Origin of the sequence: Nocardiopsis sp. FIRDI 009, from assembly GCF_003386285.1 — a bacterium.
In the GTDB taxonomy this organism is placed as follows: domain Bacteria; phylum Actinomycetota; class Actinomycetes; order Streptosporangiales; family Streptosporangiaceae; genus Nocardiopsis.
On the sequence record NZ_QPNC01000009.1, the window covers coordinates 288,358 to 344,994 of the forward strand.

Consider the following 56,637-nt stretch of genomic DNA (forward strand, 5'->3'; position numbering starts at 1 on the left):
CTGCGCGAACGCCTGCGTGCGCGGGGTCCGCGCCCCGGCGGCTGGTGACCCGCCGGGCGCGTCAGGAGGCCAGGATCGCCCGCTGGTAGGTGCCGGGCGGTACCCCCAGGTGGCGCTTGAAGTGGCGGGTCAGGTGCGGTTGGTCGGCGAAGCCCACCTCGGCGGCGACCTCGCCCACACGGCGGCCGGAGCGCAGCAGGGACCGGGCCCGGTCGATTCTGAGCTGGTTCAGGTAGGCGTGCGGCGGCAGGCCGTGGGCGGCCCGGAAGGCCCGGGCCAGCGCGAACGGACCCATCCCCACGTGCGCGGCCAGTTCCTCCAGCGTGGGCGGGTCCACCAGCCGCTCCGCCAGCACCTCGCGGGCCAGGGCGACCTGCGGCCGGGCGGCGTGTCTGGTCGGCTCGGCGGCGCGTTCGCGTCCGTGGGAGCCCAGCAGCAGCCCCAGCCCCCGGCGGGCGTGGGAGGAGGCGGCCAGCGGTTCGCCCCGCTCGGCGGCCAGGTGCGCCCGGGCCAGGACCCGGGCGGCCTCGGGCGCGTGGATGCCCGAGTCCGTGAAGGCGGGCGTGCCGCGCATCCCCAGTTCGCGGGCGACGTCCTCGACCACCGAGGGGGAGGGGTAGAAGACGCGGTAGCTCCATCCCTCCGGAACCCCGGCGTGACCCGTGTGCACCTCGCCGGGGCCGACCACGGCCAGGCCGCCCGGACCCACGCGCGCGCGGCCGCGCGCGTGGGTGTACTCCTCGATCCCGTCCGTGATCACCCCGATCGTGTAGGTGGGGTGGGTGTGGCGGACGAACGTGGTGGTGACGAACCGCGCGGTGAGCAGTTCGGTGTCCGCAAGCCCGGAGAAACGCCAGTAGCGCGCGTGCTCCACGCGCGGGTCCTCGACACGGGGGTGGACGGTCTCGGGCTGGCCCATACCCCAAGACTAGGTGGGGCGTCCGGGGGTCGCCCGGTTCCGGGGCCGGTTAGTCTGCGGACATGACCAGTACCGAACCCCTGATCCGCCTGGCCGTGGACGAGCGCGACCGCGCCGCCGTGTTCGTCATCCGGGGCGCCGTGTTCGTCTGCGAGCAGCGGGTGCCCATCGAGGAGGAGTGGGACGAGCGCGACGCGACCGCCGACCACCTCCTCGCCCTAGTCGACGGTGTCCCCGTGGGCACGGTCCGGCTCGTGGACCAGGGCGGGGGGGTCGGCGTGCTCGGTCGGCTGGCCGTCCTGCCCGAGGGACGGGGGACCGGTACCGGCGCGGCCCTGGTGCGCGCCGTGGAGGACCGCGCCAGGGAATGCGGGCTCACGACGGTCGAGCTGCACGCCCAGACCCACGCGCTCGGTTTCTACGAACGGCTCGGCTACACCGCCCACGGCGAGGAGTTCCTGGACGCGGGCATCCCCCACCTGCACATGGTGCGCCACCTGGGCTGACCGGTGTCCGTGGGACGGGGTGTGGCCGAAAGCGCAGGGCACGAGACGTCTTCCTGGAATACCACCGAGTAGGATTCGGTTTTGAGTTCGTGCCCCCCGCCGCCCCGTGCACACCCGACCCGACGAGGAACACATGACGGTCAACACGCAGCCGGTCTCCGCACTGCCCGACCCCCGGGAGTTCGGCCTCCCCGTCGTCAACGGCGCCGACATCCCCCCGGAGCTGCGCTCCCTGGTGGCCCGCGTCCACGACCTCCTCGACGCCGTCGCCAACACCGAAGCGGACCCAGCCACCCTCGCCGAGGCCGCCGCCACCGTCGAGACGCTCACCGACCGACTCAACGTCGCCCGCCGCCAGGTCGGCGCCATGGTCGAGCGAGACCTGCGGGACGGCACCACCGAGTACGGCACCATCACCAACATCGTCGCGGGCGACACCAACCCCGCCGCCCCGCCGCTCTCCCTGGAGCGCACCGCCGAGGGCCTGCGCGGCGAGGTCACCCTCAACACCGTCTACCAGGGGCCGCCCGGGCTGGTCCACGGCGGGTGGGTCGCCGCCCTGCTCGACCAGGCCGTCGGCAGCGCCGCCGCCGTCGCGGGCATGCCCGGCCTCACCGCCAGACTCGAAGTGGACTACCGCAGACCCACCCCGCTGTTCACCCCGTTGGAGATCACCTCGCGCGTGACCGGCGTGGAGCGGCGCAAGGTGTTCGTCTCCGGCGAGATCCGCGCCGGCGGCGAGGTCACCGCCGAGGGAACCGCCATCATGGTGCAGCTCAAACTGCCCGAGGCCGGCTCGTAGCCGCCGGGGGAGACAAGACGGTAGTATCGGCGCCATGATCCACCGCTATTTCGTGTTTAGCCAGCCGACGGTCCCGTCGGCCGCTGACACGTAGGCGGACACAGGGATCGTCGGCAACGGAGCACTCGGGCAACGCCCCGGTGCTCCTTCGTCTTTCAGGCGGCCGATGCTCCCCATCGACGGAACCCCGGCGGGACGTTCGGCCGCACCACGTCCACACCCGTTGGAGAACACCGTGCACCGTCCGGCCACCACGCCCGAGCCCACCGCCGACGAGCGGATCAGCCACCTGCGCGGCCGCATCGACCAGATGGACGCCGAACTCGCCGAGCTCCTGGAGCGCCGCGCCCTCGTCGCCGCCCAGGTCCAGCGGCTCAAGCCGGTCGGCTACTTCGCCGGACGCGACGAGCGCCGCGAGCGCGAACTGGTCGAGCGCATGGCCGAACACGCGCCGCGCCTGGGCGCCGACCGGCTCGCCGCGATCATGGACAGCGTCATCAGCGCCGGGTTGGCCGCCGCCCAGGAGGAGGCCGAAGGGCGGCGCTGACCGGCTCCGATTCCACGATTCGGGGAACCGTCCGGTTCGGAACCGCGTCCCATTCCCCGTGGTCCGGATCCTGTCCCCGCACGGGCCGCGGAGGGAGAGAGTATGGCCCGGTCCCGGCGACGGAGGAAGTCCGTCCCCCCCGAGCCGCCCTCGGAGGCAGGGCGGTGCCGGGACGGAGAGCGCCGTGAGAAGTTGCGCAGGGAGGCGAACCGCTGGCTGCTCCCCGCTCTGCTGTGTCTTCTCGTGGGTCTGGCTGCCGTGGTGTTCGCTGGGGTCTGGGTGTTGGAGAACCACGCGCTCGATACCCGGGGCGAGGACGGTACCGCGCGGGCCATCTGGTTCCTCGCTGACGACCAGTACGTGTGGCACGAGTGGAACGGGGAGTGGCGTGCCGATCCCGTCCTCAGCGACGCGCCCCGTGCCCACGGATCCCCTGTCGCCGTCGAGGTGGTGCCCGGCCCCGACCCCCTGGTGGCGATCGACGGGGCTCGGCGTCCGGTCGGGACGGCCGCCGCCGTCGCGGCCGTCTCACTGGCTCTCGGCGTCGCTTTCTTCCTTCTGCACCTGAGGGTGTCCAGGGACCAACGCGAGATCCCCGGACAGCGCGGTGTGATCGACCTGTCACTCGACACGTTCCTCAGCGACCGGGGAATACTGTTCTGTTTCATCACCCTGATCACGTTCGGTGTCCTGGTGCCCATCGCCGTCGTGGACCCGACCCCGGTCGACAACCCCAGGCTCACCACGGCCACGGTGGTGGACGTCTGGCCATGCAACGGGCGCGGGTGTCGGAACGAGGACGGAGAGATCTCCTACGTGGTGCGGGGCACCGAGTATGTGCGGGAGGTCGACAACCTCGCCTCCGACGTGGAGGAGGGGGAGGAGATCGAGGTCTTCCGGAGCCACGACGACCCGGGCGACGTCGTGACCGTGAAGGACGTCGAAGGAGCTGACGCGTGGTTCGTCGCGCTGATCGTCACGGCCGTCCCCCTGACCGCTCTCGCCTTCTACGGGGTGGTCACCCAGCCGCTGCGGGTGCTCTGGAGACGTCGACCGAAGAGGTCCTGACCCCACCCGCTCAGGGGCGCCCCACGTCCACCCACACCAGCCGGTGGTCCGAGCTGGGGAAGGGGTGGTCGCCGGTCAGCCGGAACAGCGGATCGTCCGCCGCGGGCCAGAACACTCCCGCCCGCCCCACGGGCAGTTCCGCCGACGGCAGCACGTAGTCCGCGCGCAGGTGGCCCTCGGGTGGAGCCGCCCCCGCGTCCAGGGCGGCGGCACCGAGGCCGCCCCGGCTGGCGGGTTCCACGTCCCGCACACGGGGATGCTCCAACAGCCGGGTGATCGCCTTGGAGTGCCCGTCCCCCGCCGCCGGGTCGGCGTTCAGATCCCCCGCGACGACGAACGGGGCTTCCGGCGCCAATCCGCCCCGCCGTCCCCCGTCGTCGTACAGGTGCCCGGCGTCCGGGGACAGGTAGTCGACCCAGAACCGGATCTCGTCGTGGTTGCGCAGCACGTTCCGCCGCTCGGGGCCGTCGAAGGCGGGCGGGGTGGGGTGGCTCGCCAGCACGTGCACCGGACGCCGTCCGCCCACGTCCACCGGAACGTCCCAGTGACTCTTGGAGGACAGGCGCAGGACCTCCAGCGCCTCCTCCGAGTGGAACGGCGCGCCCGTGCCGGGGCGCACCGGCAGCAGCGCCCCCGGCAGGTCCGCCCAGCGGAACGTCCGGAAGGTGCGCACCCGGTCGGTGAGGATCGGATACCGCGAGAACAGGACCATGCCGTACTGGCCCGGGAACAGCCCGAACCCGAACGCGTCCCCGGCGTAGGCGGCACTGCCGGGTTCGGTCACCGCCCGGCCGTCGCCGTCCAGGTCCACCCCCGAGGCCACCCCGGTGTTGACGGGCGCCGTGTACACGTACGGGTACTCGATCCCCCGGGCGCCGCGGTGTCCCACCGACAGGTAGCGGTCCTGGAACAGGCGCGGCCCGATCCCGTCCGGGTCGTGGTCGAACTCGTTGACGAGCAGGACGTCGGGGCGCACGCGCTGGACGATCTCGGCGACGTTGCGGAGCTGCGCGCCGCCCGGCCCGGCCAGCTCCGCCAGCAGCGCTTCGGCCGCCGGGCGGGTCAGAGCGGTGTTGAAGGTCGCGAACCGCACCTCACCGGGGCCGGGCGGGCCCGGAACCGAGGGCGAGACCACCGACGCCGCGGGCATCCGGGGCACACCCGAGGAGGCCAGCACCAGGGTGGCGGTCGAACGCATGGAAGGACCTCTCGCTGGGGAGGCGGGGCGAATCCGCTCTGTCCGCCGGACGTTAGCAGGTCGGCCGTCCACGGGCGCGCGGAAACCGGTTGTCCCGTCCACGACCGCCCTGTTTCAATGCCGCCTCATGGAACCGATCCGCCCCTTCCGCTGGAACATCGCCCGTGGCGACCGGCTCGGCTCGCTGCTCGACGGGCTCGACCACGCCCACCCGTACCTGCCCTGGATCATCGAGTGCGCCGCCAAAGTTCTCGCCCGCAGCCTCGACGGTGACCTGTACTTCGTCGGCCGGTCCGCCGACAGCGTGTTCGACCTGCTCAGCGGAGCGCTCGCGGACACCCCTCACACGTCGCGGCTCAACCAGCTCCCCCTGTCCCTGTACGGTCTCGACGGGATGGGGCTCACCCGGCAGGAGCGCGCCCGACTGCGCGTCAACCTCGCCGCCTCGGGGCTGTCCCCGGGGGAGCTCGCCGCGCGACGCCGACCGGTGGTCTTCGCCGACCTCGTCCTGCACGGGTCGACGTTCACCAACCTCCACCGCGAGCTGCGTGACTGGATCGATGACGAGCGCGCCTCCTGGAACGTGATCCGCGCCAAGATCCGCTACCTGGGGATCACCGCCCGTGGAAAGACCAGCCCGAACACCTGGCGGTGGCAGCAGCACAAGGACTGGGTCGGGGAGCTGCCGGGCAGGGCCGTGCGCAACGTCTCGATCGAACTGGGGCTGTGGCAGTACCTGGGCAACCACCAGCCCAAGACCGCCCACTCCTTCCGGCGGACCCGTTGGGCCGATCCGGAGGTGACCGCTCCCCGCCATGACGAGGAGGCGCGCAGGGGGCTGGCCCAGGCGGTCGCCCTCTACCGGCACGGCCGCACACGTGAGGTGCGCGAGGAGATCCACGCGATCCTCACCGGTGAGCCGACCTTCCGCGAGTCCTGGCTGCGCGACGTCGCCCGCGCGGTCCGGGGACGTTAGTCCTCTGGGATCGGCTCCGGGGCCGGGTCGATCCAGGTGACGTATGTGGTGTCCCCGCCGTACCGGAAGAGTCGGAGCGCGGAGTCCAGGGAACCGAACGTGCCGCGAATCGGTGCGGTCTCTCCGGTGAGGACGACACGGCCGTCTCCGAAACGCGGTCCCCAGGCGAGGATGACGCCGTCCTGCTCGTCGTGGTCCAGGGCGAGGATGGCGAACCGTCGCGGTGCCTGTTCGGCGGCCAGGGCGTCGGCCTCGGATCGTAGGTCGTCGTGTGTGATGGCGAAGGGGTGGACGCGCTGCGCGGTGGTGTTCTCCATGCGTCGAGACTGCGACAGAGGTGTCACCCTGCGCTACTGGTTCCTGCTCACCCATTGATCAGTGGATTCCCGTCCGAAATGCCGCAGGGGCCTGTGGAGTGTTGTGGTTTCGCGCGATCCACTGTGAGCGTGGCCGGAGCGACTGTGACCAGGTGACCGAACCCGGCCTGTGGAAAACCTCCACCGAAGGTGATCACGGAACTACGCTGAGATTGCCGATTCATCGGGGTCGGTGTCACCCCTCACCCCCTCCGGAGAGCCAGCCATGACCGATCTGCACCTCGTGCCTGATGAGGAAGCGGACGAACCGCAGCGCGCGACTCCGCTGGCTCTGCGGTACTACGCGAGTGAACTCAAGCGGTACCGGGAGGCGGCGGGGCTCACGCAGGCCCAGCTCGCCGACCTCATCCCGTACTCCAAGTCCATGGTCTCGATGATCGAGACCGCCAAACGGTCGCCGCTGGACGCCCGCGAGGGGGACAGGGTCACGTCCAGGTTCACCGAGTACTGCGACCAGGTGCTGGACACCGGGGGTGCCCTCAGCCGGATACTGCCGCTCCTGGAGAGCGCCAACGACCCCTAACCCTCGTGGTTCAGGCCCTATGCCGTGCTTGAAGCAGAGGCCACGTCCATCTACGCCTTCCAGTCACAGACAGTGCCAGGGCTTTTCCAAACCGAGGCATATGCGCGAGCTGTCCTCAGCTGCGATCGCCCATACATGGGTGACGATGAAGTCGAGCGGCGGACCACGGCTAGGGTCCAGCGTCAGCACATCCTTCGACGCGAATGCCCGCTAACGGTGTTCGCAGTCATCGATGGGACCGTAGTCCGACGTCCGATCGGTGGCGCTGCCGTGCTGAGAGAGCAGATCGAACGGCTCATTGAGCTGGTCGAGAATCACGTTGTGAATCTCGGGATCGTGCCGATCGAGGCGACTGAACATGCCGGGCTGGATGGGTCGTGGAACCTCCTCGACTTCGTCGACGATGACCCACTGCTGTACATCGAGGCTGGCGGGGCTGCCACAATGTCCAACCAGGCGAAGGATGTCCTCCCGATGCGACAGGCGTTCGATGTTCTCTGCATGCAGGCATTGGCGCCCCGTGCCTCTGTTGAGCTGATGATGGGGATTGCGAGAGACCTATGACCAAGCCACGGAAACTTCCCGAGTCTGGGTGGTGGAAGTCCAGCTACAGCGGGAGCAAGGGTGGTGACTGCGTCGAGGTCGCGTTGGATTGGCGGAAGTCCTCCTACAGCAGCGCCCAAGGCGGGGAGTGCGTGGAGGTGGCCCAGGGTGACTGCCACATGAACCTGCGGGACTCCAAGAACCCCGGGCTGGGCTACTTCTCCTTCGGCGCGGGGGAGTGGGACGCCTTCCTCGCCTCTGCCAAGTGCGCCTGATCCCTCTCGTCGGCTGGTGACCGGGGCCCCGGTCACCAGCCGACGTGTTCCGTGACGGTGCCTCCCGGGGCTCAGGCCATGTGCCGGGGGACCTGAGCCCAGAGCGGCCAGCCCTGGTCACAACCCAGCCGTGAGCGGGTGGTCGAGATGCCCGAATCCCCTATGGCCGCTCGTGAGCGCGGGGCCGTCATTGTGAGCAGGGAAGACGTGTTCACTGCTGTTCGCGGGGGCACCGATACGGCAGCCGCGAGCAAGAGGTCACTCCCCTGCTGCGGAGGCCCGCTGTTGGCGGAGAACCGAGGAGGTTTCGTGCACGACCTGTACGACATCAACCTGAGTGGGGCTGACTGGGTGAAGCCCTGCGGTGGCAACAACGACTCCGACGGTGACGAGGAGTCCTGCGTCCTCGTCGCGAACACCCCCGAGATGGTCGCCATCCGCGACTCCAAGAACCCGGTGGCCGAGCCGCTGCGGTTCACGAAGGGCGAGATGGACGCCTTCGTCCGCCACTACGTCCGTGAGAACGATGTCGTGATCTAGATCGCGGCTCGTCGGGCGGGTCCCGCGCTGATCAGTGGGGGACCCGTTTCGGTTGTCCACAGGGGGCCGCGAGAGTCGTGGGAAAGTCGTAGGCTCAGGAGCATCACCCGTCCGTCGACCCTCCTGGGGGCACCCGAGCCATGGCTGACTCCTTCACCCATCTGCACGTCCACACCGAGTACTCGATGCTGGACGGCGCCGCGAAACTCAAGCCCCTGTACAAGGAGGCCGCGCGGTTGGGCATGCCGGCGGTCGCCATGACCGACCACGGCAACATGTTCGGGGCCTACGAGTTCTTCCAGCAGTCCAAGGGCACCGGGGTCAAGCCCATCATCGGGATCGAGGCCTACGTCGCCCCGGAGTCCCGCTTCCACAAGAAGCGCGTCTTCTGGGGCCGGGCCAGCGGCTCCGACGACGTCGCGGCCGAGGGCGGCAAGGACATCTCCGGTGGCGGCCGCTACCTGCACATGACGATGCTCGCGGAGAACGAGACCGGGCTGCGCAACCTGTTCAAGATGTCCTCCCTCGCCTCCATCGAGGGCTACTACATGAAGCCCCGCATGGACCTGGAGCTCATGGCCGAGCACAGCGAGGGCATCATCGTCAGCACCGGCTGCCCCTCCGGCGGTGTGCAGACCCGTCTGCGCCTGGGCCAGGAGAAGGAGGCGATCGAGTACGCCGCCAAGCTCCAGGACATCTTCGGCCGCGAGAACGTCTTCCTGGAACTGATGGACCACGGCGTGGACATCGAGAAGGAGGTCCGCGACGGCCTGCTCAAGGTCGGTCGGGAGCTGAACATCCCGCCACTGGTCACCAACGACTCCCACTACGTCTACGAGAGCCAGGCCGCCGCGCACGACGCCCTGCTGGCCGTGGGTGTGGGCAAGAACCTGGACGACCCCACCCGGTTCCGTTTCAACGGGTCGGGCTACTACCTCAAGAGCGCCGACGAGATGCGCGGCATCCTCGACTTCGACGAGTGGGCCCAGGGGTGCAAGAACACCCTGCTCATCGCCGAGCGCATCGCACCGGACGCCTATGACTCGGTGTTCGCGCACCGCGACCTGATGCCCGCCTTCCCCATCCCCGAGGGGGAGACCGAATCCTCCTGGCTGGCCAAGGAGGTCGAGAAGGGACTCCACAACCGCTACCCCGACGGTCCGACCGAGGAAGCGCGCCGGAGGGTCGAGTACGAACTCGGCATCATCAACGAGATGGGTTTCCCGGCCTACTTCCTGGTGGTCGCCGACATCTGTCAGCACGCGCGCAAGACGGGGATCGCGCTGGGGCCGGGCCGTGGTTCGGCGGCGGGCTCGATGGTCGCCTACGTCCTGGGCATCACCGACCTGAACCCCCTGGAACACGGTCTGCTGTTCGAGCGGTTCCTCAACCCCGAACGCGTCTCCATGCCCGATATCGACCTCGACTTCGACGAGCGTCGGCGCGCCGAGATGATCGACTACGTCACGGATCTGTACGGCGAGGAGCGCGTCGCCCAGATCCTCACCTTCGGCACCATCAAGGCCAAGGCCGCGATCAAGGACTCCACCCGCATCCTCGGCATGCCCTACTCCACCGGTGACCAGATCACCAAGGCGTTCCCGGCTCCGGTCGGCGGCAACGAGATTCCGCTCGACGCCGTGTACAACACCGAGCACGAGCGCTACCCGGAGACCACCGAGCTGCGCAGCCTCATCGACAACGACCCCCAGGTCGCCAAGGTCATGGAGACCGCTCGGGGCATCGAGGGTCTGACCCGCGGCACCGGCGTGCACGCGGCGGGCGTCATCCTGTCACGGGACCCGCTGCTCGATGTCATCCCGGTGCACAAGCGCGACACCGACGGCGCCATCATCACCGGCTTTCCCTACCCTCAGTGCGAGGACATGGGTCTGCTCAAGATGGACTTCCTGGGTCTGCGCAACCTCACGATCATGGACGACGCGGTCAAGAGCATCAAGGAGTCCGAGGGCGTCGACATCGATCTGGGGCAGGTCCCCCTGGACGACAAGAAGACCTTCGACCTCCTCTCGCGCGGCGACACCCTGGGCGTGTTCCAGTTGGACGGCGGCGCGATGCGCAACCTGCTGCGCCGGATGGAGCCGAAGCAGTTCGGTGACCTGACCGCCGTGATCTCCCTGTACCGACCCGGTCCGATGGCGGCCAACGCGCACAACGACTACGCCGACCGGTCGAACGGGCGCCAGGAGATCACCCCGATCCACCCGGAGCTCAAGGACGCCCTGGACCCGATTCTGGGAGAGACGTACCACCTGATCGTCTACCAGGAGCAGATCATGGCCATCGCCCAGCAGTTGGCCGGGTACACGCTGGGCGGCGCCGACCTGATGCGTCGCGCCATGGGCAAGAAGAAGAAGGAGGCCCTGGAGGCGGAGGAGGCCAAGTTCTTCCCCGGCGCGGCCGAACGCGGATTCTCCAAGGAGGCCACCCAGGCCCTGTGGGACGTCATGCTCCCCTTCGCCGGGTACGCGTTCAACAAGTCGCACGCCGCCGGGTACGCCCTCGTCGCGTACTGGACCGCCTACCTCAAGGCCAACTACCCCGCCGCGTACATGGCGGCGCTGCTCACCTCGGTCAGTGACGACAAGGACAAGATGGCCGTCTACCTGGCCGAGTGCCGGGCCCAGGGCATCAAGGTCCTCCCGCCGGACGTCAACGACTCCGGTCTGCGCTTCACCCCGGTCGGCCGGGACATCCGCTTCGGTATGGGCGCGGTCCGCAACGTCGGCGCCAACGTCGTCAACTCCATCATCAAGACCCGCAACGAGAAGGGCCGCTACACCTCCTTCACCGACTTCCTGTCCAAGATCGAGCTGGCCGCCTGCAACAAGCGGGTCATCGAGTCCCTGATCAAGGCGGGCGCCTTCGACTCCCTGGGCCAGCCCCGCCGTGAGCTGTACCGTCACCACGAGACGGCGGTCGACGGCATGATCAGCTCCAAGAAACAGGAGGCGCACGGCCAGTTCGACCTGTTCGGCGGCGGTGACGAGGGCGGCGACTCCACACCGATCGGGCTGAACATCCAGTGGGGCGACGAGGAGTGGGACCGTAAGACCAAGCTCGCCTTCGAGCGCGAGATGCTGGGTCTGTACGTGTCCAGTCACCCGCTGGCCGGGGCCGAACGCATCCTGGCCCGCTCGCGCGACACCTCCATCGCCCAGATCGTCGCCGGTGAGCTGAGCCGGGAGCGCGGTGAGGTGCGCATCTCCGGACTGATCTCCAAGGTGGACAAGCGCGTCAACAAGGCGGGCAACCAGTGGGCGATCGCCACGGTGGAGGACCTGGACGCCAGCATGGAGGTCCTGTTCTTCCCCAAGACCTACCCGCTGTACGTCGAGGCCCTGCTGGAGGACACCGCGGTCACCGTCAAGGGCCGTCTGAACGAGCGGGACGGCACCTACTCGATGTTCGCCTCGGAGATGTCGATCCTGGACATCTCGCACGTGTCCGACGGCGAACCGCCCGTCCTGCTGACCGTGGACGAGAAAAGGCTCACCGCGGAACTGGTTGAGGACCTGCGCCAGGTCCTGAACTCCCACAAGGGGGAGACCCCGGTCCGGATCCGGGTGGACAACCCGGTGAAGTCGCGGATCTACGCCGTGGACCGCTACTCGGTGCGGATCTCCCCGGAGTTCAACAGTGAGATGAAGAGCCTGTTGGGGGCGTACGCGGTCGACTACTGACGTCTGAGGGCCCGAGGGGTCCCGTGTGCCGGTTCGCGGCACGCGGGACCCCTTCGTCGTGTCCGGGGCCGCTTCTCGGGGGTCGGGCCCTTGCGTCGGCCGAGTTAGCGATATATCTTTGACCTATCAGAACAAAGAACGACTGTCGTTGAGATAACCAACAGTCGCTTCGTGTCGCTACACCGACGGAGGAGTACCTATGAGTGCCATGGCACTGCCCGGCCCCTGGTCCTGGGAGGGGCGTGGCCGTCGCCCCGTCCGCGGTCCGTGGTTCTGGCGGCCCACCGACACCCCGCGCGGCCACCACGACCACCACCAGGACCACCACGAGGCGTCCGACGAGGGACGCCATCAGCACCCCCGTGCCGAGTTCGGCCCCCGTCCGCCCCACCCGCCCGGCCCTCCCGTCGTGCCGCCGGGACCGCCCTCGCCCTGGGGGGAGTCCCCCTTCCCGCCCGGATTCGGGGGGTTCGGCCCGCACGGCGGCTTCGGCCACGGCCGGGGCCGCCGGGGCGGCCCGCGCGCCCGGCGCGGCGACGTCCGCACCGGCATCCTGCTGCTGCTCGCCGAGGAACCGCGCAGCGGATACGAGATCATCCGCGAGGGCCGTGAGCGCAGCGGCGGCATGTGGCGGCCCAGCCCCGGCTCCGTCTACCCCATACTCCAGCAGCTGGAGGACGAGGGCCTGGTCAGCCAGATCGAGGGGGAGGGGCGCCGCCGCCCCTACCGGCTCACGGAGGAGGGCGTCGCCCACCTGGAGGAGCACGGCGCCGACCTCACCCCGCCCTGGGAGGCGGGGGCCGACGCCCACGCCGACACCCGCTCGCGCTACGAGGAGATCGGCGAGCTCGCCTACCAACTCAGCGCCGCGGCGGCCCAGGTCGCCCAGGCGGGCACCGCCGAGCAGGTGGAACGGGCCAAGCGGCTCCTGAACGAGACCAAGCGGGGTCTGTACCGGATCCTCGCCGAGGACGACGCGGTCACCGACCGACCCGACACCGACGAACCGGACGCCGGACGGTGAGGCGCGACGGGCTCTGACCGGGGGCGCCCGCCGACGGAGCCGTCCTCCGCCGGCGGGCGCCGACGTGTCAGGCGCTGTGCAGGACCTCGGCGTGGCGCATGTCGTGCACGGTGGTGATCTGGCCGAAGAACTCGGCGGCGGCCTCGTCGGAGGGCATCTCCTTCGCGGCGCGCTCCGCGGTCTCACGGGACCCCCACAGGATGACGTCACCGATGCTGCCGTCGTCGTAACGCACCAGCCGCGCGCTGACGAACGCGTCGCCGTAGCGCTCCCTCAGGCGGCGGACGAGCCGGTCGCGGCTGGCGGTCAGCGCATCGGAGTCCCTGGTCTCGAAGTGGACGTACTCAAGCGTCATGGGGCCATCCCGTCTCTGGAGAGCAGACATGTCACGGATTTGTATGTCCAAACCCGTGACGAGAAGGTATCACGGATTCAGGGAGGAGAATCCGGTAGCTTGAGGGGATGACGCTGCGTGAGTTCTACGACATGCCGTGGATCGGCCACGAACACCCCGTCCTCGACCTGACCAACACCATCGTCATCGGCGCCGGTCCCGGACGCGGTGACGTGGACTTCCTCTCCGATCCCGGGCTGACCGCGGCGTGGCGGGAACGGCTCGGGGACCGGGCTCTGGCACGGGAGCCGCTCGGTGCGCTGCGCGCGCTCCGCACTCCGCTGCGGGCCGCGGTGGACGCCAGGGCGAGCGGTGAGGACATCCCGGACCAGGCGCGGGAGAAGCTCAACGCCCTGGCCGCGAACGCCCCCGTGACCATGCGTCTGGGCACCGACGGCGACCTCGTCCACGAGGAGGCGGCCGACGACGCCGGTGCCGCGCTGGCCAGACGGGCGCTCGTGCTGCTGGCGGGGGAGGGGAGGGAGCGGCTGCGCCGTTGCGACGCTCCCAGCTGCGGCATGTACTTCCTGCGTACGCGCAGGGACCAGGCGTGGTGCACGGTGATGTGCGGAAACCGGGCGCGTGCCTCCCGGCGGCGCCCGGTCGCCTGACCACAGGGGGCGGGGCTATTCGCCGGTCACGCCGTCGGCGAGTTCGCGCAGCACGTCCAGATGCCCGTTGTGCCGGGCGGTCTCCTCGATCATGTGCACCAGGACCCAGCGCAGCGTCGTGCGTCCCCGGTGGTCGGGGAGGCCACGGGAGGAGCTGCCCAGCTCCAGACGGGCGGTGATCTCCCGCGAGCGCGCGCACTGGACGTCGTACTCGTCCAGGAGTTCGTCCAACGGCCGATGGGCGCCGATCCGGAACTCCGCGTCGGGATCCTCGGGCGAATACGGTCCGCCATCGGGCTGGTCGAGCATGACCGTCTCGAACCAGAACGCCTCCACCCAGCGCAGGTGCGACACGATGCCGCCCACCGTCATCAGCGGCGATGTCGGCAGTCGGACCGCGCCCACGTGCTCGGGGGAGAGCCCGGCGCACTTGCGGCGCACGGTCGCGCGGTGCCAGTCCAGCCACGACGAGAGCATCGTGCGCTCGTCGGCGGCCATCGGAGGGTCGATGCGGGCGGGTTCGGTCAGGGGCGAGGGGGCGGTGGCGTCACTCATGCGGGTATTCTCCTTCCGGCCCGTGCCCCGCGGCCAGTGTTTTTCCGGGGCGCCGACGGGCCCGGGAGAAGGGGGAACATGACCGGTCACAGTCGTGCGGAAGCGGCGCGCCGCGCGCTTCTCGTGGGCGCGTGCGTCCTGGTCGGCATGGCCCTGATCGGCGCCGCCCTGGGCCCGGTGTGGTGGTTGCTGGCGCCCGAACGCGCGGTGGGCACCGCCCTCGGCGACGGCGGGGTCTTCACCGGCGCCGCGCAGGAGGTCTTCGCGGGGGAGGCGTACTTCGCCCTCATCACGGGGGCCGCGGGGATGGTCACCGGCTACGCCGCCTACATGGTCCAGTTCTCCCTGGCACGCCGCCGGGTCCAGGACCTGCGCCTGGTCTGCCTGGTCGCGGGCGTCCTGGGGGCGGTGGCGGCGGCCGTGCTCACCTGGCAGGTCGGAACCCTGCTCGACGCGCCCCTGCACGCGGCCGCGGCCGCGGCCGAACGCGGGGAGTCCGTCCCCGTCGGCCTCGAACTGCGCGCGACCTCGTTCCTGACGGTCTGGCCCTTCCTCTTCGTCCTCCAGTACGGACTGTTGGACGGGATCAGCGCCCTGCGCTCCGACCAGCCGGGTGTGCTCCCGCCCGGCCCGGAGGCGGGGGCCCCGCGGGACGCGGAGCGCCCGGGGGACCCACGAAGACCGTCCGCGACCAGCGACCCCGGCCGGACCGACACGCAGGACCCCGCTTCCTGAACCCCGGTGTCACAGACTCTGGACGGTCTCCTCGTACATGCCGTCCAGCAGGTCACGGTACTTCTCCTCGATCGCCCGCCGCCGCATCTTGAGACTGGGCGTGATCTCCCCCTCCTCCACCGACAGGTCGTTGGGCAGGATCGCGAAGCGCTTCACGGTCTCGTGCCGGGGCAGGTCCCGGTTCAACGTGTCGATGGCCTCCTGCACGACCTCCCGGACCGCGGGCTCCCTGGTCAGCGCCGTGTAGTCGAGCCCGCCCAGGCCGTTGTCGGCGGCCCACCCGGCGATCGCCTCGGGGTCCAGGGCCACCAGCGCCACGCAGTACGGCCGCCGGTCCCCGTGCACGACCAGGTTGCTCACGTACGGGCACAGCGCCTTGAACCGGCCCTCGATGCCCTGCGGCGCCACGTACTTGCCCCCGGAGGTCTTGATCAGCTCCTTCTTGCGGTCGGTGATGCGCAGCCGCCCGTCCTCCAGGACGCCGATGTCGCCGGTCGCGAACCAGCCGTCCTCCGTCAGCACCGCCTGGGTGGCGCCGGACAGGTTGTGGTAGCCGCGCATCACCCCGCCGCCGCGCAGCATCACCTCACCGTCCTCGGCGATCCTGACCTCGGTACCGGGCAGCGGCCGCCCCACGCTCCCGAACCGCACCTCGCCCGGGCGGTTGACGAAGGTGGCTCCGCTGCTCTCCGTGAGCCCGTACCCCTCCAGGATCGTGATCCCCGCGCCGTAGAAGAACCGGCCGATCTCCGGTGCCAGGGGCGCGCTGCCGGAGACGAAGAACCGGAGCCGCCCACCGAACCGCTCCCGCAGCTTGGCGAACACCAGCCGGTCGGCGACACGGTGCTGCACGGCCAGCACGCCACCGGGTTCGCGCCCCCGCTCGCGCTCACGCGCGACCCGGTCGGCCACGCCCGCCGCCCACCGGAAGATCCGGTACCGCACCGCGCCGCCCTCCCGGGCCTGCATCACCACCCGGTTGTACACCTTCTCGAAGATGCGCGGCGCCGCCGCCATGAACGTCGGCCGGACCACGGCCAGGTTGTCCACGATCCGGTCCATGCGCCCGTCCACCGCCGTCCGGTAACCGATGCGCAACTGCCCCACCTGGATGACCTTGCCGAACACGTGCGCCAGCGGCAGCCACAGGTACTGCACGTCGTCACCGGTCAGCAGCGCCCGCCCCTGCGCGCGCAGCTCCTGGTCGAGGGTGTGCAGGGCCTCGGCCTCGTACAGCCAGTTGGCGTGGTCGAGGCGCACCCCCTTGGGCCTGCCCGTGGTGCCGGAGGTGTAGATGAGGGTGGCCAGGTGTTCGGGGCGCACCCGCGCCACCAGCTCCTCGAACAGGCCGGGCCGCTCGGCGGCCAGCCGCGCGCCGCGCGCCTCCAGGTCGGCGAGCGAGATCACCCACTCGTCGTCACCCCCGGCCTCGCCCTCGAAGGCGATCACCCGGGACAGACCGGGCATCCGGGCGCGCTGCTGGAGCAGCTTGTCCACCTGTTCGTCGTTCTCGGCGAAGGCGACCATGCTGCCGGAGTCGGAGACGATGTAGGCGCAGTCGGGCGGGGTGCACGAGGGGTAGATGGTCGTCGTGGCCCCTCCCGCGCACAGCACGCCGAGGTCGGCCAGGATCCACTCGATCCTGGTGCTCGCCGCGATCGCGCACCGGGCCTGGGAGGTCACTCCGAGCGAGTGCAGTCCCAGGGCGATGTCGCGGACACGGTCACGGGTCTGGGTCCAGGTCAGCTCGGCCCAGGTCTCACCGTCGCCGGACGGGTCCGGGACGGGGTGGGTGAAGGCCACCGCGTCGCCGGATTCGGCGACGCGGGCGGTGAACATGGCGGCGATCGAGGGAAAGGGGGATGAACTGTTGTTCATGTCACAACGCTACCCCCGGGTAGGGGGACCGGCAATGACCCGCGACCGACTGTGCGCGGAAGCACCGGCCCCTGTGGCACGGGGGATGCGCGGCCGTGCCCGACGTCACGCCCCCGCTCAGGGGGCGCCGATCGGAGCGGTGACCGCCTCCGTCAGCCGGATCAGGTCCCGGGGCGCCAGCTCCATCTGGAGCCCGCGCCGACCCGCCGAGACGTAGACCGACGCCAGCTCCGTCACCGACGCGTCGATCACCGTCCGCAACCGTTTGCGCTGCCCCAACGGGCTGATGCCCCCGCGCACGTACCCGGTGACCTTCTCGGCCCGGGCCGGGTCCGCCATCGTCGCCCGCTTCCCCCCGACCGCGGCGGCCAGCGCCTTGAGGTCCAGCGACGTGCTCACCGGCACCACCCCGACCGTGAACACCCCGTCCACCTCGGCGATCAGTGTCTTGAGGACCCGTTCGTGCGGGACCCCCAGCGCGTCGGCGGCGTCGGTGCCGTAGGAGTGCCCGTCCGCGCCGCCCCCCACCTCGTAGGGGTGCAGGGTGTAGGCGGTCTTGGCCCGCCCCGCGGCCACGGTCGCGGGTGTGCCCCTTCCACTCATGCCGGGGATCTCCTCAACTCTCACGCGGTCACGGACACGGGCATCGGACACGCGTCGCGCGCGGCGACCGCGCCGGCCCGCACCAGCAGGTTAACGCCGTCTAGTTGAAGGAGACGCCGTTGTTCAGGAAGGGGCCGGCGGGCAGGTTGGGGAGAGTGGGAGCGGCCACGATCCGGTTCTCCCGGCGCAGGAACCGCGCGGCCACCGCCAGGCGGGTGGCGGCGTCCTCCGCCTCCAGCAGCCGCTGCTTCTCCGCCTGGTCCAGCACCACCGACGCCGCCACCCTGTAGGACAGCGCGATCGGGTCCTTCGGCAGCTCGGGGTGGGTCTCCGGCGCCATCCCGATGTCGGCCAGGCGTTGGCAGTACGTGTCGTACAGGTCCCGGACCCGTTCGGCGTGCTCCTCGGCGTCCGGGCCCACCGGTTCGGGCAGGAACGACACCGACGCGGTCGAGTACTCGTCCGGTGAGGAGGGGTCGACCTCGGACAGGTCGGTGACGGTGAACCGGGCCCCGCCCTCGACGACCAGGTCGTAGCGCCCGTCCTCGTAGGTGCGCACGTCCCGCACGACCGCGGTGCACCCCGTCCCGCTCACCCTCGGCAGGGACACCTCGCTCCGGCCGGTCGTGGGCACGCCCGTGTCGGCGCCGCCCGACCCCTGGCCGGACTCGCTGGCCACCTCGTGACCGAGTTCGATCCACACCACGCCGAAGCGGTGCGGGCCGCTCCGGTGCGTCGCACCCTCACCCCCGGTCAGGGTGGGGCCCAGGAGTTCGGAGACGAGGCGGCGGTAGCGCCGCTCGAACACGTGCAGGGGAACGCTCATACCGGGGAACAGGACGGTGTTGAGCGGAAAGATCGGCAGTGCCACGGGCATGGTTCCAGTATGCCCGCGGAGGCCGCGCACGGCACGGCCCGGGCGGCGTCCGGCCTCCCCTCAGGACCGGACGTCCGCACCCGGGCCGCCTGGAGCGGGTCCCTCCCGTCACCGGGACGGACCCGAGGTCAGGACACCGACGGGCCCGCCGTCTCCGGCGCGTCCTGGCTGCCGTGGTCCTCGCTGGGCATGTCGCGCGCCACGAACGTCTCCACGTCGAAGAGGTTGCCGTCGGCGCGGTCGACCACGTTGAGGAGGGTCGACATCTTGGCGACCTCCTCCGTCTGCTCCTGCACGAACCACTGGAGGAACTGCTCGCCCGCGTAGTCGTCCTCGTCACGGGCGACCTTGGCCAGGCGGTGGATCTGGTCGGTCACCTCGCGCTCCTGGCGCAGGGCCAGCGCCACCAGATCGCGCGCGGTGTTGAAATCGGTCTCGATCTCGTCCACTGAGGGAAAGACGAAGTCCACGTCGCTGTCGATGAGGTACCGCACGATCATCTGCGCGTGGTCGCGTTCCTCCAGCGACTGTTCGTAGAAGACACGCGCCAACTGCGGCAGGTCCCGGGAGTCGAACCATGTCGCGATGGCGACGTACTGGTGCGACGCGGTGTACTCGTGCCGCACCTGGTCAACCAGGAGTCGGTGGAACTTGGAAAGGCCGCTGTCGCCGCTCTTGCTCGAAGTCATGACATCACGATAACGCATTCAAAAGCATTATGCGATACGTCGAAAAACGTGTCGGAATTTGTTAGGCAAGCCTTTCTGAAGTCAACTGAGGTTAGGTATTCCAAACTAAGGCGAAGCTTATCGGGAGCATTTGCGGCGGACTGTTCGGCGATGCCCCCGAACGCCGCGACGCGCCGGAGGCGCACGCGTGCTGTCCAACATGCGGACACGACACCCTCGGTCACGGGGGAAGCGCCCTAGACTGGGGCCGTGATCAGTCGAATCGACCTCCGAGGCACCCAAGGCGACCCCCGCGAAGCGCTCCCGCGCGCGGAACTGGACGTGGCGGACGCGGCCGAACGCGTACGCCCCCTGTGCGAGGACGTGCGCCATCGCGGAACCGAGGCGCTGATCGAACTCACCGAACGCTTCGACGGCGTCCGCCTCACCGACATCCGGGTCCCACGCGAGGCGATCGACGCCGCCCTGGCCGACCTCGACCCCGCCGTGCGCGCCGCGCTGGAGGAGTCCATCCGCCGCGCCCGCAAGGTTCACCGCGACCAGCGCCGCACCGACCACACCACCCGGGTCGTCCCCGGCGGCACCGTCACCGAGAGGTGGATCCCGGTCGGCCGCGTCGGCCTCTACGTGCCCGGCGGCCGCGCCGTGTACCCCTCCAGCGTCATCATGAACGTCGTCCCCGCCCAGGAGGCGGGCGTGACGTCCCTCGCCGTCACCTCACCGCCCCAGCGCGAGTTCGGCGGGCTGCCCCACCCGACCATCCTCGCCGCCTGCGCCCTGCTCGGCGTCGACGAGGTCTACGCGGTCGGCGGCGCCCAGGCCGTGGCCATGTTCGCCCACGGCGCGGGCGAGTGCGCGCGCGCCGACATGGTCACCGGCCCCGGCAACATCTGGGTGGCCGCCGCCAAGCGCCTGCTCAAGGGCGTCATCGGCATCGACGCCGAGGCCGGGCCCACCGAGATCGCCATCCTGGCCGACGCCACGGCCAACGCCGACTACGTCGCCGCCGACCTCATCAGCCAGGCCGAGCACGACGTCGTCGCCGCCTCCGTGCTGGTCACCCCGGACGAGGCCCTGGCCGACGCCGTCACCGAGCGGCTCGCCGTACGCGTCCCCGCGACCAAGCACGCCGACCGCGTCCGAGAGGCCCTCGGCGGACCCCAGTCCGGCATCGTCCTGGTCGACGACGTCGAGCACGGCCTCGCCGTCGTGGACGCCTACGCGGCCGAGCACCTGGAGATCATGACCGCCGACGCCGCCGACGTCGCCGCCCGCGTGCGCAACGCCGGGGCGATCTTCGTCGGCGACCACTCCCCGGTCTCGCTCGGCGACTACGCCGCCGGATCCAACCACGTCCTGCCCACCGGCGGGTGCGCCTGCCACAGCGGCGGACTGAGCGTCCAGACCTTCCTGCGCGGTGTGCACGTCGTCTCCTACGACGCCGACGCGCTGGCCGAGGTCGCCCATCACGTCGTCACCCTGGCCAACGCCGAGGACCTGCCCGCGCACGGTGAGGCGATCACCGCGCGCACCGGCGACGGCGCGACCTGAGCCCGACGGACGACCCGACACACCAAGAGCGTGCAACCGTGAGCCTCACACCGAACGACCTGCCCCTCCGCGACGACCTGCGCGGCCAGTCGCCCTACGGCGCCCCGCAGCTGGACGTGGACGTGGCACTCAACACCAACGAGAACCCCTACCCGCCCTCGCCGCGCCTGGCCAAGGCCCTGTCCGAGGTCGTCGCCGACACCGCGCTGGGCCTCAACCGCTACCCCGACCGCAACGCCGTGTACCTGCGCGAGCGGCTCGCCGACTACCTCGGCCACGGGCTGGGCGCGGACCGGGTCTGGGCGGCCAACGGCTCCAACGAGATCCTCCAGCAGATCCTCCAGGCCTTCGGCGGCCCCGGACGCACCGCGATGGGCTTCGAGCCCTCCTACGCCATGCACCCGGTCATCTCGCGCGGCACCAACACCGGGTGGGTGTCCGTGCCCCGCGACGACCGCTTCCGCGTCGACGTCGACGCCGCCCTGGCCGCGATCGCCGAGCACCGGCCCAGCGTCGTGTTCCTCACCTCGCCCAACAACCCCACCGGCACCGCCCTCGACATCGCCGACATCCGGCGGATCGCCGAGGCCGCCCCCGGTGTGGTCGTCGTCGACGAGGCCTACGCCGAGTTCCGCCGCGAGGGCACACCCAGCGCCCTGACCCTGCTGCCGGAACACCCCCGGCTCGTCGTCTCGCGCACCATGTCCAAGGCGTTCGCCCTGGCCGGAGCCCGCGTCGGCTACCTCGCCGCCCACCCGGCCGTGGTCGACGCCCTTCAACTGGTCCGCCTGCCCTACCACCTGTCCGCCGTCACCCAGGCGGTCGCCACCACCGCGCTCGACCACGCCGACGAACTCCTCGCCGCCGTCGCCGACCTGCGCGCCGAACGCGACCGCCTCGTCGACTGGCTGCGCGAGCAGGGCTTGTCCGTCGCCGACTCCGACGCCAACTTCGTCATGTTCGGCGAGTTCGAGGACCGCACCGGGGTCTGGAACGCCATGCTCGACCAACGGGTCCTCATCCGCGAGGTCGGCCCGCCCGGATGGCTGCGCGTCACCGTCGGCACCCCCGACGAGATGGCCGCCTTCCGCCGCGCCCTGCTCCAGGCCACCGGCCGCTGAGTCCACCCGCCGCCCACCGTCGCCGTGGACGCCGTCCGTCGGGGGCTTCCACCCCCGGCGGACGGCCTCGGGCCACAGCCGTCCACCCACCACCGAGAGAGTCACCATGAGCCGCACCGGACGCGTCGAACGCACCACCAAGGAAACCAAGGTCCTGGTCGAGATCGACCTCGACGGCACCGGCGTCGCCGACGTCTCCACCGGCGTCGGGTTCTTCGACCACATGCTCGACCAGCTCGCCAAGCACGGCCTGTTCGACCTCACCGTGCGCACCGAGGGCGACCTGCACATCGACTCCCACCACACCATGGAGGACACCGCGCTCGCCCTGGGCGCCGCCTTCCGCGAGGCACTGGGCGACAAGCGCGGCATCCGCCGCTTCGCCGACGCCAAGGTGCCCCTGGACGAGGCCCTGGCCGAGGTGACCGTCGACGTGTCCGGCCGCCCCTACCTCGTGCACAGCGAACCCGAGGGCATGGCGCCGATCATCGGCCGCGACTACGACACGACCATGACCCGCCACATCCTGGAGTCGTTCGTGGCCCAGGCGCGCGTGGCCCTGCACGTCCACGTGCCCTACGGCCGCAACGCCCACCACATCGTCGAGTGCCAGTTCAAGGCCCTGGCCCGAGCCCTGCGCACCGCCACCGAGAGCGACCCGCGCGTCACCGACATCCCGTCCACCAAGGGCGCCCTGTAGATGGACACCGACCTGTGGGCGCTGTTCCTCGTCGTCCTGGGCGGTTTCCTCATCGGGGGCGCCTACTCCCTGTGGAAGGTCAACCGGATCGTCGCCGTCGCACTGGGCGCGTGCGCGGCCCTCGCCGTGGCCTCCGGGGTGCTCCGGTTGGGCTACTTTTAGGGCGTGTGTGGCGGACACTCGCCCTGCTGCGCGACGCCCCAGCACAACTCTCGCGGCGTTCTCGTCAGTCGACAGGACACCACCCTGACTCCTTCTTCGGCCTCGCGAGAGCCGCATCGGATGCGCCGCTCGCGACGGGCAGCATCCACCACACACGCCCTAGCGGAAAGGCAGACCTCATGCCGTCACGAGTGGTCGTCCTCGACTACGGATCGGGCAACCTGCGCTCGGCGCAGCGCGCCATGGAGCGCACCGGCGCGGACGTGACCGTCACCTCCGACCCGCACGCCGCCCTCGACGCCGACGGGCTCGTCGTGCCCGGTGTGGGCGCCTTCAGCGCCTGCATGTCCAGCCTGCGCGCCGCGGGCGGGGACCGGATCATCGGCAAGCGCGTGGCCGGGGGCCGCCCCGTCCTGGGCATCTGCGTGGGCATGCAGGTCCTCTTCGAGCGCGGCGTCGAGCAGGCCGACGCGCGCGCCGAGGACGTGGCCACCGAGGGCTGCGGCGAGTGGCCCGGCACCGTGGAGCGCCTGCGCGCCCCCGTCGTGCCGCACATGGGCTGGAACACCGTCCGCCCGCCCGAGGACACCCGCCTCTTCGCCGGGATCGGCCCCGAGGACCGCTTCTACTTCGTGCACTCCTACGCTGTGCGCACCTGGGAGTTCACGCCCACCAACGCGCGCATCCCCGCGCCGGGGGTGACCTGGTCCGAGCACGGTGAGCCGTTCGTGGCCGCGGTCGAGAACGGACCCCTGTGCGCCACCCAGTTCCACCCGGAGAAGTCCGGCGACGCGGGCGCCCGCGTGCTGGCCAACTGGGTGGGCACGCTCGGGTGACCCCGGCATCCGACCGACTCATCGACACCGACCACGGGAAGGCCCCATGACTGACACCGCGTCGTCCACCGCACTCGAACTGCTGCCCGCCGTGGACGTGGCGGGCGGGCAGGCCGTCCAGCTCGTCCAGGGCGAGGCGGGCTCCGGCGGCCGCTACGGCGACCCGCTCACCGCCGCCACGCGGTGGCAGGAGGCGGGGGCCGAGTGGATCCACCTGGTGGACCTCGACGCCGCCTTCGGCCGCGGCCACAACCGCGACCTGCTGCGCGACATCGTCGGCCGCCTGGACGTGAAGGTGGAGATGTCCGGCGGCATCCGCGACGACGAGTCGCTGGCCGCCGCCCTGTCCACCGGCTGCACCCGGGTCAACATCGGCACCGCCGCCCTGGAGAACCCCGAGTGGTGCGCCAAGATCATCGCCGAGCACGGCGACCGCATCGCCATCGGCCTCGACGTGCGCGGCACCACCCTGGCCGCCCGCGGCTGGACCCGTGAGGGCGGCGACCTGTTCACCACCCTGGAGCGGCTGGAGTCGGAGGGCTGCGCCCGCTACGTCGTCACCGACGTCAACAAGGACGGCACCCTCAAGGGCCCCAACCTCGACCTGCTGCGCACCGTCTGCGCGCGCACCGACAAGCCCGTCGTGGCCAGCGGCGGCGTCTCCAGCCTCGACGACCTGACCGCCATCGCCGCCCTCGTCCCCGAGGGTGTGGAGGGCGCCATCATGGGAACGGCGCTCTACGAGGGCGCCTTCACCCTGGAGGACGCGCTGGCCGCGGTGAGGGGGGAGCGGCGGTGAGCCTCGCCATCCGAGTCATCCCCTGCCTGGACGTGGACGCCGGGCGGGTGGTCAAGGGCGTCAACTTCGAGAACCTGCGCGACGCGGGCGACCCGGTCGAACTCGCCGGGGCCTACGACGCGGGCGGCGCCGACGAACTCACCTTCCTCGACGTCACCGCCTCCAGCGGCGACCGGGAGACCACCTACGACGTGGTGCGCCGCACCGCCGACCAGGTGTTCATCCCGCTCACCGTCGGCGGCGGAGTGCGCACCACCGACGACGTCGACACCCTCCTGCGCGCGGGCGCCGACAAGGTGGGCGTCAACACCGCCGCCATCGCCCGCCCCGAGCTCATCGGGGAGATCGCCGAACGCTTCGGCCGCCAGGTCCTCGTCCTGTCCGCCGACGTGCGCCGGGTCCGCGACGGCGACCAGCCGACCCCGAGCGGGTTCGAGGTGACCACCCACGGGGGGCGCCGGGGCACCGGCATCGACGCCCTGGAGTGGTGCGAGCGCGCCGCCGACCTCGGCGCGGGGGAGATCCTGCTCAACTCGATGGACGCCGACGGCACCAAGGAGGGGTTCGACCTGGAGCTGATCCGCGCCGTGCGCGCCCGCGTCGACGTGCCGCTGATCGCCTCCGGCGGGGCCGGGGCCGTGGAGCACTTCGTCCCGGCGGTCGCCGCCGGTGCGGACGCGGTCCTGGCCGCGACCGTCTTCCACTTCGGCGAGTTCACCATCGCCGACGTCAAGGCGAGCCTGCGCGAGGCCGGCTACGCCGTGCGCTGAGCCCGGCGCCGCTCCCACGGGGGCGGCGCCACGGGAACCATCCGTGCCGCGGGGCGAACGGTACGCCCGGAACGGTCATCCCACGGAGTGCCGGAGGACCGCCCACATGTCGGATGCGCGGCGTAGCATTCCTAGACAGGAAGAGGAGAGGAGTCGCCATGACCGCCCACATCGACATCGAGATCTCCGTGGCCACCGACGAGGACGGTGCGTGGTGCGCCAGAGCCGAGGTCACGGGTGGCGGCACGGCTTACGGCGAAGGTGACACCAAGGCAGAAGCGCTCGCTGACCTCCGCGCCGGGCTCGCCGCACTGTTCGAGGTGATCGAACTCCCGGACGTGGAGGTGGCCGCGTAGGTGCCTCCGCTTCCCTTACTTCCTCCTCGTGTCGTTCTCAAGGCACTCGCGAAAGTCGGCTACCGACTCGACCGTGTCACCGGAAGCCACCATGTGCTGGTGCATCCGGACAGGCCACCCGTGTCTGTTCCCGTCCATAAGGGACGGGACATGAAGAAGGGGACGCTTCGCGGGATCATCAGGGATACCGGCCTGACCGAGGCCGAGTTCCTCAAGCTCGTGTGATCAACCCGTTCGATCCGATTCGAGGCGCGGCGTCGCACCAGCGCTGATCACCTGCCAGGACTACGACCGCTGACCGCCGTTCCACCCTGGGCCACCCGGAACGCCCGTCCGCGCCGCCCGCCCGTACACCCCGCCGGGGTGTGCCGCGACACATCCCGAAACCGGGTGACACAGGTGGAATACCCCCCACACGTCCGGCGCTGAAACAACTCGGTGGAACCTGTCGGCACCGCTGGATAGGTTGGCCCGACGAGCGCCCCGACCGCCTCCGGCACGACCGGAGCCGTGCGGGGCGCCACCGGTCGGCCCCCAACCGGGCCGACCGCACGCGGACGTGAACGGGGGGCGTATGGCGCAGGAGACGAGGACCACGGCACCGGACGAGCGGGAGGGCGCCGCCCCGACCGCCGCCCCCGAGGTCACCGACGACCCCTCCTCCGCCCCACGCGCCGCCGGCGAACGCGGCGACCGGATCTTCACCCGGGGGATGCGCGTCCTCGGCGTCGCCATCCGCACCGAGCCCTGGGTGTTCCTCATCGCCGTCGCCGGAGCCATGCTGCACGCCGCGATCACCGTCGGCTCCGCCGCCGTCCTCGGCCACCTCACCGACGAGACGATCCTGCCCGCCTTCGAGAACGGCTCCACCACCCTCGCCGCCCTCCTCGGCGCGTCCGCCCTGCTGCTGGCGGTCGGGCTCGGCAAGGCCGTCGGCCTGGCCCTGCGGCGGCTCTTCGCCGGACTCATGCAGTTCCGCATGCAGGCCCGCTACCGGCGCGCCGTCGCCCGCAAGTACCTGGACCTGCCCCTGGCATGGCACCACCGCCACCCCACCGGGCAGCTGCTGTCCAACGCCAACGCCGACGTCGAGGCCGCCTGGCAGCCGCTCGCACCGCTGCCGATGGCCGTCGGGTCCGTGTTCATGCTCGGCACCGCCGCCGTCGCCATGATCGTCACCGACCCGGTCCTGGCCCTGGTCGCCTTCGTCGTCTTCCCCGTCCTGACCGCCGCCAACGTCGTCTTCCAACGCCGGATCTCACCCATGGCCTCCCGGGCCCAGGCCCTGCGCGCCGAGGTCAGCGGCGTCGCCCACGAGTCCTTCGACGGCGCCCTCGTCGTCAAGACCCTCGGCCGCGAGGACACCGAGACCGAACGCTTCACCCACGCCGCCCACCGCCTCCGCGACGCCCTCATCCAGGTCGGCCGCATGCGGTCCATGTTCGACCCCTTCATGGAGGCCCTGCCCAACCTCGGCGTCCTCGCCGTCCTCCTCCTGGGCATGTGGCGGCTGTCCACCGGCGCGGTCGACCCCGGCGAACTCGTCACCATCGCCTACCTGTTCACCCTCATGGCCCTGCCCATCCGCTCCTTCGGCTGGCTCCTGGGCGACCTGTCCCGCACCGTCGTCGGCTGGGACCGCGTCCAGTCGGTCCTGCGCTCCGAGGGCGCCATGAGCCACGGTGACCGGACCCTGGAGGACACCCCCACCGGCATCGCGCTCACCGTGCGCGACGTCACCTTCTCCTACGCCGACGCCTACGACGGTGACGACCGCGTGCGCGACCTCATGGACGGGACCGGGAACGAGCCCCGCACCACCGTCCTCGACGGCGTCGACCTCGACATCGCCCCCGGCCGCACCGTCGCCCTGGTCGGCCCCACCGGCGCGGGCAAGTCCACCCTGACCACCGTCCTCACACGGCTGGTCGACCCCGACTCCGGCACCGTCGCCTACGACGGCGTCGACACCCGCGACCTGGCCCGCGGACAGATCCCCCGGCACGTCGCGCTCGTTCCGCAGAGCACCTTCGTCTTCGAGGACACCGTCCGCGACAACATCACCCTCGGCGCCGCCGACCTCGACGACGACCAGGTGTGGGCCGCCCTGCGCCTGGCCCGCGCCGACGGGTTCGTCCGCGAACTCGACGGCGGGCTCGACGCCCGACTGGGGGAGAAGGGCACCACCCTGTCCGGCGGCCAACGCCAGCGCCTCGCCCTGGCCCGCGCCATCGTCCGCCGCCCCCGGCTGCTCATCCTGGACGACGCCACCTCCGCCGTCGACCCCCAGATCGAGGCGCAGATCCTCGCCGGGCTGCGCGAACGCGACGACGCCGCCACCGTCGTCGTGGTCGCCTACCGCCGCGCCACCATCGAACTCGCCGACGAGGTCGTCTACCTGGAGGGCGGCCGCGTCCTGGCCCGCGGCACCCACGAGGAGCTCCTGGCCGCCTCACCCGGCTACACCCGGCTCGTCACCGCCTACGAGCGCGCCTCCGCGGAGAACGGCGCCGGACGCGAGCCCACACCGGAGGATCCTGGTCCACCCCGCCCCCAGCGGACACCCGCGGTGCGGTCCGCCGCCGCCACCGCCCACCAGCACGCCGCCGCCACCGAGGAGTCCAGCCGATGAGCGCACCCGCCCAGCCCCGCACCGGGCGGCGGCCCGCACCGGAGGCCGACCGCCCCGACGCCGACCGGGCCGCGACGCCCACGCTCAGCAGGTCCCAGGACTCGGCCATCCGGACCCTGCGCCGCGGACTCCAGCTGTCCCCGGAGTTCGCCCACGGCCTGTGGCTGACCCTCGCCCTGGCCGTCGTGGCCACCGCGGGCAAGGTCATCGTGCCCGTCGCCGTCCAACAGATCATCGACAACGGGCTCTCCGGCCCCGACGGGCCCGACCTCGGCTTCGTCGCGCGCATGGTCGGTGTGTGCGCCGCCCTGCTCGTGATCACCATGATCTGCTCCTACCTGATGAACGTGCGCCTGTACCGGGCCACCGAGTCGGGCCTGGCCACGCTGCGCCGCAAGGCCTTCCGCCACGTGCACGACCTGTCCGTGCTCACCCAGAACAGCGAGCGCAAGGGCGCCCTGGTCTCCCGCGTCACCGGTGACGTCGACCAGATCAGCACCTTCATGCAGTGGGGCGGCCTGCTGCTCATCGTCAGCGCGGGCCAACTGCTCGTCGCCACCGCCCTCATGGCGGTCTACTCCTGGCAGCTCACCCTCGTGGTGTGGATCTGCTTCCTGCCGCTGCTCTTCGGCGCCCGCTGGCTCCAGAAGCTGCTCTCCCGCGCCTACCTCAAGGTCCGCGAACGCACCGGCGACATGCTCGGCGCCATCGGCGAGACCGTCATGGGCGCCGCCGTCATCCGCGCCTACGGCACCGAGGAGCGCACCGCCCACCGCATCGACTCCACCGTCCTGGCCACCCGCCGCGCCCAGGTCAGGGCGCAGCGCCTGTCCATGGCCGTGTCGCCCTTCGCCGAGATCATCGCCGCCGTCGGCAACGTCGCCGTGGTCCTGGTCGGCGTGTGGCTGGGCATCGACGGCCAGCTCACCGCCGGACAGCTCGTCGCCTTCCTCTTCCTCATGACCCTGTTCGTCATGCCGATGATGATGGCCACCGAGATCTTCAACGAGGCCCAGAACGCCATCGCCGGGTGGCGCCGGGTCCTGGGCGTGCTCGACACCGTCCCCGACATCGCCGACCCCGGGGAGGCCGGGCGCGTGCTGCCGCGCGGCCCCGTCGAGGTCCGCTTCGACGACGTCACCTACGCCTACCCGGACGGGCCGGTCGTCCTCGACGGGATCGACGTCCGGATCACCCCCGGCACCCGCCTGGCCGTGGTCGGGGAGACCGGTTCGGGCAAGACCACCTTCGTCAAGCTCCTCACCCGCCTGATGGACCCGGTCGGCGGGCGCGTCCTCCTCGACGGCGTCGACCTGCGCGAGGTGGCCTTCTCCTCCCTGCGCAGCCGGGTCGTCATGGTGCCCCAGGAGGGCTTCCTGTTCGACAGCTCCCTGGGCGACAACATCCGCTTCGCCCGACCCGAGAGCACCGACGCCGAACTGGAGGCCGCCCTCGACGAGCTCGGGCTGGCCGACTGGCTCGCCAGCCTCGCCCACGGCCTGGACACCCCCGTCGGGCAGCGCGGGGAGTCCCTCTCGGCGGGGGAGCGACAGCTCGTCGCCCTGGTCCGCGCCTACATCGCCGACCCCGACCTGCTCGTCCTGGACGAGGCCACCTCCGCCGTGGACCCGCACACCGAGGTGCGCATCCAGCGCGCCCTGGACCGGCTCACCCGCGGCCGCACCTCCGTGGCCATCGCCCACCGCCTGTCCACGGCCGAGGCCGCCGACCGGGTCCTCGTCTTCGACCAGGGCCGCGTCGTCCAGAGCGGCACCCACGACGAACTGGTCGGGCGGCCGGGCGTCTACGCCGACCTGCACGCCTCCTGGGTGCGCTCCTCGGCCTGAACCCCGGTAGCGGGCCGCAGTGGCGCTCAGCGACCGGAGGCGCGCCACCAGTGCGCCGCCACCAACTCCGCCACCAGCGGCTCCACCAGCAGGCTCACGTCCGGGTCCCGGTCACCCGGGTAGCGCACGGTCAGCTCCGCCCCCGGAACGCTCTCGCGTTCGGGGGCGGCGCCCACGGCCACGAACCGTCCCCGCAGCTGCCCCAGGTGCTCGGCGAACCGCTCGTCGTAGGCCGAGCCCGCGAACAGCAGCGCGCGGTAGTCGGTCACCGCCGCCAGGTAGCGGTCGGTGTGCGACCACTCCCCGGTCTCGACCGCGTGCGCCACCCGCACCGGCCCGCCGCGCAGCACCCGCACCCCCTGGCCCGCCGAGGCCAGCCGCTCGGCGGGAGCCACCAGATGCACACCGTGCGGCGAGTCCAGCACCCGCGCCGCCTCCGGGACCCACCGCTCCGCCTCGGCCAGCAGCGTCTCCGTCGCGTTGGCCGCCCGCCGCAGCAGCCCCGGGAAGTTCCGACCGCCCCCCGGCACCGGCGCGCCCAGACGGTGCCCCAACAACAGGGTCAGCGCCATCGCGTGCTGGTAGGAGCGGCAGCCCAACCCCGACGACTCCTCGCCCGCGTGCAACGGCACCACCAGGTCCGCCAGCCGGGCTACCACCGCGTTCGGGTCGGGTGTGAGTACGATCACCGGGGAACGTGCCACGTAGCGGTCCAGCACCGTGCACAACTCACGCTGACCCCCGCCCAGGCTCACCCCCACCACCAGAGTCTCCGGGCCGGCCGGGGGCTCCTCGGCCGACGAGGCGCGCTCGGCGGTCGCGGCGATCCCCGCCCGCCGCAGCCGGGCCGCCGCCGTCTCGCACACGCGCCGGGCCGCGCCCAGGCCGAGCAACCGCACCGCCGCGGGTTCGTCCTCCAGGAGCGCGGGCAGCGCCGCGTACGGATCCCACCGGGGGAAGCGCTCGGCGAGGGCGGTCAGGGCGGCGGGCTTTCCCGCCAGGTCGGCGGACAGGGACTCGGCGCTCACGGGACTCCCCTCATCGGGACCGTCGGAACGGAAGCGGTGGCGGACGGACGAACCCTACGCCCTCCGACCGCCCCGGCGGTGAACTCCGGGACCGGACGCAGACACGAACCGCGCCCCGGTGCACGGCGGCCGCCCGGCGGCCATAACCTGAAGAACATGAGCGTCTCCAGCCTCGACCCGGACATCGCCGCACGCCTGAAGCGGAACCCGGACGGCCTCGTGCCCGCCGTCGTGCAGCAGCACGACACCGGGGAGGTCCTCATGCTCGCCTGGATGGACGACGAGGCCCTGCACCGCACCCTGACCACCGGCGCCGCCACGTACTGGTCCCGCAGCCGGGGTGAGTACTGGGTCAAGGGGGCCACCTCGGGCAACACACAACGTGTGATCTCGGTCGCGCTGGACTGCGACGGCGACACCCTTCTGGTGCGCGTCGACCAGACCGGGGCCGCCTGCCACACCGGCGACCGCACCTGCTTCGACGCGGGACGGCTCCGGTGAGTTCCACCGAACCCCGCGCGCGGAGACGCCGCGAGTACACCGTCGTCACGCTCGCCCTGGCGGCCGGGGCGGGGCTGCTGCTCGCCGCGGCCGGCAGGGTCTGGGCCACCGGGGAGATCGCCGTGCCCGGCCCGGTCGAACCCGTACCCGTCGAACTGACCGGCGGCGACCTCACCGGTGTCCTGTCCGGGATCGGCTGGGCGGGACTGGCCGCGGTCGTGGGGCTGTACGCCGCACGGGGCTGGGCGCGCCGGGTCGTCGGCGCGCTCGTCTGCCTCGGCGGGGCCGGAGCGCTCGCCGCCGTCTGGAACGCGACCAGGACCGACGCGCTCGTGTCCGAACTCGCCGACCGCGCGGCCGACGGCGCCGGTGCGGCGCAGATCACGGCGGACCCCCGGCTCCTGCTCCTGGGGCCGCTGGCGGCCGGGGCGGGAGCCCTGCTCGTCACGTTCACGGGGGTGGTCGCCGTCGTGCGCTCCCCCGCCTGGCCGGGTATGGGCACCCGGTACGATCGGGACGCCGCACCGCGTCCGAACCGGGCGGACACACCCGCCGACCTGTGGAGATCGCTGGACGCCGGTGACGACCCCACGCTCGACGCCCGCGGTGGCGACGCCGCGGCCGACGCCGGCCGCGCCGACACCGAGGGCGGCACCGCACCCGCACCGCTGGCAGCACGGCCAGCCGAACCGAAGGAGAACCACTGATGGCTGACGAACACCACGACGACCACGGCAACACCGTCTCCGCCTGGTTCCTCACCATCTCCTGGATCGCTGCCTGGTCCGTCGCCGGCGTCGCCATCATCATGGGGGGCGCACTGGTCACCTGGACCGTGATCGCCCTCGGCCTGAGCGTCGTGCTCGCGATCATCGCCGGTGTGATGAAGAAGGCGGGGCTGGGCCGCAAGGAGCCCCGCCCCGTGCCGCCCACGCGCGAGGAGTGGGAGGCCGCGAGCAAGGCCGCGGTCAAGAAGGACTCCGGCGCGAACCGTGAGGTCGCGGCCACGGCGAGCAAGTCCTGAGGCGCTCCTCACTCTCCGGAGAACGCGCAGCTCACAACGAGTACGTAACGGAAAATGGACGAAGGTTCGGTGGGGAGGGTAGATTCTCCCCACCGGCCCGGTCCGCCGCGTTGGATTCCGTCGGTGAGTGTCTGACCGATCTGGCATGATTTCTGCCCGCGGTGTGTGTTCGCCGGTCGACCCGGCCCTGCCCCCGCACCGGACCGGTGCGTTCTCTGCGCACTCCGGTCCGCTTCCCCTGTCCGCTTCAGGAAAGATGTTTCGAACATGAGCTACGGTCCCCCGCCCCCTGGCAACCCCGGCCCGCCCCCGCCGCCCCCCGGCAACGGCGGCTACGGCCCGCCCCCCGGCGGCACCGGCGGCTACGGGGCCATGCCGCCCTCGGCCGAACCGCCCAAGAACTTCCTGGTGTTCAACATCCTGGGCCTCTTCGGCTGCACGATCCTCGCCATCGTCGGCCTGATCTTCGCCCTCCAGGTCAACGGCAAGTGGCAGGCGGGTGACTACGCGGGCGCCGAGTCCTCGGCCAAGGTCGCCAAGATCCTGGGCATCATCAGCTTCATCGGCTTCTGCCTCATGATCGTCTACGTGCTCTTCCTGATCATCGTGGGCATCGCCGCGGGCGCCAGCGGCTACTAGGCCCCAGCGCGTTCCTCCGTTCTGCCCCCGGCCACCTCGGTGTACGGGGGCAGACGCCGTTCCCGGGCGACAGGAGCGAACCGTGGCCCCCATCCCGAACGCGTAGTCTGTCCCCGTGCGACCACAGCAGACCGAGCAGCCCGTCATCCCCCGGCGTGCGGACGCCGCCCTCCGCTCCCTCGCCGACCGGATCCGCCACCGCGCCCAGTCGGTGCACCCGGCCGTCTGGCCCGTCGGACTCGGCTCGCTGGGACTGGTCGGGGCCACACTCGTCCACTTCGTGGACCCCAACGAACCCGGGAACTACCCCACCTGCCCCTGGCTGCTGTTGACGGGGACGTACTGCCCCGGCTGCGGCACGACGCGGGCCGTCGCCCTCGTGACCCACGGGGACATCCTCGGGGCCGTCAGCATGAACCCCCTGCTCATGCTCGCCTTCGGGCCGTTCCTGCTCTATACCTACCTGCGGTGGTTCAAGGACAGCCTCACGGGACGCCGGACGCCCCGCAGGGCCGCTCCGATGTGGGTCTACTGGACCGTCGTCACCTCGGTCTTCGTCTTCTGGGTCCTGCGCAACCTGCCCTGGTTCGACTTCCTCGCGCCGGGCGTGCCACTGTTCCCGGGCTGGTGACCCGCGGACCCTCGCGGGAACCGACGCCCTCTCCACGGCGTCCCATGTGGAGACGCCCACGACCCTTAAGGAACACCCCATGAGCTATGGTCCCCCTCCGCACGGCGGTTACGGCACCGGCGGCTACGGCGCGACGCCCCCCTCCGCGGAGCCGCCCAAGAACTACCTCGTGCACAACATCCTGGGCATCCTCAGCTGCCTGCCCCCGGTGGGGATCATCGGTCTGATCTTCGCCCTCCAGATCAACAGCAAGTGGCAGATGGGCGACTACGCGGGGGCCCAGGAGTCCGCCAAGGTCGCCAAGACCATGGGGATCATCAGCCTCGTCGCGTTCATCCTCGGAATCGTCGGCATCGTGCTGTACATCCTGTTCATCGTGGTCATGATCGGTGTGGCGGCCACCGCGCCCACCTACTGAGCCCCCGGGGTCCCCGGACGCCGACGGCGCTCGGCCCTCCGGCGCACCGGAGGGCGGAGCGCCGTTCCCCTGCCACCACGACACGTCCGCCACCGTCATCCGGGGGTGGCGGCCCCCGAGGCCCCGGGGGTGGATACGATGACGGTCAACACGGTGCGTGCGCGGTCGACCGGTCCCGCCACGCGGCCGAGCCCGCGTACGCGGGCCCCGACCATCCCGACCGGCCACACCACGAGGGAGCGGTAACTGGTGAGCGTGCTCGACGAGATCCTCGACGGAGTACGCGCTGACCTGGCCCGGCGTCAGGAGGCCCTGCCCCTGGACCGCCTCAAGGCCCAAGCCGAGTCAGTGCCCACTCCGCAGGACGCCGAGGCCGCCCTGCGCCGTCCCGGCGTCCACGTGATCGCCGAGGTCAAGCGCGCCAGCCCCTCCAAGGGGCCGCTCGCGTCCATCGCCGACCCCGCCGCCCTGGCCCGCGACTACGAGGCCGGTGGCGCCACCTGGATCAGCGTCCTCACCGAGGAGCGCCGGTTCAAGGGCAGCCTCGCCGACCTGGAGGCGGTCCACAAGGCCGTCGACACGCCGCTGCTGCGCAAGGACTTCGTCGTCAGCTCCTACCAGCTCTGGGAGGCACGCGTCCACGGCGCCTCCGCGGTGCTGCTCATCGTCGCCGCCCTCCCCCAGGAGGCCCTGGTCTCCCTGGTCGAGCGGGCGCGCTCGCTGGGCCTGACCCCGCTGGTCGAGGTGCACGACGAGGACGAGGTCGCCCGGGCCCTGGACGCCGGGGCCACCGTCATCGGCGTCAACGCCCGCAACCTGAAGACCCTGGAGGTCGACCGGGACACCTTCGCCCGGCTCGCCCCCCTCATCCCCGCCGACCGCGTCAAGATCGCCGAGTCCGGGGTGCGCGGCCCGCACGACCTGCTGGCCTACGCCGGAGCCGGAGCCGGAGCCGTCCTGGTCGGGGAGAGCCTCGTGCGCGGCGGCAACCCGCGCGAGGCCGTCGCCGACCTGGTGACCGCCGGCGCCCACCCCGCCCTGCGCGACCGGAACTGAGCCCGATGACGACGACGGCGAACCTCCTCCACCCCGGTCACCGATGGCGTTAGGGTGCGTTCCGCGGACACGTACTCTGCTGCGCGACGAGCAGCGTCCACGGAACACGCCCTTGCCCCAGGGAGCCCGCACCCACGCCCGCACGGGTGAGCCGCGGGTTCCCGACACCGCGTGACCCAACAGCCCGAACGCGCCGCCCCGCGGCGCACGGCCGGTCGTCGCGGGCCCCGAGGCCGTGCCCGGGGCGCGCCCCGCGGTCGGCCCCGTACCAGGAGACCCAGCCATGAGCCACGCTCAACCCGTGCCCGACGCGCACGGGCACTACGGCCGCTACGGCGGCAGGTTCGCCCCCGAGGCGCTCATCGCCGCCCTCGACGAGGTCGAGGCCGAGTGGGACAAGGCCCGCCAGGACCCGGACTACCTCGCCGAACTCGACGAGCTGCTGCGCAGCTACACCGGTCGGCCCAGCCCGGTCACCGACGCGCGCAACTTCGCCGAGCACGCCGGCGGCGCCCGGATCCTCCTCAAGCGCGAGGACCTCAACCACACCGGCTCGCACAAGATCAACAACGTGCTCGGCCAGGCCCTGCTCACCAAGCGCATGGGCAAGACCCGCGTCATCGCCGAGACCGGCGCCGGACAGCACGGCGTGGCCACCGCCACCGCCTGCGCCCTGCTCGGCCTCGACTGCGTCATCTACATGGGCGAGGAGGACACCCGGCGCCAGGCGCTCAACGTCGCCCGCATGCGCATGCTCGGCGCCGAGGTCGTCCCCGTCACCATCGGCAGCCGCACCCTCAAGGACGCCATCAACGAGGCGTTCCGCGACTGGGTCGCCAACGTCGACCACACCCACTACCTGTTCGGCACCGTCGCGGGCCCGCACCCCTTCCCCAGACTCGTGCGCGACCTGCACTTCGTCGTCGGCAAGGAGGCCCGCCAGCAGGTCCTGGAACTGACCGGGAAACTGCCCGACGCCGTCGCCGCCTGCGTGGGCGGCGGATCCAACGCCATCGCGATCTTCGCCGCCTTCCTCCCCGACGAGTCCGTGGCGCTGTACGGTTTCGAGGCCGGGGGAGAGGGGGCCCGGACCACCAGGACCGCCGCCTCCATCACCGCCGGCAGCCCCGGCGTCTTCCACGGCGCCCGCACCTACGTGCTCCAGGACGAGTTCGGGCAGACCCTGCCCAGCCACTCCATCTCCGCCGGGCTGGACTACCCGGCCGTCGGCCCCGAGCACGCCTACCTCGCCGACACCGGCCGCGCCACCTACGAACCCGTCACCGACGCCGAGGCCATGGAGGCCTTCCGGCTGCTGTGCCGCACCGAGGGCATCATCCCCGCCATCGAGAGCGCCCACGCCCTGGCCGGGGCCCGCAAGCTCGGCGAGCGCCTCGGACCCGACGCCGTCATCCTGGTCAACCTGTCCGGGCGCGGCGACAAGGACGTCGACACCGCGGCGACCTACTTCGGTCTCGTGGACCCGGAGGGACAGCGATGACGACCACCACCCTGAGCACCGCCCTGGCCGCCGCGCGCGCGGAGAACCGCGCCGCGCTCATCGGCTACCTGCCCGCGGGCTTTCCCGACGTGCCCTCCTCCATCCGCGTCATCGAGGCGATGGTCGAGGGCGGGTGCGACGTCATCGAGGTCGGCCTGCCCTACTCCGACCCCATGATGGACGGGCCCACCATCCAGCGGGCCGCCGACCGGGCCCTGGCCGCCGGCACCACCACCGACGACGTGTTCCGCGTCGTGGAGGCGACCGCCGCCACCGGAGCCGCCGCCGTCGTCATGTCCTACTGGAACCCGATCGAACGCTACGGCGTCGACCGGTTCACCGCGGGGCTCGCCAAGGCGGGCGGGGCCGGGGTGATCACCCCCGACCTCATCCCCGAGGAGGCCGACGAGTGGGTCGCCGCCTCCGACGCCGCCGGGCTCGACCGGATCTTCCTCGTCGCTCCCTCCTCCACCGACCGGCGCCTGGCCCTGACCACGGACGCGTGCACCGGTTTCGTGTACGCGGCCTCGCTCATGGGGGTCACCGGCACCCGGGCCCAGGTCGCCGACACCGCCGAGACCCTCGTGCGGCGCACCCGCGAGGTCACCCGCGACTCCGGGCTGCCCGTCTGCGTGGGCCTGGGCATCTCCACCGGAGCACAGGCGGCCGAGGTCGCCGGGTACGCCGACGGCGTGATCGTCGGCGCCGGGTTCTGCCAGCGGGTCCTGGACGCGCCCGACCTGGAGACCGGGCTCATCGCGGTCCGCTCCTTCGCCGAGGAGCTCGCCGCGGGGGTGCGCTCGCGAGCCTGACCCCCTCCCGACCACGGCGGTGGGCCGTCCCCGGCAGCGGGGCGGCCCACCGCCGTCGCGTGCGCCCGCCCTCCACCGGAGCGGCCCGCGGACAAGGCACGGTCAACGGAGCCAGGTTAAAAGGGTGAGAATCCGGTGAGAGAGCCGCCCCGATCCGCCCTACGGCCTCCCCCGAGCGTGTTCTGGTGGTGTGATGGAGGTCGGGGGAACGTGGCGCGGGCACCCGTGCGGACCTGTGCGTTCACAGCCCAGTGTCACGAGTCGCCCACAACGAGTAGGATCTGTGTTGTCACTCAGAGAGACTTCACGGACACCACACGTCATCGGATCGACCGGTCAACCTCCTCCCTCCCGAAGGCCAACACGATGGACACAGCCGACGCGACCACCGCACCGCCCGCCCGCGACCGCACCCCCCGCTGGCGGGCCGTCCAACCCTGGTTGACGCTCGCGTGCCGGGTCGGGCTCGCGGCCGTCCTCATCACCGCCGCCGTCAGCAAGTACCCCCCCGCGCTGTCGGTCCAGGCGGTCGAGGCCTACGACCTGTTCCCCGCCGACCTGGCCCGGCTCATCGGCTACACCCTGCCCCTGTTCGAACTGGCGCTGGCCGTCCTGCTCCTGGTCGGCCTCGCCACCCGCTACACCGCGGCCGTCACCACGCTGCTCATGGTCGCGTTCATCGTGGGGATCGTCTCGGCCATGGCCCGCGGACTGAGCATCGACTGCGGGTGCTTCGGCGGCGGCGGACAGGTCGACCCGGAGGAGACCACCTACGGCCTGTCCATCGCGCGCGACATCGGCTTCGCCGCCCTGGGCGCGTTCATCGCGATCTGGCCACGATCCCCCTTCGCCCTCGACCGCCCGCTCGGGCTGTTCCGGTGACCCCGGAACCCCGCACGGCGGCCGACCACGTCCAGTAGCAGGAAAAGGAAGAGACTCATGGGGAGTGCAGCCCGCCAGCGATCTCGCGAGCGGCTCAGGGAACAGCGGGAGAAGGACAGGCGCAAGGCCGCGCGCATGCGGACCCTCGGCGTCATCGGCGCCGCCCTCGGTGTGGTCATCCTCATCGTCGGCATCGGCTACGCCGTCCTCAACTCCGACCGCAGCGGCTCGGAGTTCGACGGGGCCCTCGCCCCGCAGACCGTCCAGGAGGACGGCAGCGTCGTCATGGCCCAACCCGGCGCCGAGGCCCCCGTCGTCGAGGTCTACGCCGACTACCAGTGCCCCGCCTGCCGCCAGTTCGAACTCCTCAACGGCGACGTCCTCAAGGAGACGGCGGCCGCGGGCGAGGCGATCGTCCACTTCCGCCCGGTCAGCATCTTCGCCCAGCAGGCCGTGCCGATCAGCAGCAACTCCCTGCGCGGCGGAGCGGCCGCCCGCGCCGCCGCCGACCACGGCGTCTTCGTCGAGTACAACGACCTGCTCTTCGAGAACCAGCCCGCCGAGGGCCAGGCCGGGTTCACCGTCGACGAACTCAAGGAGTGGTTCCGCCAGACCAGCGCCTCCGAGGAGGACGCCGCGGCCTTCGACGAGCGGATCGACGCCGAGGCCGCCGTCGTCACCCAGTTCACCGAGGACTACCTGCCCGCCCTCACCGAGGACGCCCTCGACCAACTCGGGCAGGAGAACCTCAGCACCATGGTCCTGACCGACCTGATGGCCTGGGGCGCCGACAACGGCCACGACCCGTCCTTCCTGGACGGGACCTACACGGGCGAGATCATCGACGCCACCGGGAACGCCTACACTCGCTACAGCGGAGACAACGCGTTCCGCGCCACGCCCTCCGTCTACATCAACGGTGAGCTGCTCGACAACAGCACGACCATGACGGTGCGCGGCCTCCAGGGGGCGATCGACGAAGCCGGCCCCGGCGAGGTCCAGACCGAACCGTTGACCGACGGGGGCGGCGAGGAGTAGCCACCAGACACCCCCCGCGTGCGGGGCGAACCCGAGAGCAGAGAAGTGACTTTGTCGTCGACAGCTTCCGAGGGCGCGGCCGAGCTGGGCCGCGCCCTCGCGGCCATCCCCAGTCCCCAGGTGAACTCGATCCCCATCGGTCCGCTGGAGATCCACTTCTACGCCCTGTGCATCCTCGCGGGTGTCATGGTCGCGGTGCTGTGGAGCGAACGCCGCTGGGCGGCCATGGGCGGCGAGAAGGGCACCATCGTCGACATGGCCGTGTGGGCCGTCATCCTCGGCCTCGTCGGCGGGCGGCTCTACCACGTCATCAGCGACGCCCAGCTGTACTTCGCGCCCGGCCGCGAACCGATCCGCGCCTTGTTCGTGTGGGAGGGCGGCCTCGGCATCTGGGGCGCCATCCCCATGGGCGCGCTCGGCGTGTACCTGGTCGCCCGCAAGCGCGGCCTGTCGATGTCCAAGCTGTCCTTCGCCATCGCTCCCGCGCTGGCCCTCGCCCAGGCCATCGGCCGCTGGGGCAACTACTTCAACCAGGAGCTCTTCGGCCGCCCCACCGACCTGCCGTGGGCCCTGGAGATCTACCCCTACCCCGAGGGCGGGCTCCGCCAGGGCATGATCCCCGGTGAGACCACCTACCACCCCACGTTCCTCTACGAGTCCCTGTGGACGCTGGGCCTGGCCGTCCTCCTCGCCTACCTCGGCCGCCGCTTCGAGGACCGGCTCCAGGGCGGGCGCCTGTTCGCCCTCTACGTCATGGGCTACTGCGCGGGCCGCTTCTGGATCGAGTACATGCGCATCGACCCGGCCAACGAGTTCTTCGGCCTGCGTCTGAACAACTGGACCTCCCTCGCGGTCTTCCTCGCCGCCCTGGCCTACTTCGTCTGGGCCGGCCGCCGCCTCGACTCCTTCTCCAGCGCCGTCGTCCCGCACGGCCACGACGCCGGAACCCAGGTGATCAAGTCCACGGCCGGGGGCGAGACCGCCGGCGACAGCACCGTCTACAGCGCCGTGGACACCGACGACGACTCCGAGATCGACTCCGTGACCTCCGACTCCACCGAGGCGGGCACGGAATACCACCCCAGCCCCGAACGATCTAGTAGCGAGGGCTCGACGGAGGACGGCGCCGACGACACGGGCGCGAACTCCGAGGCGAAGCCCGACTAGGGCGGGTGCGGCGGATACCGCACACGACCCGGGGCCACCCGCGCGAACGGTCGACCGGACGCATCCGGTCAGACCGTGCGGCGCCCACTTTCCTGTCGAGCAGACCACGGGTTGACGATTGAGAAGGACCGTGAGCAGAGCTGAGTCCGGCCACCGCCGGAGAAGTCGGCGCGGCGGTCGGCGCCGCACCGAGGAAACCCACGTCGAGGAGTACGCCGAGACCCGGGGCCACGACGTCGGCCCCGAGGACGACTACGACCCCGACGAGGACTTCTCCGCCGAGTACGGCCACACCCACACCCGCTCCGCGGACACCGTCGCGGGTGCCGACGGCGTCGAGCCCGCCGACGAGCAGGACACCGCGGCCACCGGACGCCGATCCCGCCGCTCCCGTCGGCGCAGGGACAAGGGCGGCGACCGGAGCGCCGCCCCCGGCCGACGCGGCGGGGTCGACCGTGTCTCGGCCTTCTCCGCCTCGGCGATCAAGCGCGTCTCGGTGCTGGGCGACCGACCCAACCAGATCGTGTACACACTCGCCGAGCAGAGCAGGCGCAAGCGCGGCACCGCCGTCCTGGGCGTCCTCATGGGCGCCTTCGGCGTCGCCCTGGTCGCCCTCCTCGGCCTGCTGATCTACCAGCTGTTCAGCCCGACCCAGGGCGCCATCGCCCACGGCGAGCAGAGCATCGTCGCCCCGCCCGAGGGGCACGGCACGCTCACCCCCGAGCAGTTCCTGTTCGGAGCCAACCTCGAGGACACCTTCGGCCCCATCAACGGGCGCCCCGAGGGCGCCGAGCCGATGACCGAGGAGGCCGTCTTCGGCGACGCCGAGGAGGTCGAGGTCAACGGGATGGAGCTGTCCCTGGCCGAGGGGCGCGTCACCGAGTCGTGCACCTCGCTCGTGTGGGGTGAGGACCTCGGCCAGAGCCTGATCGACGCCAACTGCTCCAGCGCCGCCACCGGCGTCTACACCGACCCGGACGAGGAGTACGTCGCCCAGGTCACCCTGTTCGACCTGGTCGACGCCGAGGGAGCCACCCGGGTCGCCGAGGCGCTGGACCCGAACAACGCCGAGACCGGCGCCGGGTTCCTGCTCGCCGACACCGGTGACGTGCCCGGCCTGGAGGAGGGCTTCAGCCAGGCGTCCACCCAGGTGATGGGCCACTACCTGGCCGTGTTCTGGGTCGCGCGCACCGACGGTTCCCCGCCCGGCGACGACACGGACATGGCGTCCGTGCGCGTGGCGGCGATGGACACCGTGCTCCTGCCCTACGAGGAGGTCGTCGCCAGGAGCCAGGCGGAGGAATGATCCCGGTCAGGGGGTGTCGGGCGCCCCGATAGGATCTCGGACGGATCGACCCGCGCGGGGGCGCCCACGGGCGCCCCCACGTCATCCGGTGGGCCGGTGTCCACGCACCCGGCCGGACCCCTGGGCGCGGACCGCGATCCGTCCGTCGACGTCCACACTTTCGAGGCCCGATGTACCCGGAACCGAACAGGCGAGCCCTCCCCGGGAGCGCCGCGCAAGAACCAGTCCAACGGACCGAGCCCGACCCGGAGCGGAGCCGCGGGGGCGAGGGGGGCCGCCACGGTGAGCCGGACGGGCGCGGCGCGCGGTCCGGTGGCCGCCGCCGCGGGGGCGGTCGGCGCAAACGGGGCCCGCGCCGCCGCGGCCCCCTCCTGGTCGTCATCCTGGCCGTCGTGGTGGTCCTGGCGCTCCTCGCCGTCGGCGCCGTGTTCTACCTCCGCTCCTCCGACGAGGGGGGAGCGGACGCGGCCCCGGTCCAGACGCGCCCGGCCGTGTACCGGATCGTCGACACCGGCCGCATGAACGACGTGCTGGCCTCCCGCGAGGTCGACAGCCTCCCCCTCAACGAGGGTGAGCTGTTCGAGCGCAACAACACCGAGATCTCCAGCCAGAGCATCGACTTCACCCTGCGGGACGCGGACCTGACCGACGACTGCTCGTCGGCCGTGTGGGGCCAGGAGCTGACCCAGGCCGTGGCGGACGCCGACTGCACCCAGGTCGGCCGAGCCACCTACGTGTCGGACACCTACTTCGGCGTCACCGCCGTGTTCAACCTCGCCGACGTCGACGCCAGCCGCCAGCTCGCCGCCGCCATGTCCGACCCCGAGGAGGAGACGGGGGAGGACACGGCCGCCGCCCGCGGATTCGTGCTCGCCCCGTCCGGCGCGGCCCCCTTCGACCGCCTCGGTGAGGGGTACAGCGCCAGCGACGCGATCATCAGCGGCCACTACCTCGTCGTGGTCTGGGTCCAGTCCACCGACTCCGAGTCGGTGGAGGACCGCGTCAGCCTCGCGGGCCCGCTCGTGGCCCTGGCCAACTTCCGCGATCCGCTCTACCGGCGCATGGTCCAGCTCGACGACGGCTCCGACGAGGGCACCGGCGGCACCGGGCAGACCGACGGTACCGGGCAGACCGGCACGGAGGGCGGCGGCGCCGGCCGGACGGACACCGGACAGACCGGGGGGACGGGACAGACGGGCACCGGCACCACCGCAACGACCGACCCCGACGGCATCACCGGAACCGACTAGGACACCCGCCCGGGGGTGCGCCCCCGGGCTCCGTGTCCTCCGGGTCCGTCGCCGCGCCCCGGCCGCCACGCCCCGCTAGCCGGACTCCACCCGCCCGACCAGGTCCCGGACCACACCGGGCAGCTCCGCCCACCGGTGGTCGGGCAGGTCCAGCGCCGTGTGCCCCGCCAACCACGCCGGAGCCGCGGCCACCGCGTGCCGCGACGTGCGCTTGTTGATCGGGGTGCCCATCCACGCCGCGACCTCGGTCAGCCCGCCGCGCAGCGTCGCCCGGAGCATCCCGTGCGCGCGCTCCTGCACGTGGGCGAGCAACCGGTCCGCCGCCGTGGCCGCCTCCGCGCGCCGGGTGAACCGCACCGCCGTCAGGTTCCGGGCCCCGAACCCCCGCAGGAAACGCACCTCGAACCGCGGCTCCACCATCGCCCGCAGCGCCCGCTGTCCCGCCTGGTCGCGCACGGCCGCCGAAGCCGACGGCACCAGCGCGTACACGGTGTCCGAGGCCGCCGCCAGGGCCGCCCGGCCCACCAGACGCTCCCACCCGCCGGTGAGGTTGACCACCGCGTGCTCCGTCGCCGACGTGGGCGCCGTCACCCACGTCGACAGCCGGATCCGCCCGGCCCCCGCCGCGCCGCCCATGTCCGTGGGCCACTCGCCCACCAGGGTCAGCGCCCGCGCGTCCACCCCGCCGTCCAGGTCGTCGAGCACCGCTCCGACCACGGCGTCCGCGCGTTCGGCGTCCAGGCCGCCCCGCGCCTCCTTGGCGTTGACGCCCTGGCTGTACACGCGCGAGGCGTCCCCCGACGGGGCGGGCGCGGTACGCGACAGCGGCCGCAGCACGTACAGGTCCGAGGCGGCGCCGATCGACTCCGCGCCGTGGTACCGGTTGAAGTCGGGCCAGACCGCCTCGATCAGCAGGTCCATCCGCACCATCCGCGCCTGCGTCGCCGCCGCCAGTCGCGGGGTGGTCTCACTGGCCCCGTAGGCCACCAGCACACGTCCCCGGCGGGGATCGGCCATCCCCTCCAACCCGCGTCGCACGAACAGCTCCACCCCGTCCGGGGTGTACGGCGGGTCGGTGAAGACCAGGTCGGCGCCGCCGCGCAGCGGCGACGGCAGCCCCAGCCGCAGGTCCGCGAAGTGCGTCCGCACCGCCAGCCCCTCCCGTTCGGCCACCGCGTCGATGTGGGCCAACACACGCTCGTCCACGTCCACGACCTCGGCGCGCGCCCTCGGGCACACCAGGGTCACCGCCAGCGCGGTCAGGTCGTGGTCGCCCACGCACAACAGCATCCGGTCGTCGAGGTCGAACCGGGTGCTCAGGAACAGCGCGCGCCGCAGCGCCGTCTCCGCCGTCGCCGCCACGTGGTCCAGGTTCGGGTCGGAGGAGGGGCCCTCACGCACGGCCCGGGCCAGGATCGCGCCCGCCCGCGCGTGCCGGGGGAGCAGGTGGGCCACGGGATCGGCGAGTTCGTCGGCGGCGGCGCCCCGGTACTCGGAGGGGGCGACCAGACGCACCCTGCGCCGCCCGTCGCCGGTCTCGGTGTCCAGCTCCCCGGCCTCGTCCAACTCCCTGAGCGCGGCCGCCACCACCGCGTGGGCGACCCCGCTGGCGCGCACGAGGTCGTTGGCGGTCCACCACCGCCCGTCCGAGAGCAGGGCGAGGACCCGCCGGACCCGGGGCGCGTCCACGCCCTGGTCGAGCAGCAGCCGCAGGGCCGCCTGCGGCAGTGGCTGCGGTGTCTGGGAGGTGACCGAAACCGGTGACCGTGGGGAGTGGGCGGTGGGGTGCGCGTGGGCGGCACCGGGGTGGTCCGGGCCGGGGGAAGTCGGGTGTCCTGCCATGCCCCGATCGTCCCACGTACCGGAGGCGGGGATGGAATCGCTGGTCAGGGCGGTTCGGGGTAGATGAGGGAGATATCACTCACGGGTGGGCGGAGCACCCCTTGGAGGTGGCGTTAACACCGGGGTAATGTGGGTGTGCGGAGCGCCATGTTCACGTTCTGATGTGGAGGGGACCCGGCCACCAGTCGGGGTTTAATCCACTTTGGGAGGTTTAGTCGGGTTCCCAGGTGGAACAACGGCTAGGCCAGCTCTCATCGGAGAAACCTCTCCGAGAGGGACCCGTGCCGCCTCTCGGAAGGAGGCCCAGCCCCGGAGCGAGGGCGCGCCGCGGCTCCACCTGGTCTAGACCTGCGATTCGCATCGCGGCTGGACCGGCATGTATAAGAGAACCTGCCCGAACACGGGCGACCCTCCGCCGCCGCGGTCACGAGGACGTGACCGCCCCGACGGTAGCGGACAGGGACGCCCCGCACACGGGAACCGGCCGCAACCCGGCCACACAACGTAAATCTCGACGCAGCAGGGCCAATGTCGTCCCGGATGCGCTTTTCACGAAGCCGACGAAAGACGACAGGAGGGTAGATGCCTGCTGCTCAGGTGCGGCGTTCGTCCGTCCGAACGAACGCGGAAACCACGTCCCAGGGCCTGTACGACCCCGCCTTCGAGCACGACGCCTGCGGTGTGGGCTTCGTCGCCGACCTCACCGGCCGCCGCAGCCACGACATCGTCCAGAAGGCGCTCACCGTCCTGCGCAACCTCGACCACCGGGGCGCCTCCGGGGCCGACCCCGACGACGGCGACGGCGCGGGCATCCTCACCCAGATCCCGCACGAGCTCTACACCGAGGTCTGCGACTTCGACCTGCCCGAAGCGGGCGCCTACGCCACCGGCATCGCCTTCCTGCCCGTCGACGCCGCCGAGCGCGCCGACACCGTCGCGCGCATCAACGCCATCGTCGCCGACGAGGGCCTGACCGTCCTCGGCTGGCGCGAACTGCCCTTCGAACCGCAGTACAGCGGCCCCGCCGCCCGCGCGGCCATGCCCTCCTTCGGCCAGCTCTTCATCGCCGGCCGCCAGGGCACCCCCACCGAGGGCCTCACCGGCATCGCCCTGGAACGCTACGCCTACTGCGTCCGCAAGCGTGCCGAACACGAGACCGACGTCTACTTCCCGAGCCTGTCCCCGCGCACCATCGCCTACAAGGGCATGCTCACCACCCCGCAGCTGGAGCCGTTCTTCCCCGACCTGTCCGACCGGCGCTACACCTCCGGCCTGGCCCTGGTCCACTCCCGGTTCTCCACCAACACGTTCCCGTCCTGGCCGCTGGCCCACCCGTTCCGCTACGTCGCGCACAACGGCGAGATCAACACCGTCAAGGGCAACCGGAACATGATGCGGGCGCGCGAGGCCAAGCTCGCCACCGACCTCATCCCCGGCGACCTCGACCGGATCTTCCCCATCGTCGACCCCGACGACTCCGACACCGCCTCGTTCGACGACGCCCTCGAACTGCTCCACCTGGGCGGGCGTTCGCTGCCGCACGCGGTGCTCATGATGATCCCCGAACCCTGGGAGAACCACACCGAGATGGACCCGGCCGTCCGGGCCTTCTACGAGTTCCACTCCACCCTCATGGAGCCCTGGGACGGACCCGCCTCGGTGTCCTTCACCGACGGCACCGTCGTCGGCGCCGTCCTGGACCGCAACGGCCTGCGCCCAGGCCGCTACTGGGTCACCGACGACGGCCTCGTCGTCCTGGCCAGCGAAGCCGGCGTCCTCGACATCGACCCGGCCAACGTCGTCCGCAAGGGACGCCTCCAGCCCGGCCGCATCTTCGTCGTCGACACCGCCCAGGGGCGGATCATCGAGGACGAGGAGATCAAGGCCGAACTCGCCGCCGAACACCCCTACCAGGAGTGGATCGACTCCGGCCTCGTCCGCCTCGGCGACCTGCCCGACGCCGAACCCACCCCGGTCGCCGAACTCAACCTCGCCCAGCAGGTGTTCGGCTACACCGAGGAGGAACTGCGCGTCATCCTCACCCCGATGGCCCGCACCGGCGCCGAACCCATCGGATCCATGGGCACCGACACCCCCGTCGCCGCCCTCTCCGACCGCTCGCGCCAGCTCTTCGACTACTTCTCGCAGAACTTCGCGCAGGTCACCAACCCGCCGCTGGACGCCATCCGCGAGGAGATGGTCACCAGCCTCAACACCCTGCTCGGCGCCGAGGGCAACCTCCTCAAGGCCGAGGTGGGCGACACCCGGCGCCTCGTCCTGCCCACACCCGTGGTCGACCAGGCCCAGCTCGCCGCCATCGTCCAGGCCGGAACCACCAACCCGGCCCTGCGCACCTTCACCGTCGACGGCACCTACCCCGTCGACGGCGGCGGCGACGCGCTCTCCGCCCGCCTCGACCAGATCAACGCCGAGGTGTCCCAGGCCATCGCCGACGGCGCCCACATCCTCGTGCTCAGCGACCGCCGCGCCGACGCCGCCCGCGCGCCCATCCCGTCGCTGCTGCTCACCGGCTCCGTCCACCACCACCTCGTCCGCGAGAAGACCCGCACCGAGGTCGGCCTCCTCGTCGAGGCCGCCGACGTGCGCGAATGCCACCACGTCGCGCTCCTGGTCGGCTACGGCGCCTCCGCCGTCAACCCGTACCTGGCCCTGGCCACCGTCCGGGACCTCGTCGAACGCGGCGTCATCGGCGGCATCGACGCCGACCAGGCCGTCGCCAACACCGTCAAGGCGTTCGGCAAGGGCGTCCTGAAGATCATGTCCAAGATCGGCGTGTCCACGGTCAGCTCCTACACCGGTGCGCAGATCTTCGAGGCCCTCGGCCTCGGCCAGGAGGTCATCGACCGGTGCTTCACCGGCACCACCTCCCGCCTGGGCGGCGTCGGCTTCGACGTCCTCGCCGAAGAGGTCGCCATCCGCCACCGCCGCGCCCACACCGCCAACCCCAACGCCCACCGGCGCCTGGAGGTCGGCGGCGAGTACCAGTGGCGCCGCGAGGGCGAACCGCACCTGTTCAACCCCGAGACCGTCTTCAAGCTCCAGCACTCCACCCGCACCCGCCGGTACGAGATCTTCAAGGAGTACACCTCCAAGGTCGACGACCAGGCCGAGAAGCTCATGACCCTGCGCGGCCTCTTCCGCCTCAAGGAGGGCGTGCGCGAACCCGTCCCGATCGACGAGGTCGAGCCCGTCTCCGCCATCGTCAAGCGCTTCTCCACCGGCGCCATGTCCTACGGCTCCATCTCCGCCGAGGCGCACGAGACCCTCGCCATCGCGATGAACCGCCTCGGTGGCAAGTCCAACACCGGCGAGGGCGGCGAGGACCCGGCGCGCTTCACCCGCGACGCCAACGGCGACCTGCGCCGCAGCGCCATCAAGCAGGTGGCCTCCGGCCGCTTCGGCGTCACCTCGCACTACCTGTCCAACGCCGACGACATCCAGATCAAGATGGCCCAGGGCGCCAAGCCCGGCGAGGGCGGCCAGCTGCCCGGCCACAAGGTCTACCCGTGGGTGGCGCAGACCCGCCACTCCACCCCCGGCGTCGGACTCATCTCCCCGCCGCCGCACCACGACATCTACTCCATCGAGGACCTCGCCCAGCTCATCCACGACCTCAAGAACGCGAACCCGTCCGCACGGGTCCACGTCAAGCTGGTCTCCGAAGCGGGCGTCGGCACCGTCGCCGCCGGCGTCTCCAAGGCCCACGCCGACGTCGTGCTCGTCTCCGGCCACGACGGCGGCACCGGCGCCTCCCCGCTCACCTCGCTCAAGCACGCGGGCACCCCCTGGGAGCTCGGCCTCGCCGAGACCCAGCAGACCCTGCTGCTCAACGGACTGCGCGACCGCATCGTCGTCCAGACCGACGGCCAGATGAAGACCGGCCGCGACGTCGTCATCGCCGCCCTGCTCGGCGCCGAGGAGTACGGTTTCGCCACCGCGCCCCTCGTCGTCTCCGGCTGCGTCATGATGCGCGTGTGCCACCTCGACACCTGCCCCGTCGGCGTCGCCACCCAGAACCCGACCCTGCGCGAACGCTTCTCCGGCAAGGCCGAGTACGTCGTCAACTTCTTCGAGTTCATCGCCCAGGAGGTCCGCGAGTACCTCGCCCAGCTCGGCTTCCGCAGCCTCGACGAGGCTATCGGCGCCGTCGACCTGCTCGACACCACCGAGGCCGTCGACCACTGGAAGGCCCAGGGCCTGGACCTGACGCCGATCCTGCACGAGGTCGAGCCCTGGGCGGGCGACCACCGGAGGCACACCCGCGCCCAGGACCACGGCCTGGAGAAGGCCCTGGACAACACCCTCATCCAACTCGCCGAGGGGGCCCTGGACTTCGGTCAGCCCGTCAAGCTCGAACTTCCGGTACGCAACGTCAACCGCACCGTCGGCACCATGCTCGGCCACGAGGTCACCAAGCGCCACGGCGCCGACGGCCTGCCCGAGAACACCATCGACATCACCTTCACCGGCTCCGCCGGCCAGTCCTTCGGCGCCTTCGTGCCCAAGGGCGTCACCCTCCGCCTCGAAGGCGACGCCAACGACTACGTCGGCAAGGGCCTGTCCGGCGGCCGCATCATCGTCCGCCCCGACCGGACCTCCCAGCTCGTCGCCGAGGACCACATCATCGCGGGCAACGTCATCGGCTACGGGGCCACCTCCGGCGAGATCCTCCTGCGCGGCATCGCCGGCGAACGCTTCTGCGTCCGCAACTCCGGCGCCACCGCCGTCGTCGAGGGCATCGGCGACCACGGCTGCGAGTACATGACCGGCGGCCGCGCCGTCGTCCTCGGCCGCACCGGACGCAACTTCGCCGCGGGCATGTCCGGAGGCATCGCCTACGTCCTCGACCTCGACCCCCGCCGGGTCAACCCCGAGATGGTCGAGATCGAGGAACTCACCGACGAGGACCGCACCTTCCTCACCGACGTCCTCACCCGCCACCGCGACGAGACCGGCTCCGCCGTCGCCGAGCGACTCCTCGCCGACGGCCCCGCCGCCCTCGACCGCATCGCCAAGGTGATGCCGCGCGACTACAAGCGGGTCCTGCTCGCCCAGGCCGAGGCCGAACGCGACGGCCGCGACGTCGACGAGGCCGTCATGGCCTCCGCGCAGTCCTGAGCGTCAGCGAACACGAAAGGAGGAACACACACCATGGCTGACCCCAAGGGTTTCCTGAAGATCACCGAACGCGAACTGCCCGCCCACCGCCCGGTGGACGTGCGCATCCAGGACTGGCGCGAGGTCCACGAGGACTTCGACCGGGGCACCGTCACCAAGCAGGCCTCGCGCTGCATGGACTGCGGCATCCCCTTCTGCCACAACGGCTGCCCGCTCGGCAACCTCATCCCCGAGTGGAACAACCTCGTCCACACCCACGACTGGGCCGAGGCGATCGAACGCCTGCACGCCACCAACAACTTCCCGGAGTTCACCGGACGGCTCTGCCCCGCCCCCTGTGAGTCCGCGTGCGTGCTCGGCATCAACCAGCCCGCCGTCACCATCAAGAACGTCGAGGTCTCCATCATCGACCGCGCGTGGGAGGAGGGCTGGGTCAAGCCCCTGCCCCCCACCACCCGCACCGGCAAGAAGGTCGCCGTCGTCGGTTCCGGCCCCGCCGGCCTCGCAGCCGCACAGCAACTCACCCGCGCCGGACACGACGTCACCGTCTACGAGCGGGCCGACCGCATCGGCGGCCTCCTCCGCTACGGCATCCCCGAGTTCAAGATGGAGAAGCGGCACATCGACCGCCGCCTCGCCCAGATGACCGCCGAGGGCACCACCTTCCGCACCGGCGTCGACGTCGGCGTCGACATCACCGTCGACCGACTCCGCGCCGACCACGACGCCGTCGTCCTCACCGGCGGCGCCACCGCCTGGCGCGACCTGCCCGTCACCGGACGCGAGCTCGACGGCATCCACCAGGCCATGGAGTACCTGCCCCTGGCCAACCGGGTCCAGGAAGGCGACTACGACACCCCGCCCATCACCGCCGAGGGCAAGCACGTCGTCGTCATCGGCGGCGGCGACACCGGCGCCGACTGCGTCGGCACCGCCCACCGCCAGGGCGCCGCCTCCGTCACCCAGCTGGAGATCATGCCCAAGCCGCCCACCAAGCGGCCCGACCACCAGCCGTGGCCCACCATGCCCATGCTGTACAAGGTCACCAGCGCACACGAGGAGGGCGGCAAGCGGATCTACTCCGTCAACACCGTCGAATTCCTCGGCGACGACAACGGCCACGTCCGCGCCCTCAAGCTCGTCGAGGTCAAGCGCACCGACAAGGGCTTCGAACCCGTCGAGGGAACCGAACGCGAGATCCCCGCCGACCTCGTCACCCTCGCCATGGGCTTCGTCGGCCCCCAGAAGGAGGGCATGCTCGAACAGCTCGGCGTCGAACTCGACGGACGCGGCAACGTCGTCCGCGACGCCGACTACCACACCACCGTCGACGGCGTCTTCTGCGCCGGAGACATGGGCCGAGGCCAGTCCCTCATCGTCTGGGCCATCGCCGAGGGCCGCTCCGCCGCCGCCGGAGTCGACCGCTACCTCAGCCAGACCACCACCCTGCCGGTCGCCATCCCGCCGACCGAACGGCCCCTGGTCTGACCCCACCACCGGCGCCGGGCACGGGGACACACCCCCGCGCCCGGCGCCGCCGTACGCCCTGGACCGGACGTACGGTCCACCGCCTCATCGGTGACGCCGCCACGCCGACCACCCACCCGGCGTTCCTCCTCCATGTCACCCTCGGCGGCCTTCCTCACCTGGCGCTGACCCCACTCGCCGTCGCCGCGGTCGTCCTCATCCCCTGAGCCGGGCTGACCGCATTCTTCTACTCGGCGCGACGCAAAAAGAACACGCAGTAACCGGCGTAAAGATCGCATATATTGCACGGCCGACTATTCTCCGCGACGATCCGCCGGTCGTACCGTCGAAGACATGAGCGTTGTGACCTGGGACGCATACCACGCAGCAGAGCACTTCACCATGCGCACCGCGCGCCTGATCGACCGCCACCGCTTCGCCTACCACTTCCAGAGCGGCCCCGCCGCCCCGATCCGCTCCGCCCTGGCCGCCTACCGCAACCTCGACGGCGGCTACGGCAACGGACTCGACCCCGACATGCGCGGCCACGCCAGCCAGCCCGCCGCCGTCGCGATCGCCCTGCGCTACCTCGACGAACTCGGCCCCATCCCGCACAACATCGGCACCGGCACCTGCCAGTTCCTCGCCAACGTCTGCGATCCCGACGGCAGCGTCCCCCTCGTCCTGCCCACCATCCGCCACACCGAGGCCGCCCCCTGGCTCCTGGAGACCGAGGACTTCTCCGGCCGACTCGACATCACCGCGCTCATCTGCGGATACCTCCACAAACACCACATCACCCACCCCTGGCGCGACACAGCCACCGCCTACTGCTGGAAACGCATCGACACCCTCGCCTGGACCGACCCCCACGAGGCCATCGGCGTGTGCACCTTCCTCCAACACGCCCCCAACCGCACCCGCGCCATGCAGGCGGTCAACCGGCTCTCCACCATGATCCGCGCCGTCATCGACGTCCACCCCCGGGTCGAGGGCCACGCGCACACCCCACTCGACCTGGCCACTCACCCCCACCACATCGCCCGGCCGCTGTTCACCGACGCCGAGATCCGCCGCACCCTCGACGTCTTCGAGGAACAGCAGCGCCCCGACGGCGGCTGGGACGCCGCCCGCGACCACTGGGACCCCGCCGCCACCCTCGAACACGAGGGCATCCGCACCATCCAGCGCCTGCGCATCCTCCGCGCCTACGGCCGCATCGGCACCTACCTGCCCCAACCCAGGCACGACCGGTAGCAGTGCTCGCCCCGGACCTCCGCGCCTGACCCAGCGCCAGGAACCGCACCCCGGCCGCCGCCGACGCCTCCCGGTCCACGCCACCGGCCGACCGGCCGGTCACCGCACGCACCGCGGCCCCAGCCGCCGCCCCGCCCGACCACACCCCGGGAACACCCGCTCCAACGCCCCCCGGTCCGCGGCGCCGAACACCAACCGCGTCACCACGGACAGCGCCTCCCCGGCCGTCACGGCTCCCGCCCCAACGCGTCCGCCAGATCCCACCCGTGCAGCACCCCACCTCCACCACACGCGTCACCAGAAAGTCCCTCAGACACATGGGATCACCATGCCGCGTGAACACCCGACGTCCACCGTCCCCAGCCGCCAGGCACGCTCTCAGCGCCCCCCAGCCCTCATACAGCACTCGCCTCGGTTCCCCGGAGTCGGCCCACCGAGCCACAGCCTCCACCGCCGCCGACCCCGACAGACCCCCGGAGAGCCGCCGTCTCCGCGTCCAAAGCCGCCACGACCTCTTCGTACGCGAACACCACACACCCGCCTTCCGCACACACCCCACAGACACCGCCCGAACCACAGCGAACCCCGCCCCACCAGGGAGAACCAGAGGCCACCACCCCCACCCCGTTCCCCCCGCCGCAGCCAGACATACGTCCATTCGCAACCTGGTTTAGACCACTGCACCCACCAAACGCTCTAAAGTTGGGGGTGTGACACGTCGAGCAAAGATCGTCGCGACCCTCGGTCCCGCCACCTCGAGCCCGGAGACACTCCGCAAGCTCGTCGACGCCGGACTGGACGTCGCGCGACTCAACCTCAGCCACGGAACCCACGACGACCACAGCGCCAACCTCGCCAACCTGCGAGCCGCCGCTGAGGCCGCACAACAAGCCGTCGGCGTCCTCGCCGACCTCCAAGGACCCAAGATCCGCCTCGGCGCCTTCGCCGACGGACCCCACGAACTCGCCCCCGGCGACGAGTTCACCATCACCACCGACGACATCCCCGGCGACGCCACCCGCGTCTCCACCACCTACAAGGGACTCCCCGGCGACGTCCGCCCCGGCGACCGCGTCCTCATCGACGACGGCCGCGTCGTGCTGGAGTGCACCAAGACCACCAGCACCGACGTCCACACCCGAGTCGTCTACGGCGGCGCCGTCTCCAACCACAAGGGACTCAACCTCCCCGGAGTCGCCGTCAGCGTCCCCGCACTCACCGACAAGGACGAGGCCGACCTGCGCTGGGCCCTGCGCAACAACGTCGACATGGTCGCCCTCTCCTTCGTCCGCAGCCCCGCCGACGCCGAGGAGTGCCACCGCATCATGGACGAGGAGGGCGTCACCGTCCCCCTCATCGCCAAGATCGAGAAACCCCAGGCGGTCGAACGCCTCCACGACATCATCGAGGTCTTCGACGGCGTCATGGTCGCCCGCGGCGACCTCGGCGTCGAACTGCCCCTGGAGAACGTTCCCATGGTGCAGAAACGCGCCATCGAACGCTGCCGCGACAAGGCCAAACCGGTCATCGTCGCCACCCAGATGCTCGAATCCATGATCGGAGCCCCCCGGCCCACCCGCGCCGAGGCCTCCGACGTCGCCAACGCCGTCCTCGACGGCGCCGACGCCGTCATGCTCTCCGGCGAGACCAGCGTCGGAAAGTACCCCATCGAGACCGTCGAGACCATGGCGCGCATCGTCAGCGCCGCAGAACAGGAATCCCTCCGCGCCTCGCACATCCTCACCCGGGTGCCCGAGACCACCGGAGGAGCCATCGCCCGCGCCGCCGCCGAGATCGGAGCCACCGTCGGCGCCAAGGCACTCGTCGCCTTCACCATGTCCGGCGAGACCGCACGCCGCCTCGCCCGCTACCGGTCGCCCATCCCCCTCATGGCCTTCAGCACCGAGGCCAGCACACGGGGTCTGCTGTCCCTCGTCTGGGGCGTGGAGACCAACCTCGTGCCGTGGGTCGACAACACCGACGACATGGTCCGCCAGGTGGAGGCCGAACTCCTCCAGCTCGGCGAGTACACCAAGGGCGACAAGGTCGTCATCGTCGCGGGCAGCCCGCCCGGAACCGTGGGGTCCACCAACTCCCTGCGCGTCCACAGACTCGGCGACGCCGTCGCACTGAACAAGTAGCCACACCCAGCCACACCGGAGCGCCCACGAGGCGCCCGCAGACGGGCCGCATCAGGTCCGGCCCGGAGGACGGCGCATGAGCCACGCCGACCATCCGGGCCAGGACCGGTGCGGCCGACGCGTATCCGGAGCTAATGCTCCTGACCGCTGGACACCCCGCCCTCGGAGATCACCCGCTCCAACGGCATGTCCCACGGCAACAGGTTCCACGGACTGGCCGGATCCTCCGTCAACAGCCCCAACGCCGTCCACACCCGGTCGGCGCCCCCGTACTCACCCTCCACACCACGCTCCGGCCACAACAGGTAACCGGCGTGGAAGGCCAACGACAACTGGTGCCACGACGAGTAGCGGCGCTGGAGATCGGAGGCCACCCGACGCAACATCGTCTGCGTCTCCACCGGACTCAACCAGTCCAACGACGCCCCGCCGCACACCAGCCGGATCACGTGCACCGACTTCCACCACTGGAAGGCACCGATGATCACCGTCTCGTCGGCCTCCGGGGCGTCGGCCACCGAACGCAACCGGTCGATCTGCTCCGGGGTCAGCCGCACGTTCGCGCCCGTGGCGTGCCCCCCCTGCTCCTGGGGCAGCCGCGACTTCGCCACACCCGCGCGCAGATCGACCACCAGGTCGAGGGACGGTCCCGAGTGCAGCTCCGCCTGGAGCTCCTCGACCGCGGCCAGCAGGGACTCGCGGTCGGTCACGTTCCACTGCTGTTCCAGGACCCGCCGGTAGCGGCGGCGCAGCGACGGCCGGGCCACCACGTCCCAGGGCTCGGCGAGCGCCACCCGGAACGGGGCCGCGACCGCGGCGGCCCACCGCTCGGTGCTCAGCGGGGCCTCGGGATCCTTGGTCCGGACGGCGGGCGACTCCCGCGCACCGACGACCAACTCGGCGAAGGAACCGGCGACCAGGGCCACGACGGGGAGGAACGCCCACCCGGGCTGGCCGACGGCGACGAGCAGGACGATGAGGAGGGCGAAGGGCGCCAGCAGCCACGGCAGACGGCGCCGGGACCCCCAGGCCACCACGACCCAGGCGCCGATGACGAGTGCGCCGATCACCCCGGCGACCGCGGTCAGCACCCGCTTCTCCTCTCCTGGAAACCTCTCTGCACAACAAGGATCGGTGACGCGGGGCTCGAACGGCGCCCGAACCCACGGGTTGTACCCAGGTTGTGGCCGTGATGTGACCGGTTCAGCCTGGTTGCCCCGGCATAAAGTGACAAAAGGCCCAAGTGGGGTCGAACTGGCCGGGTAGATACCAAGGTTCTGGCCCGAACCTTCGAACCCCGCGCGCGGTCAGTACTTGGGACCGACGAAGGAGTCCATCCGCGCCACGGCGGCCTTGGTCGAGATGGAGACCACAGTCTGGTCGTGGACCCCCGTCGTGGCTTTGACATGACTGCGCCAAG

At 71.4% G+C, this 56,637-nt stretch carries 55 protein-coding genes and 1 pseudogene (2 of these 56 cut by a window edge); 43 read left to right on the top strand and 13 right to left on the bottom strand.

What is annotated here, in order from left to right; translation table 11 throughout:
* On the top strand, window positions 1–48 hold the 3' end of the coding sequence (locus DVR05_RS08005) for a deiodinase-like protein (protein ID WP_157982405.1). Its footprint begins 603 nt before the window's first position; the window shows 48 of its 651 coding nt (coding positions 604–651); the start codon falls outside the window, past its left edge; the stop codon is at window positions 46–48.
* Window positions 49–61: 13 nt separating this feature from the next.
* Here DVR05_RS08005 and DVR05_RS08010 read toward each other — a convergent pair whose 3' ends face one another.
* Window positions 62–919, bottom strand: coding sequence for an AraC family transcriptional regulator (locus DVR05_RS08010; RefSeq protein WP_116245180.1), 858 nt, complete (start codon window positions 917–919; stop codon window positions 62–64).
* Between the two features lie 62 nt (window positions 920–981).
* On the opposite strand from DVR05_RS08010, the gene DVR05_RS08015 reads away from it, so the two are divergent.
* From DVR05_RS08015 to DVR05_RS26535, 4 genes are all read left to right on the top strand, one after another.
* The gene (locus tag DVR05_RS08015; RefSeq protein WP_116245181.1) at window positions 982–1,425 is read left to right on the top strand and encodes a GNAT family N-acetyltransferase; all 444 of its coding nucleotides are present in this window, start codon (window positions 982–984) and stop codon (window positions 1,423–1,425) included.
* A gap of 133 nt (window positions 1,426–1,558) precedes the next feature.
* Complete coding sequence (locus DVR05_RS08020; RefSeq protein WP_116245182.1) at window positions 1,559–2,227, top strand: PaaI family thioesterase; 669 nt, start codon at window positions 1,559–1,561, stop codon at window positions 2,225–2,227.
* A 235-nt stretch (window positions 2,228–2,462) separates the two neighbouring features.
* Window positions 2,463–2,774 carry a chorismate mutase gene (locus DVR05_RS08025; RefSeq protein ID WP_116245347.1) on the top strand — a complete coding sequence of 104 codons (312 nt, stop codon included), beginning with the start codon at window positions 2,463–2,465 and terminating at the stop codon, window positions 2,772–2,774.
* Window positions 2,775–2,966: 192 nt separating this feature from the next.
* Window positions 2,967–3,842, top strand: a complete 876-nt coding sequence (locus DVR05_RS26535) for a hypothetical protein (RefSeq protein ID WP_157982406.1) — start codon at window positions 2,967–2,969, stop codon at window positions 3,840–3,842.
* A 10-nt stretch (window positions 3,843–3,852) separates the two neighbouring features.
* On the opposite strand, the gene DVR05_RS08035 is transcribed toward DVR05_RS26535, so the two are convergent.
* Window positions 3,853–5,040 (bottom strand): endonuclease/exonuclease/phosphatase family protein, encoded by a 1,188-nt coding sequence (locus DVR05_RS08035; RefSeq protein WP_116245184.1) that lies wholly within the window; start codon window positions 5,038–5,040, stop codon window positions 3,853–3,855.
* A gap of 127 nt (window positions 5,041–5,167) precedes the next feature.
* On the opposite strand from DVR05_RS08035, the gene DVR05_RS08040 reads away from it, so the two are divergent.
* Complete coding sequence (locus DVR05_RS08040; RefSeq protein WP_116245185.1) at window positions 5,168–6,016, top strand: hypothetical protein; 849 nt, start codon at window positions 5,168–5,170, stop codon at window positions 6,014–6,016.
* Here DVR05_RS08040 and DVR05_RS08045 read toward each other — a convergent pair.
* Window positions 6,013–6,333, bottom strand: a complete 321-nt coding sequence (locus DVR05_RS08045) for a hypothetical protein (protein ID WP_116245186.1) — start codon at window positions 6,331–6,333, stop codon at window positions 6,013–6,015. The genes DVR05_RS08040 and DVR05_RS08045 overlap by 4 nt on opposite strands.
* Before the next feature lie 265 nt (window positions 6,334–6,598).
* Here DVR05_RS08045 and DVR05_RS08050 point away from each other — a divergent pair, with 265 nt between their 5' ends.
* The 6 genes and pseudogenes from DVR05_RS08050 to DVR05_RS08075 all read left to right on the top strand — a co-directional run bounded on the left by DVR05_RS08050 (window position 6,599) and on the right by DVR05_RS08075 (window position 13,002).
* Window positions 6,599–6,916, top strand: coding sequence for a helix-turn-helix transcriptional regulator (locus tag DVR05_RS08050; RefSeq protein WP_116245187.1), 318 nt, complete (start codon window positions 6,599–6,601; stop codon window positions 6,914–6,916).
* 21 nt (window positions 6,917–6,937) lie between these two features.
* Window positions 6,938–7,480, top strand: a pseudogene (locus DVR05_RS08055) (DUF5753 domain-containing protein); the annotation flags it as partial.
* Window positions 7,477–7,734, top strand: coding sequence for a DUF397 domain-containing protein (locus tag DVR05_RS08060; RefSeq protein ID WP_116245189.1), 258 nt, complete (start codon window positions 7,477–7,479; stop codon window positions 7,732–7,734). The pseudogene DVR05_RS08055 and the gene DVR05_RS08060, both read left to right, overlap by 4 nt.
* A 309-nt stretch (window positions 7,735–8,043) precedes the next feature.
* Entirely contained in the window at window positions 8,044–8,274 is a 231-nt protein-coding gene (locus DVR05_RS26960) for a DUF397 domain-containing protein (RefSeq protein ID WP_198659085.1), read from the top strand.
* A gap of 140 nt (window positions 8,275–8,414) precedes the next feature.
* Entirely contained in the window at window positions 8,415–11,978 is a 3,564-nt protein-coding gene (gene dnaE / locus DVR05_RS08070; protein ID WP_116245191.1) for a DNA polymerase III subunit alpha, read from the top strand.
* Between the two features lie 199 nt (window positions 11,979–12,177).
* The gene (locus DVR05_RS08075; protein WP_116245192.1) at window positions 12,178–13,002 is read left to right on the top strand and encodes a PadR family transcriptional regulator; all 825 of its coding nucleotides are present in this window, start codon (window positions 12,178–12,180) and stop codon (window positions 13,000–13,002) included.
* Window positions 13,003–13,069: 67 nt separating this feature from the next.
* Here DVR05_RS08075 and DVR05_RS08080 read toward each other — a convergent pair whose 3' ends face one another.
* Entirely contained in the window at window positions 13,070–13,357 is a 288-nt protein-coding gene (locus tag DVR05_RS08080) for a hypothetical protein (RefSeq protein ID WP_116245193.1), read from the bottom strand.
* A gap of 107 nt (window positions 13,358–13,464) precedes the next feature.
* Here DVR05_RS08080 and DVR05_RS08085 point away from each other — a divergent pair, with 107 nt between their 5' ends.
* The gene (locus DVR05_RS08085) at window positions 13,465–14,007 is read left to right on the top strand and encodes an ABATE domain-containing protein (protein WP_116245194.1); all 543 of its coding nucleotides are present in this window, start codon (window positions 13,465–13,467) and stop codon (window positions 14,005–14,007) included.
* Window positions 14,008–14,022: 15 nt separating this feature from the next.
* Here DVR05_RS08085 and DVR05_RS08090 read toward each other — a convergent pair whose 3' ends face one another.
* Window positions 14,023–14,562 carry a DinB family protein gene (locus DVR05_RS08090; RefSeq protein WP_116245195.1) on the bottom strand — a complete coding sequence of 180 codons (540 nt, stop codon included), beginning with the start codon at window positions 14,560–14,562 and terminating at the stop codon, window positions 14,023–14,025.
* A gap of 78 nt (window positions 14,563–14,640) precedes the next feature.
* Here DVR05_RS08090 and DVR05_RS08095 point away from each other — a divergent pair, with 78 nt between their 5' ends.
* A complete protein-coding gene (locus DVR05_RS08095) occupies window positions 14,641–15,297 on the top strand; it encodes a hypothetical protein (RefSeq protein ID WP_116245196.1) in 657 nt (218 codons plus the stop codon).
* 9 nt (window positions 15,298–15,306) lie between these two features.
* Here DVR05_RS08095 and DVR05_RS08100 read toward each other — a convergent pair whose 3' ends face one another.
* The 4 genes from DVR05_RS08100 to DVR05_RS08115 all read right to left on the bottom strand — a co-directional run bounded on the left by DVR05_RS08100 (window position 15,307) and on the right by DVR05_RS08115 (window position 19,344).
* A complete protein-coding gene (locus DVR05_RS08100; RefSeq protein ID WP_116245197.1) occupies window positions 15,307–17,175 on the bottom strand; it encodes a long-chain fatty acid--CoA ligase in 1,869 nt (622 codons plus the stop codon).
* A 117-nt stretch (window positions 17,176–17,292) separates the two neighbouring features.
* A complete protein-coding gene (ybaK, locus tag DVR05_RS08105) occupies window positions 17,293–17,778 on the bottom strand; it encodes a Cys-tRNA(Pro) deacylase (RefSeq protein WP_232832031.1) in 486 nt (161 codons plus the stop codon).
* Window positions 17,779–17,878: 100 nt separating this feature from the next.
* Window positions 17,879–18,655 (bottom strand): LON peptidase substrate-binding domain-containing protein, encoded by a 777-nt coding sequence (locus DVR05_RS08110; RefSeq protein ID WP_116245199.1) that lies wholly within the window; start codon window positions 18,653–18,655, stop codon window positions 17,879–17,881.
* Window positions 18,656–18,783: 128 nt separating this feature from the next.
* On the bottom strand, window positions 18,784–19,344 hold the full coding sequence (locus DVR05_RS08115) for a ferritin (RefSeq protein WP_116245200.1): 561 nt from the start codon (window positions 19,342–19,344) through the stop codon (window positions 18,784–18,786).
* A gap of 249 nt (window positions 19,345–19,593) precedes the next feature.
* On the opposite strand from DVR05_RS08115, the gene hisD reads away from it, so the two are divergent.
* From hisD to DVR05_RS08165, 11 genes are all read left to right on the top strand, one after another.
* Window positions 19,594–20,895, top strand: a complete 1,302-nt coding sequence (gene hisD / locus DVR05_RS08120; protein ID WP_116245201.1) for a histidinol dehydrogenase — start codon at window positions 19,594–19,596, stop codon at window positions 20,893–20,895.
* A gap of 38 nt (window positions 20,896–20,933) precedes the next feature.
* Window positions 20,934–22,016, top strand: coding sequence for a histidinol-phosphate transaminase (locus DVR05_RS08125; protein ID WP_116245202.1), 1,083 nt, complete (start codon window positions 20,934–20,936; stop codon window positions 22,014–22,016).
* 106 nt (window positions 22,017–22,122) lie between these two features.
* Window positions 22,123–22,716, top strand: coding sequence for an imidazoleglycerol-phosphate dehydratase HisB (gene hisB / locus DVR05_RS08130; RefSeq protein WP_116245203.1), 594 nt, complete (start codon window positions 22,123–22,125; stop codon window positions 22,714–22,716).
* Entirely contained in the window at window positions 22,717–22,878 is a 162-nt protein-coding gene (locus DVR05_RS26965) for a hypothetical protein (RefSeq protein WP_198659086.1), read from the top strand.
* Window positions 22,879–23,057: 179 nt separating this feature from the next.
* Complete coding sequence (gene hisH / locus DVR05_RS08135; RefSeq protein WP_116245204.1) at window positions 23,058–23,714, top strand: imidazole glycerol phosphate synthase subunit HisH; 657 nt, start codon at window positions 23,058–23,060, stop codon at window positions 23,712–23,714.
* A 46-nt stretch (window positions 23,715–23,760) separates the two neighbouring features.
* Window positions 23,761–24,513 (top strand): bifunctional 1-(5-phosphoribosyl)-5-((5-phosphoribosylamino)methylideneamino)imidazole-4-carboxamide isomerase/phosphoribosylanthranilate isomerase PriA, encoded by a 753-nt coding sequence (priA, locus tag DVR05_RS08140; RefSeq protein ID WP_116245205.1) that lies wholly within the window; start codon window positions 23,761–23,763, stop codon window positions 24,511–24,513.
* The gene (gene hisF, locus DVR05_RS08145; RefSeq protein WP_116245206.1) at window positions 24,510–25,283 is read left to right on the top strand and encodes an imidazole glycerol phosphate synthase subunit HisF; all 774 of its coding nucleotides are present in this window, start codon (window positions 24,510–24,512) and stop codon (window positions 25,281–25,283) included. The genes priA and hisF overlap by 4 nt, the downstream gene beginning before the upstream one ends.
* A 158-nt stretch (window positions 25,284–25,441) precedes the next feature.
* On the top strand, window positions 25,442–25,639 hold the full coding sequence (locus DVR05_RS08150) for a hypothetical protein (RefSeq protein WP_116245207.1): 198 nt from the start codon (window positions 25,442–25,444) through the stop codon (window positions 25,637–25,639).
* Window positions 25,640–25,864, top strand: coding sequence for a type II toxin-antitoxin system HicA family toxin (locus tag DVR05_RS27715; RefSeq protein WP_116245208.1), 225 nt, complete (start codon window positions 25,640–25,642; stop codon window positions 25,862–25,864). It begins immediately after the preceding gene.
* 349 nt (window positions 25,865–26,213) lie between these two features.
* Window positions 26,214–28,271 (top strand): ABC transporter ATP-binding protein, encoded by a 2,058-nt coding sequence (locus DVR05_RS08160; protein ID WP_116245209.1) that lies wholly within the window; start codon window positions 26,214–26,216, stop codon window positions 28,269–28,271.
* Window positions 28,268–30,118: an ABC transporter ATP-binding protein gene (locus tag DVR05_RS08165; RefSeq protein ID WP_116245210.1), complete on the top strand. Its 1,851-nt coding sequence runs from the start codon at window positions 28,268–28,270 to the stop codon at window positions 30,116–30,118. Before DVR05_RS08160 ends, DVR05_RS08165 begins: the two co-directional genes overlap by 4 nt.
* A 26-nt stretch (window positions 30,119–30,144) precedes the next feature.
* On the opposite strand, the gene DVR05_RS08170 is transcribed toward DVR05_RS08165, so the two are convergent.
* On the bottom strand, window positions 30,145–31,146 hold the full coding sequence (locus DVR05_RS08170) for an SIS domain-containing protein (protein WP_116245211.1): 1,002 nt from the start codon (window positions 31,144–31,146) through the stop codon (window positions 30,145–30,147).
* A gap of 156 nt (window positions 31,147–31,302) precedes the next feature.
* On the opposite strand from DVR05_RS08170, the gene hisI reads away from it, so the two are divergent.
* The 14 genes from hisI (at window position 31,303) to DVR05_RS08240 (ending at window position 43,371) form a co-directional block, all read left to right on the top strand.
* On the top strand, window positions 31,303–31,647 hold the full coding sequence (gene hisI, locus DVR05_RS08175) for a phosphoribosyl-AMP cyclohydrolase (RefSeq protein ID WP_116245212.1): 345 nt from the start codon (window positions 31,303–31,305) through the stop codon (window positions 31,645–31,647).
* Window positions 31,644–32,354 carry a Trp biosynthesis-associated membrane protein gene (locus tag DVR05_RS08180; protein WP_116245213.1) on the top strand — a complete coding sequence of 237 codons (711 nt, stop codon included), beginning with the start codon at window positions 31,644–31,646 and terminating at the stop codon, window positions 32,352–32,354. The genes hisI and DVR05_RS08180 overlap by 4 nt, the downstream gene beginning before the upstream one ends.
* Window positions 32,354–32,671: an HGxxPAAW family protein gene (locus tag DVR05_RS08185; RefSeq protein ID WP_116245214.1), complete on the top strand. Its 318-nt coding sequence runs from the start codon at window positions 32,354–32,356 to the stop codon at window positions 32,669–32,671. Before DVR05_RS08180 ends, DVR05_RS08185 begins: the two co-directional genes overlap by 1 nt.
* 267 nt (window positions 32,672–32,938) lie before the next feature.
* Window positions 32,939–33,310: a CD225/dispanin family protein gene (locus DVR05_RS08190; protein WP_116245215.1), complete on the top strand. Its 372-nt coding sequence runs from the start codon at window positions 32,939–32,941 to the stop codon at window positions 33,308–33,310.
* Between the two features lie 115 nt (window positions 33,311–33,425).
* Window positions 33,426–33,941, top strand: a complete 516-nt coding sequence (locus DVR05_RS08195; RefSeq protein ID WP_116245216.1) for a DUF2752 domain-containing protein — start codon at window positions 33,426–33,428, stop codon at window positions 33,939–33,941.
* Between the two features lie 79 nt (window positions 33,942–34,020).
* The gene (locus DVR05_RS08200; RefSeq protein WP_116245217.1) at window positions 34,021–34,359 is read left to right on the top strand and encodes a CD225/dispanin family protein; all 339 of its coding nucleotides are present in this window, start codon (window positions 34,021–34,023) and stop codon (window positions 34,357–34,359) included.
* Window positions 34,360–34,608: 249 nt separating this feature from the next.
* Complete coding sequence (gene trpC, locus DVR05_RS08205) at window positions 34,609–35,415, top strand: indole-3-glycerol phosphate synthase TrpC (protein WP_116245218.1); 807 nt, start codon at window positions 34,609–34,611, stop codon at window positions 35,413–35,415.
* Between the two features lie 283 nt (window positions 35,416–35,698).
* Window positions 35,699–36,916 carry a tryptophan synthase subunit beta gene (trpB, locus tag DVR05_RS08210; protein WP_116245219.1) on the top strand — a complete coding sequence of 406 codons (1,218 nt, stop codon included), beginning with the start codon at window positions 35,699–35,701 and terminating at the stop codon, window positions 36,914–36,916.
* Window positions 36,913–37,728, top strand: a complete 816-nt coding sequence (gene trpA / locus DVR05_RS08215; protein ID WP_116245220.1) for a tryptophan synthase subunit alpha — start codon at window positions 36,913–36,915, stop codon at window positions 37,726–37,728. The genes trpB and trpA overlap by 4 nt, the downstream gene beginning before the upstream one ends.
* A 366-nt stretch (window positions 37,729–38,094) precedes the next feature.
* Window positions 38,095–38,610: a MauE/DoxX family redox-associated membrane protein gene (locus DVR05_RS08220; RefSeq protein ID WP_116245221.1), complete on the top strand. Its 516-nt coding sequence runs from the start codon at window positions 38,095–38,097 to the stop codon at window positions 38,608–38,610.
* 57 nt (window positions 38,611–38,667) lie between these two features.
* Entirely contained in the window at window positions 38,668–39,648 is a 981-nt protein-coding gene (locus DVR05_RS08225; RefSeq protein ID WP_116245222.1) for a thioredoxin domain-containing protein, read from the top strand.
* A 51-nt stretch (window positions 39,649–39,699) separates the two neighbouring features.
* Window positions 39,700–40,815 (top strand): prolipoprotein diacylglyceryl transferase, encoded by a 1,116-nt coding sequence (lgt, locus tag DVR05_RS08230; RefSeq protein ID WP_116245223.1) that lies wholly within the window; start codon window positions 39,700–39,702, stop codon window positions 40,813–40,815.
* 130 nt (window positions 40,816–40,945) lie between these two features.
* Window positions 40,946–42,121: a hypothetical protein gene (locus tag DVR05_RS08235; protein WP_116245224.1), complete on the top strand. Its 1,176-nt coding sequence runs from the start codon at window positions 40,946–40,948 to the stop codon at window positions 42,119–42,121.
* A gap of 383 nt (window positions 42,122–42,504) precedes the next feature.
* A complete protein-coding gene (locus DVR05_RS08240; RefSeq protein WP_198659100.1) occupies window positions 42,505–43,371 on the top strand; it encodes a hypothetical protein in 867 nt (288 codons plus the stop codon).
* Between the two features lie 75 nt (window positions 43,372–43,446).
* On the opposite strand, the gene DVR05_RS08245 is transcribed toward DVR05_RS08240, so the two are convergent.
* Window positions 43,447–45,213, bottom strand: a complete 1,767-nt coding sequence (locus tag DVR05_RS08245; protein ID WP_116245226.1) for a bis-aminopropyl spermidine synthase family protein — start codon at window positions 45,211–45,213, stop codon at window positions 43,447–43,449.
* Window positions 45,214–45,795: 582 nt separating this feature from the next.
* Here DVR05_RS08245 and gltB point away from each other — a divergent pair.
* The 4 genes from gltB (at window position 45,796) to pyk (ending at window position 55,217) form a co-directional block, all read left to right on the top strand.
* Window positions 45,796–50,352 (top strand): glutamate synthase large subunit, encoded by a 4,557-nt coding sequence (gene gltB, locus DVR05_RS08250; RefSeq protein WP_116245227.1) that lies wholly within the window; start codon window positions 45,796–45,798, stop codon window positions 50,350–50,352.
* A 33-nt stretch (window positions 50,353–50,385) separates the two neighbouring features.
* Window positions 50,386–51,840, top strand: a complete 1,455-nt coding sequence (locus DVR05_RS08255; RefSeq protein ID WP_116245228.1) for a glutamate synthase subunit beta — start codon at window positions 50,386–50,388, stop codon at window positions 51,838–51,840.
* Window positions 51,841–52,182: 342 nt separating this feature from the next.
* A complete protein-coding gene (locus tag DVR05_RS08260; protein ID WP_116245229.1) occupies window positions 52,183–53,076 on the top strand; it encodes a prenyltransferase in 894 nt (297 codons plus the stop codon).
* 710 nt (window positions 53,077–53,786) lie between these two features.
* Window positions 53,787–55,217 carry a pyruvate kinase gene (pyk, locus tag DVR05_RS08265; protein WP_116245230.1) on the top strand — a complete coding sequence of 477 codons (1,431 nt, stop codon included), beginning with the start codon at window positions 53,787–53,789 and terminating at the stop codon, window positions 55,215–55,217.
* A gap of 131 nt (window positions 55,218–55,348) precedes the next feature.
* Here the strand turns inward: pyk and DVR05_RS08270 are convergent, their stop codons facing one another.
* Window positions 55,349–56,308 carry a DUF1266 domain-containing protein gene (locus DVR05_RS08270; RefSeq protein WP_116245231.1) on the bottom strand — a complete coding sequence of 320 codons (960 nt, stop codon included), beginning with the start codon at window positions 56,306–56,308 and terminating at the stop codon, window positions 55,349–55,351.
* Between the two features lie 216 nt (window positions 56,309–56,524).
* Window positions 56,525–56,637, bottom strand: the final stretch of a protein-coding gene (locus DVR05_RS08275) for a transcriptional regulator (RefSeq protein ID WP_116245232.1). 688 nt of this gene lie beyond the right edge of the window; 113 of the gene's 801 nt are visible here — the last part of the coding sequence; its start codon lies beyond the right edge, outside the window; the stop codon is at window positions 56,525–56,527.

Excerpts from the sequence above, each read along its gene's own strand:
- DVR05_RS08190 (WP_116245215.1), top strand. The coding sequence starts at position 32,939 with ATGAGCTACGGTCCCCCGCCCCCTGGCAACCCCGGCCCGCCCCCGCCG.
- trpB (WP_116245219.1), top strand. The coding sequence starts at position 35,699 with ATGAGCCACGCTCAACCCGTGCCCGACGCGCACGGGCACTACGGCCGC.
- DVR05_RS08255 (WP_116245228.1), top strand. The coding sequence starts at position 50,386 with ATGGCTGACCCCAAGGGTTTCCTGAAGATCACCGAACGCGAACTGCCC.
- DVR05_RS08165 (WP_116245210.1), top strand. The coding sequence starts at position 28,268 with ATGAGCGCACCCGCCCAGCCCCGCACCGGGCGGCGGCCCGCACCGGAG.
- DVR05_RS08100 (WP_116245197.1), bottom strand. The coding sequence starts at position 17,175 with ATGAACAACAGTTCATCCCCCTTTCCCTCGATCGCCGCCATGTTCACC.
- DVR05_RS08040 (WP_116245185.1), top strand. The coding sequence starts at position 5,168 with ATGGAACCGATCCGCCCCTTCCGCTGGAACATCGCCCGTGGCGACCGG.
- trpA (WP_116245220.1), top strand. The coding sequence starts at position 36,913 with ATGACGACCACCACCCTGAGCACCGCCCTGGCCGCCGCGCGCGCGGAG.
- DVR05_RS08200 (WP_116245217.1), top strand. The coding sequence starts at position 34,021 with ATGAGCTATGGTCCCCCTCCGCACGGCGGTTACGGCACCGGCGGCTAC.
- DVR05_RS08110 (WP_116245199.1), bottom strand. The coding sequence starts at position 18,655 with ATGCCCGTGGCACTGCCGATCTTTCCGCTCAACACCGTCCTGTTCCCC.
- hisB (WP_116245203.1), top strand. The coding sequence starts at position 22,123 with ATGAGCCGCACCGGACGCGTCGAACGCACCACCAAGGAAACCAAGGTC.
- DVR05_RS08085 (WP_116245194.1), top strand. The coding sequence starts at position 13,465 with ATGACGCTGCGTGAGTTCTACGACATGCCGTGGATCGGCCACGAACAC.
- DVR05_RS08220 (WP_116245221.1), top strand. The coding sequence starts at position 38,095 with ATGGACACAGCCGACGCGACCACCGCACCGCCCGCCCGCGACCGCACC.
- gltB (WP_116245227.1), top strand. The coding sequence starts at position 45,796 with ATGCCTGCTGCTCAGGTGCGGCGTTCGTCCGTCCGAACGAACGCGGAA.
- DVR05_RS08160 (WP_116245209.1), top strand. The coding sequence starts at position 26,214 with ATGGCGCAGGAGACGAGGACCACGGCACCGGACGAGCGGGAGGGCGCC.
- DVR05_RS08245 (WP_116245226.1), bottom strand. The coding sequence starts at position 45,213 with ATGGCAGGACACCCGACTTCCCCCGGCCCGGACCACCCCGGTGCCGCC.
- dnaE (WP_116245191.1), top strand. The coding sequence starts at position 8,415 with ATGGCTGACTCCTTCACCCATCTGCACGTCCACACCGAGTACTCGATG.
- DVR05_RS08075 (WP_116245192.1), top strand. The coding sequence starts at position 12,178 with ATGAGTGCCATGGCACTGCCCGGCCCCTGGTCCTGGGAGGGGCGTGGC.
- DVR05_RS08225 (WP_116245222.1), top strand. The coding sequence starts at position 38,668 with ATGGGGAGTGCAGCCCGCCAGCGATCTCGCGAGCGGCTCAGGGAACAG.
- hisI (WP_116245212.1), top strand. The coding sequence starts at position 31,303 with ATGAGCGTCTCCAGCCTCGACCCGGACATCGCCGCACGCCTGAAGCGG.
- DVR05_RS08080 (WP_116245193.1), bottom strand. The coding sequence starts at position 13,357 with ATGACGCTTGAGTACGTCCACTTCGAGACCAGGGACTCCGATGCGCTG.
- DVR05_RS08045 (WP_116245186.1), bottom strand. The coding sequence starts at position 6,333 with ATGGAGAACACCACCGCGCAGCGCGTCCACCCCTTCGCCATCACACAC.
- DVR05_RS08015 (WP_116245181.1), top strand. The coding sequence starts at position 982 with ATGACCAGTACCGAACCCCTGATCCGCCTGGCCGTGGACGAGCGCGAC.
- DVR05_RS26965 (WP_198659086.1), top strand. The coding sequence starts at position 22,717 with ATGGACACCGACCTGTGGGCGCTGTTCCTCGTCGTCCTGGGCGGTTTC.
- DVR05_RS08150 (WP_116245207.1), top strand. The coding sequence starts at position 25,442 with ATGACCGCCCACATCGACATCGAGATCTCCGTGGCCACCGACGAGGAC.
- DVR05_RS08060 (WP_116245189.1), top strand. The coding sequence starts at position 7,477 with ATGACCAAGCCACGGAAACTTCCCGAGTCTGGGTGGTGGAAGTCCAGC.
- DVR05_RS08020 (WP_116245182.1), top strand. The coding sequence starts at position 1,559 with ATGACGGTCAACACGCAGCCGGTCTCCGCACTGCCCGACCCCCGGGAG.
- DVR05_RS08095 (WP_116245196.1), top strand. The coding sequence starts at position 14,641 with ATGACCGGTCACAGTCGTGCGGAAGCGGCGCGCCGCGCGCTTCTCGTG.
- priA (WP_116245205.1), top strand. The coding sequence starts at position 23,761 with ATGACTGACACCGCGTCGTCCACCGCACTCGAACTGCTGCCCGCCGTG.
- DVR05_RS08035 (WP_116245184.1), bottom strand. The coding sequence starts at position 5,040 with ATGCGTTCGACCGCCACCCTGGTGCTGGCCTCCTCGGGTGTGCCCCGG.
- DVR05_RS08010 (WP_116245180.1), bottom strand. The coding sequence starts at position 919 with ATGGGCCAGCCCGAGACCGTCCACCCCCGTGTCGAGGACCCGCGCGTG.
- DVR05_RS08090 (WP_116245195.1), bottom strand. The coding sequence starts at position 14,562 with ATGAGTGACGCCACCGCCCCCTCGCCCCTGACCGAACCCGCCCGCATC.
- DVR05_RS08050 (WP_116245187.1), top strand. The coding sequence starts at position 6,599 with ATGACCGATCTGCACCTCGTGCCTGATGAGGAAGCGGACGAACCGCAG.
- hisH (WP_116245204.1), top strand. The coding sequence starts at position 23,058 with ATGCCGTCACGAGTGGTCGTCCTCGACTACGGATCGGGCAACCTGCGC.
- ybaK (WP_232832031.1), bottom strand. The coding sequence starts at position 17,778 with ATGAGTGGAAGGGGCACACCCGCGACCGTGGCCGCGGGGCGGGCCAAG.
- DVR05_RS08115 (WP_116245200.1), bottom strand. The coding sequence starts at position 19,344 with ATGACTTCGAGCAAGAGCGGCGACAGCGGCCTTTCCAAGTTCCACCGA.
- DVR05_RS08185 (WP_116245214.1), top strand. The coding sequence starts at position 32,354 with ATGGCTGACGAACACCACGACGACCACGGCAACACCGTCTCCGCCTGG.